This is a genomic window from Romboutsia sp., assembly GCF_056995035.1.
Map to the genome: position 1 here is coordinate 1 of NZ_JBXKIW010000016.1, position 57,671 is coordinate 57,671.

Here is a 57,671-nt window from a genome sequence, read left to right on the forward strand (position 1 = left end):
CATGTACTTCAATATGATGATGTTATGAATAAGCAAAGAGAAATAATATATGCTGAAAGAAGACGTGTATTAGAAGGCGAAAACTTAAAAGAAAATGTAGAAGCTATGATAGAAAACACAATAGAAGATGCTTTAAATATTTATATGGGAGAAGATAAATCATCTTGGAACTTAGATAATCTTAAAGATCATCTTTATCAAACATTCATACCAAAAGGAAGTATAGAAATAGATAGCTTAGATAAATATACTAGAGAAGATATAAAACAACAAATACATGATTTATCTATTAAGATATATGAAGCTAAAGAAGATATAGTAGGCTTTGAGAGAATGAGAGAACTAGAGAGAGTTATACTTCTTCAAGTTGTAGATTCTCACTGGGTAGATCATATAGATGCTATGGATCAATTACGTCAAGGGATAGGTCTTCGCGCAATAGGTCAACAAGACCCTGTAGTTGCATATAAAATGGAAGGATTTGATATGTTTGATGCAATGACTAAACATATCCAAGAAGACACTATAAAATACTTATTCAACATAACTATAGAAGAGCCTGTAGAAAGAAAGCAAGTTATAGATGTTGAGCATTTATCATCTAATGCAATTGATGAACCAGCAAATAAAACTGTTAAAAAAGATGAGGCAACAGGTAGAAATGATGACTGCCCTTGTGGAAGTGGAAAGAAATACAAGAAGTGTTGTGGGAGATAGTTTTGGAGGACTTAAATGTTAAATTTACAAGATTATAGAAACTGTGTGGAGAGTATGTCTTCAAATATAGAAGAATTGAGGGTTTCTCTTTGACATTGCTTTATTATTAATTAAAATAAACGAGAATGAAGAAAAAATGAATGAGCAGGATTTTTGGAATGACAATGAAATTGCACAAAAAATTCTTCAAGAAAATAAATCACTAAAAGAAACAGTAGACGAATATAATGCTTTAAAAGAAGCTTTAGAAGAAATTGAAATTTTAATAGAGATAGGATTAGAAGAAAGTGATGAATCTATTGAAAAAGAAATAGAACAGTCTATATCAAATCTTGAAAAAGAGATAGATAATCTAAGAATAAAGACTCTTCTAAGTGGTGAATATGATAAAAATAATTCGATATTATCTATAAATGCAGGAACTGGTGGATTGGATGCTCAAGACTGGGCTCAAATGCTACTAAGAATGTATATAAGATGGAGTGAAGGCAAAGGCTACAAGGTTAAAATCCTAGACATGATATCAGATCCTGAAGCTGGAATAAAAAGTGCTACTTTGCTTATAGAAGGGCTTAATGCATATGGATACTTGAAAAGTGAAAAAGGAGTACATCGCATGGTTAGAATGTCTCCTTTTGATCCAGCTGGAAAAAGGCATACATCATTTGCATCGATAGATGCTATACCGGAATTAGATGACAGCATACAAATAGACATAAATCCTGTTGATTTAAAAATTGATACGTACAGAGCTTCTGGTGCAGGAGGTCAGCATGTAAATACTACAGATTCAGCGGTAAGGATAACTCATATTCCTACAGGGGTTGTAGTACAATGCCAAAATGAAAGATCTCAACATAAAAATAAAGATACAGCAATGAGAATGCTTATGTCGAAACTTATAGAATTAAAAGAACTTGAACAAAAAGAAAAGATTGAAGATATTCAAGGCAAATATTCTCAGATAACTTGGGGAAGTCAAATAAGGTCATATGTATTCCAACCATATAAACTGGTTAAAGACCATAGAACTAATGCAGAAATGGGAAATGTAGATAGTGCTATGGATGGAAATATAGATTTATTTATAAATGAGTACTTAAAAATGAATAAATCGAAAAAATAATTTAAATAAGGGCTTGAGAATTTAATTCTCGAGCCTTATTTTAAAGTGATTTTCAAACATAATTTATATAAATTAATTCACGATGTAGTGACAAATTTAACGAAAGAAGAGTGGTATATATGAATATAAATGAAATACTAAAAAAAGAATTTAGCCTTAGAGATGAACAAATAAATAACACTATAGCACTTATAGATGATGGAAATACAATACCTTTCATAGCTAGATATAGAAAAGAAATGACAGGTGAAATGAGTGATGTTGTTTTAAGAAATTTTTATGATAAATTAATTTACTTAAGAAATTTACAAAGTAGAAAAGAAGATGTAGTAAGAATAATACAAGAACAAGGAAAACTTACAGAAGAAATAAAATTAAGCGTTGAAAAAGCTAGTACACTTCAAGAAGTAGAAGACATATATGCACCATATAAACAAAAGAAAAGAACAAGAGCAACTATAGCAAAAGAAAAAGGACTAGAAGAATTAGCATTATCAATATTAAATAGTAATGTGGAAAATTTAGATATAGAAGCTAGTAAATATATAAATGAAGAAAAAGAAGTAAAATCAATAGAAGAGGCTATAAAAGGAGCAAAAGATATAATAGCTGAAATGATTTCTGATGATGCAAAAATAAGAAAATATATAAGAGAGTTTGCTTTAAGAGAAGGTATAGTAGCTACTAAAAACTCTAAAGAAGAAAAATCAGTTTATGATATGTACTATGATTATAGTGAAGCTGTAAAAACGATAGCACCTCATAGAGTTCTAGCAATAAACAGAGGAGAAAAAGAAGATTTCTTAAAAGTAAAGGTTGAAATTAATAATGAAAAAGTAATAAATTATATAACAAATGAATATGTAAACAATAATAATTTTAAAAATAAAGTAGAGATAGTAAATACAATAGAAGATGCATATAAAAGATTAATATTTCCTTCAATAGAAAGAGAAATAAGAAATCATCTGACAGAAATAGCACAAGAAAGAGCTATAAGTGTATTTGGTAAAAATATAAAAAGTTTATTATTGCAATCGCCAGTAAAAGACAAAGTAGTTATGGGATTTGATCCTGCCTTTAGGACAGGATGTAAGATAGCAGTGGTTGATAAGACTGGTAAACTATTAGAAGCTACTACAGTGTATCCTACAGAGCCGCAAAACAATGTAGAAGGTGCAAAGAAAACTCTAAAAACATTAATAGAAACATATAATATAGATATAATAGCAATCGGAAATGGAACAGCATCAAGAGAGTCAGAAAAGTTTGTATCAGACATGATAAAAGAAATAGATGGAAATGTTCAATATATAATTGTAAGTGAAGCAGGAGCATCTGTTTATTCTGCATCGGAACTTGCGAGTGAAGAACATCCAGATATAAATGTATCATTAAGAGGAGCAATATCTATAGGTAGAAGACTTCAAGATCCATTAGCAGAACTTGTTAAAATAGACCCTAAGAGCATTGGGGTAGGTCAATATCAGCATGACTTAAATCAAAAAAGATTAGAAGGCGTGTTAAGTGGAGTGGTAGAAGATTCAGTAAATAGTGTCGGAGTAGATTTAAATACAGCATCATATTCTTTACTAGAGCATATTGCAGGTATAAGTAAGACAATAGCTAAAAATATAGTTGTTTATAGAGAAGAAAATGGAGACTTTACTTCAAGAGTTCAGTTAAAAAAAGTAAAAAGACTAGGACCTCAAGCGTTTACTCAATGTGCAGGATTTATGAGAATATCAGATGCAAAGAATCCGCTAGATAACACAGGAGTGCATCCAGAGAGTTATGATATGTGCAAAAAAATGTTAGGACTACTTGGTTATTCACTTAAAGATATAGAAAATAAAAACATAGAAGATATAGATTCTAAAGTTAATGAAATTGGTCTAAAAGAATTAAGTGAGAAATTAGAAATTGGACAAGTAACGCTAAAAGATATAATATCAGAAATAAAGAAACCAGGTAGAGATCCAAGAGAAGAAGGTATAAAACCTATACTTAGAACGGATGTATTAAAAATAGAAGATATTCAAGATGGAATGATACTAAAAGGAACTGTAAGAAACGTAGTAGACTTTGGTGCGTTTGTTGATATTGGTATAAAAAATGATGGATTAGTTCACAAATCGCAAATGAGTAAGTCGTTTGTTAAGGATCCTATGACTATAGTTACCGTAGGGGATATAGTGGATGTAAAAGTCATAGAAGTTGACATGAATAAGCAAAGAGTAGCTTTATCAATGAAATTATAAGCTACATTAGGAGGAAAGATATATGATCTTTATAAAAAATGGAACAATAAACACAATAACTAATGGAATAATACAAAATGATATACTTGTAGAAAATGGAAAAATAATAGAAATAGGGAAAAATATTGTAGCACCACTAGATGCTGAAATTATAGATGCGCAGGGGAAATTTGTATTCCCAGGATTTATAGATGCACATACACATTTAGGGTTATGGGAAGATGGTATGGGATTTGAAGGAGCAGATGGAAATGAAGAAACAGATCCAATAACTCCACAATTAAATCCTATAGATGGAATTAATCCAATGGATAATACTTTTAAGGAAGCAGTGCAAGGTGGGATAACATCAGTATGTACTACTCCAGGAAGTGCGAATGTAATGGGCGGACAATGTATAGCTATAAAAACATATGGTAGAAGGATAGATAAAATGATTATAAAAAATCCTGTTGCTTCTAAAATTGCTTTTGGAGAAAATCCAAAAAGCTGTTATGGAAAAGATGAGAAGACACCACAAACTAGAATGGCAATAGCATCTCTTTTAAGAGAAAATCTTAAAAAAGCAGAAGAATACTTAGAAGAAATAGAATTATATATGGAACATGAAGATAACGACAAACCAGAATATGATATCAGAATGGAAAGTTTATTACCAGTATTAAAAGGAGAAATACCTTTTAAAGTTCATGCACATAGGGCAGATGATATATTCACAGCAATAAGAATTGCAAAAGAATTTGACATAAAACTTACCTTAGATCATTGTACAGAAGGCCATCTTATAGTAGAAGAATTAGTTGAAGAAGGATATCCTGTAGTAGTAGGGCCGTCATTATCAGAAAGATCTAAAATAGAACTAAGAAATTTAACTTTTGATACAGCCGGCATACTTTCTAACGCAGGAGTTAATGTATCATTAATGACAGACCATCCTGTAATACCAGTGCAATATTTACCGATGTGTGCAGGAATAGCAGTAAAACATGGTATGCAAAAAAATAAAGCATTTGAATCTATAACTATAAATCCTGCTAAAATTTTAGGAATAGAAGATAGAGTTGGTTCTATAGAAGTTGGAAAAGATGCAGATATAGTTATTTGGGATGGATGTCCATTAGAAATTCAAAGTAATGTATTATTTACAATAATAAATGGTAAAATAGTTTATAAAAAATAATTAAGGGCGCATACAAAGTAATTATAAAATTTAAATAAGTAGTTGATTTTATATGAAAAATTGAATATTATATAAATATAACAAGGAAAATTAAATAGCACGATAGGTCTTCGGGGCAGGGTGTGATTCCCTACCGGCGGTATAGCCCGCGAGCTACATTTGTAGCATGATTTGGTGAAATTCCAAAGCCGACAGTATAGTCTGGATGAGAGAAGAAGCAAATTTTTTGCATTGTCTATTAATATATATAAAAAGTGTATATTATATAACTTGTACTCAAAAAATAAGCTCGAAGATGATCTCTTCGAGCTTTTATTTTTCCTAATAATAAAATTAGGAGGTTGTATTTTATGCAAGGAACAATTAAAACAAACAAGGTGTTTACAACATCTACTTTAGTAAAGGTAGGGATATTAGGAGCAATAGGATATATACTAATGTTTATATCTGCTCCACTACCAATGTTATTTCCAGAGTTCTTAAAAATAGATATATCGGATTTAACAGCATTATTAGGAGGAATAGCATTAGGACCAATAGCAGGAATTACAATAGAGTTTCTTAAAAACTTACTTCAATTTTTAACTGGAATGTCAACAACAGGAGGAGTCGGAGAACTTGCTAACTTTTTAATAGGTGGCTCATTTGTATGGGTAGTTTCTTATATATACTCTAAGAAAAGAGAAATGTCAGGGATTGTAATAGGGCTTATATCTGGAATTATAGTTATGACTATAGTAGGTTGCATAACTAACTATTTTATAATACTTCCATTCTATAGTACTATAATGCCGATTGAAGTAGTTATTGGAATGGGCGCAGCTATAAATCCTGTAATAGTTGATAAAATTACATTTGTTATATGGATAATAGCACCATTTAATTTATTAAAGGCAGCGATAATGTCTGTACTAACATTACCAATATATAAAAGAACAGAGAAAATTTTAAATAAAGTAAAATAATATAAAAATACCGAATACAAATTGTAGTTGAATTTGTATTCGGTATTTTTAAGTTTACAATGATTTTTTTAAGTGTATTTAAAGTTAGAAGTATTTCCAATAAACTATTATACTGATGATTGCAGAGACAATAGTATATAATAAAGAAATTGTAAAAGGAATATTAAAATAAAATTTCATAAAATACCCATCTGAGCGTGAATCTTTATTAAATAGATGCCTAAGTCCAAAATCTGATATACGAGTTGTAAGACCACCTTCACTAGAAAAAAAGCCGATAATAAGTGTTGATATTAGACCGGTCATAAATGATAATTCTAAAAATGATAGTTTTAAGAATTTAGATAAGGAAAAATTTAGAATTAATAGTATTAAAAGAGATAAGAAAATAGAAATGAATTTTTTCAATGTAAGACCTCCTATATAATATTTATAATTAATATATATGCTAAATTATAAGACTTAGATAACGTAGAATTAATAAATATATATTGGTGCATATGTTAAAAAGCACTTACTTTTTAAAAGTAAGTGCTTAGGGGGAGTAAAGAATATTTAATGTTTTGGGGGAGTAAATATCCTTGATATTTTAATTATGGTCTATATATGAAAATAATATACATATATAATCTAAAAAATTATTTATAATAAATTATAAAACCTTTAAGATATTAGTTTGTTATAATATAATAGATTCTAGTTGATAATTATAATGTGAATAAAGTATTTGATTAAAGATAATGGAGAAAAACTATGATTAATATATATTTAGAAGATGAAAGCAAAACAAAAGAACTTGGATATAAACTAGGAAAACTTTTAACGCCAGGTAGTGTTATATGTTTAGTAGGGGATTTAGGTGCGGGCAAAACTACAATGACTCAAAGCTTAGCACAAGCTTTAGAAGTTGATGACTATATAACTAGTCCCACTTTTACTATAGTAAATGAATATGAAGGTAAAATACCACTATATCATTTTGATGTATATAGAATAGGTAGCAGTGATGAAATGCATGATATTGGATATGATGAATATATAAACGGTGAAGGTGTATGTATAATTGAATGGGCAAATTTAATAGAAGACATACTTCCAGAGGAATATTTACATATAGAGTTAAGATATAAAGATATGTCTAGAGAAATTATATTAAATGCAGTTGGGGAAAAATACCAAAGAATAGTTGAGGAGCTGACAAAATAATGAAAGTTTTAGGAATAGATACATCTTCAATGGCTACGAGTGTAGCTGTAGTAGAAGATAATAAATTAATATGTGAGTATACAGTAAATACTAAGAAAACACACTCTCAAAAGCTTATGCCAATGATAGAGAATATGTTAAATATAAGTGATATAAATATTAATGAAATAGATATGATTGCAGTGTGCGAAGGTCCGGGTTCATTTACAGGTTTAAGAATAGGTATGGCTACTGCTAAAGGTATAGCTCACGTGAATAGCTTGCCAATAGTAGGAGTAAATTCAGTAGAAATATTAGCAGGTAATATGAATTTATGTGATAAAAATATTTGTTCAATATTAGATGCACAAAAAACTCAAGTATATATGGGACAGTACAAGTTTGAAAATAATGAGTTAATAGAAATAAAGAATGTGGATGTTGTTGAAATAGATAAATTGATAGAAGAGTTATCAAATAGTAATAAAGAGTGGATTTTAGTTGGAGAAGCGGTTTATAAATATGAAGACAAGCTTAAAACAGAAGATAATATAAATATACCAGCTCCTTCTCATAATGTAACTAAAGCAAGTAGTTTATGTACTATAGCTATGAATAAATATAATAAAAATATAGGTGTTTGCGATTGCTACAACATAAATCCTATATACATAAGAAAATCTCAAGCAGAAGTTGAATATGATGAAAAGATGAAGAGGTTGAATGATGGAAAATAATTTACTTATAGAGCAAATGACATCGAAAGATATTGATGGAGTATTTGAAGTAGAAAAAAATTGCTTTGAACATTATTGGTCTAAAGATTCATTTAAAAAAGAACTTAATAATGATGTTGCAAGATATCTAGTAGCGAAGATAGATGGAAAAGTAGTAGGTTATGTTGGTATATGGTTTGTAATTGATGAGGGACATATAACTAATGTAGCAGTCCATAGTGATTATAGAGGGAAAAAAATTGGTGACGAATTAGTAAAAGCACTAGTAGAACTATGCAAACAAAATAAAATAGCATCAATGACTTTAGAAGTTAGAGTATCCAATAAAGTAGCTCAAAATCTTTATAAAAAATATGGATTTAAATTGGCTGGAATCAGAAAAGAATACTATAGCGATAATAAAGAAGATGCTATGATAATGTGGAATGATGTAAAGGCGGTGTAAGTATGAAAGATATAATAACATTAGCAGTAGAAAGTAGTTGTGATGAAACAGCTGTAGCAATTTTAAGAAATGGTAGAGAAGTACTATCCAATGTAATTAATACTCAAATAGATTTACATAAAAAATTTGGTGGAGTAGTTCCAGAGGTAGCATCAAGAAAACACATTGAAAATATAGATGGAGTATTACAAGAAGCATTAGATGAAGCTAATATTACATTAAATGATATAGACCATATAGCAGTAACTTATGGTCCAGGATTAGCAGGAGCATTGTTAGTTGGATTATCTCATGCTAAGGCACTTGCTTTTACTTTAAACAAGCCTCTAGTAGGTGTTAATCATATAGAAGGACATGTTAGTGCAAATTATATAGAGCATAAAGATTTAAAGCCACCATTCATAACTTTAATAGTATCAGGTGGACATACTCATTTAGTAGAAGTAAAGAATTATGGAGAGTATGAAATATTAGGAAGAACTAGAGATGATGCATCTGGAGAAGCTTTTGATAAAATAGCTAGGGCTATGGGATTAGGATACCCAGGTGGTCCAATAATAGATAGATTAGCTAAGATAGGTAATAAGAAAGCAATAGAATTCCCAAGAGCTTATATAGATGGATATGATTTTAGTTTTAGTGGAATAAAATCATCTGTTTTAAATTATTTAAATGCTAAAAAGATGAAAAATGAGGAAATAGTAGTTGAAGATGTTGCGGCATCATTCCAAGAAGCAGTTGTAGAAGTTTTATCTAAAAAAGCTATAAAAGCAGCAACTGAAAAAGGATATGATACAATAGCTCTTGCTGGTGGAGTTGCATCCAACTCATCACTTAGAGAAAAAATTACAGAGCTAGGAAAAGAGAATAATATAAATATAAAATATCCATCATTAATTTTATGTACGGATAATGCAGCTATGATAGGATGTGCAGGATATTACAACTTTATTAATGGTAGAGTTGATGATATGAGTTTAAATGCAGTTCCTAATTTAAAGATAGGACAAAGATAGTATTATTCTAGAATAATAAAAAGGTTAATCCATAATTTAATATGGATTAACCTTTTTAGTTCATTTCATTAACAATATTAGCAGCCCATTTTTTAGAAAGGGCTCTAGGCACACCAAATATAAACTTAAATATTTCTTCAGTGTTAGTAAGCAATACTAAAACATAAATAGGAGCACCGTTAAATGCAGCGAAGAAGGTTAATGGTATTGACGCTAACCACATACATCCTAATTCTAAGAAAAGAGCGTATTTTGTATCTCCACCACTTCTTAATATTCCTATCACTACTAATGTGTTAAATGATTTAAGTGCCATCATTATGCCCATTATAATAAATATCTTAGTCATATCAGGTGCTAAGCTTTCAGATACACTAAAAATTTTCAATAATAATGGTATGCTTAATATTAATAAACCACCAAATATTAATCCCGCTAAGAAAGTAAGAGCAGAGAATTTTTTAGCATATACAATGGCTCTATCTAAATGATCTGCACCAAGTTCATTTCCTAGCATTATAGAAGCACCAATAGCTATACACACAGCTGTTATTATAAAGAAGTTACCAGCACTTGAAGCAATTTGGCTAGCTGCAATAGCAGAAGTACCTGCTCTTGAGTATGCAACAGAATATAAAATTGTACCAATTGCCCACGTACTATCATTTAAAAATATAGGGAAACTTTTTGATAAAAATGAGTTTATAAAAGTTTTATCAATAAGCTTTAATTCTGATATACCAAATTTTAATATATAATCTTTTTTTGCAAAATAAACATATCCAAGAATTAAAATCAATTCTACCATTCTAGCTATAACTGTTGCTAAAGCAGCACCTTTCACACCTAGCATAGGAAGTCCTAAATTTCCAAATATAAGGCCATAGTTAAGAATTATATTAACAACTAGCGCTACTGAACTACAAAGCATTCCTAACTTAGGATTTCTAACACTTCTTGAACCCATGCTAAATACTGTACTGATTGCAATAAGAGGATAACAAAATATGACTATACTAAAATAATCAGTACATAATTTAATTACCTCCGAATCATAAGAAAAGATATTAATAATATAAGTTGGAATAACTAAAACTGGTATAAAGAAAGCCAAACTAAGCACAATTGCTAAAATTGTACTAAATCCAGTAACTTTACGGATATTAGTTATATCACCTTTTCCATAAAATTGTGAAATAAAAACTCCTGCTCCACCTGTAATACCAGATAATGACATATTAAATAAGAAGAAAAATTGATTTGCAACTCCTATTGAAGCAACCGATGTTTCTCCTAAACTACTTATCATAACTGTATCTATCACGTTTATAGAAGTAGATATAAGTTGTTGTATAATAATTGGAATGCATAAAGACATAAGGATTTTATAAAATCGCCTATTGTCTTCATTTAATGAAAATAATCCTTGCAAAATATCACCTCTCTATTAAAATGTTATGATATAAATCATATCATAATGCACTACTTATGTAACTAAGTAAATAATAAGATTTAATACAAATAATACTAGTGTGGCATATAAAAAGAAGCCAAATTTGGCTTCTACATAAATTCTTCCCACTGCTCATAAAGAGAAGAAAGTTTATTTTCTAGATTTATTTTCTCCTGGCTTACTTCCTTAGATTTTTCTGGATTAGAATAAATTTCTTCTTGGCATAAAAGAATATCTGTTTCTTCTATTTTAGTTTCAGTTTCTTCAATTTCTTTTTCTAAATTTTGTATTTTAACTCTATTTTTTTTATCGAACTCTCTCTGTTCTCTTTCTTTACGTTTTTCTTCTTTAATTTGTGTTTTAGTTTTCTCTTCTTTTTCTTCAACTATGCTCATTTCATGAATTTGTTTTTTCTTTTCTATGTAGTAATCATAGTTTCCTAGGTATTCAGTAATACCATCTTTATCTAACACCAAAACTTTATCTACTACAGTATTAAGGAAATATCTATCATGTGATATAGTAAATACAGTTCCGCTATATCCATATAAAGCTTCTTCAAGCACTTCTTTAGAATCTATATCTAAATGGTTAGTAGGTTCATCAAGAAGCAATAAATTTGCATTTGATAAAATTAATTTGAGTATAGCTACTCTAGCTCTTTCGCCACCACTTAAAGTAGATATTTTTTTAAATACTTCTTCGCCTTCAAATAAGAATGCCCCTAACATACTTCTTAAAGTAGTTTGAGTTAAATGAGTATTGTTTTGCCAAATTTCATCTATTATAGCATTATTTAAATTAAGAGTTTTTTGTTCTTGGTGGAAATATGAAACATTTACATTAGTTCCAAATTTAACATTACCAGCTAGTGGTGCCAATTCGTCCATAATTATTTTGAATAATGTTGATTTTCCTATACCATTTGCGCCAATAAGAGCAACTTTTTCTCCTCTATAAATATCTAAATCAAGATTTTTAAATAATATTCTCTCTCCGTATCCCATAGAAACATCTCTTACTTGCAGTACATCATTTCCACTAATTACGGAAGGGTTAAATTCGATTCTAGCTTTTTTTCTATAAGCCTCAGGTTTATCTAAAACATCTATTTTTGCAAGTGATTTTTCTTTACTTCTAGCTCTTTTTAAGTGCTTTTCTCTACCAAAACCTTTCAATCTATCTATTGATTCCTCTTGTTTTTTTAAATCTTTCTGTTGATCTTCAAATTTCTTTTGTTCTAACTCTTTTTCAATCGCAGATAATTCTATAAAGTCAGAGTAATTTCCATTGTATGCTTTTAGCCTTTTGTTATGGATTTCAAAAACTCTATTTACTACTTGATCTAAGAAGTATCTATCATGGGAAATTAAAATAACAGTGCCTTTATACTGTTTTAAGAAAAATTCTAACCACTCTATTGCTTCAGAATCTAAATGGTTGGTAGGCTCATCTAGTAAAAGAAGAGTAGGTTTCTTTAAAAGAAGTTTACCTAAAAGAACTCTAGTTTTTTCACCACCAGAAAGTATGCTAATAGGTTTGTCCATATCAGTATCAGAAAACCCTAAACCTTTTAAGACACCTTTTGCTTCAGACTTATATCCGTATCCATTCATTTCAGCGAAATTTTCTAATTTATGAGAATACTCATTCATAAGTTTATCTAGCTGTGAAGAATTTGAATTAGAACTTTCTTCAGCTATTTTTAATTCTAGATTTCTTAAATAAGATTCCATATCTATTAAATCTTTGAAAACTTCTAAAACTTCCTCAAATATAGTATTACTTGAATGAAAGTTAGTATTTTGCTCTAAATACCCTATTTCACAATCTTTTGAAGTATATATATCTCCACTATCATAACCATGTATACCTGAAATTATTTTAAATAAAGTAGTTTTACCAGTACCGTTAATACCGATTATACCAATCTTATCACCTTCATTTACAGTAAAGCTTATATTTTCTAATATAGAATCTATTCCAAAACTCTTGTTTAAGTTATTGCACGATAAAACAATCATAAATTTATACCTCCTTGAACTACCTAAAATTATAATGTTTTGATATAATATAATCAAGGATATTGCATTATGTTTTATAAAATGCAGTAAAATAGTAAGGGATAACTACAAAATATAGCGCAGGAGGTGAGAATGTGGGATCTAAGAATATATCAATGGCAGTAATAAGAAGATTACCAAAGTATCATAGATACCTTGGAGATCTATTAGATAAAGATATACAAAGAATATCGTCTAAAGAATTGAGTGATATAATAGGCTTTACTGCATCTCAAATTAGACAAGATTTAAATAATTTCGGTGGATTTGGTCAACAAGGTTACGGATACAATGTAGAAGCACTTCACAATGAAATTGGAAAAATATTGGGATTAGATAGAAAATATAATGCAGTACTTATAGGGGCAGGGAATTTAGGTCAAGCAATAGCTAATTATTCAGGATTTAGAAGAGCAGGATTTGAAGTAAGAGCTTTATTTGATGCTAATCCAAGAATGATAGGGTTAAAAATAAGAGATTTTGAAGTGTTAGATTCAGAAAATATAGAAGAGTTCGTTAAAGAGAATGACATCGATATTGCAATGTTATGTATTCCAAAAAATGGTGCTCAAAATATTGTAAATAGATTGGTAGGTGTAGGTATTAAAGGTATTTGGAACTTTGCACCTATAGATTTAGAAGTACCTAGAGACGTTATAGTTGAGAATGTAAATTTAACAGAGAGTTTATTTACGTTATCATATTTAATGAAAGAAGAGCAATAAAAAAAAAGCTATCAAAGTAGAATTTCTACCAATGATAGCTTTTTTTATATAAATATTATTCAGGTTGAGGAGCATCAACAGGACAAACTCCTGCACAAGCACCACATTCAACACAAACATCTTCTGCTATAACGTATTTGTCATCTCCTGCAGATATACATTCAACTGGACATTCAGCTTCACAAGCACCACAGCTTATACAAGCATCGTTTATTATGTAAGACATATAAAAATCCTCCCTCAAACATTTATTTTATTTAGTAACATTATAACAAAAATTCTAGTATTTAACAAATTAATTAATTCTACAATAATGTTAATATTATGACATAACAAATATATTTCTATAATGATTTATTTTATTTCATTTTATTTAATTATACTCACAATTATGTTAAAATCAAAAAAATTTATAATATATTAGAAATAAATTATAATTACAATATAAATTATAGGAGGAATAATATACTTATGGCGAAAAAAATTAGAAAAAAACCTTTGTTAATTGTAGTAATAATATTAATTGGATTAATTTTTTTGACAAGTGATATTATAAAAACTTTTAATAATATTGAGCAAAAACAGAATAAGAAAGTAAAAGAATTATCTAATGAAGATACTGAGAAACCTATAGAAAGTAAAAGTATAACCATAAGTTTTGCAGGTGATGTGACGATGGGAAATTATAAAGGGTCCCCACATGATAGCACATTTGATCAGGAATTTAAAAATCAAGATGAAAATTATGATTACTTCTTTGAAAATGTAAGAGGGATTTTTTCTGAAGATGATTTAACAGTAGTAAATTTAGAAGGTCCTTTAACTACAGCATTAGATGCTAAAGTAAAACAATATGCATTTAAAGGTGACCCTTCATATGTAAATATATTAAAGAGTGGAGACATAGAGGCTGTTACTCTTGCTAATAATCATTCTGAAGATTACTTTACACAAGGCATAGAAGAAACTAAATTCATCCTAAAGGAAAATAAGATAAATTATTTTGGTTTAGGTGAGAAAAGTGTTGTAGATTCAAATGGGATTAAAGTTGGTTTACTAGGATATAATGGATGGCCAGAAAACTACAATCAAGAAAATTTAGATAGTATGAAAGATGATATTGAATCACTTAAAAAAGAAGCAGATATGGTAGCTATATATTTCCATTGGGGAGAAGAAAAATCTTATAATCCTAATCAAGTACAAAAAGATTTTGCACATAGCGCTATAGATAGTGGCGCTGATGTAGTTATGGGTTCTCATCCACATGTATTACAAGGTATAGAAAAATATAAGGAAAAATATATTGCATATAGCTTAGGAAATTTCTGCTTTGGCGGGAACAAAAATCCGAGTGATAAAGATTCAATGATATATCAACAAAAATTCAATTTTGAAAATAATAAATTGGTTAATATTGATGAACCACAAATCATACCATGTTCTATATCATCTACTAAATATAAGAATAACTATAAACCCACTATTTTAGATGGTAGTGAAAGAAATAGAGTTTTAAACAAGATTAAAGAAATAAGTACAGCCCTAAATTAAGTTAAGTATATAGATATAATAAATTAAAGTTTATAATCGTAGTTTTAAGTATTAAATTACGATTATAGATTTATCTCATAGAGTAGGTAAAGGACTTAGAAGTATATTATTTAACAATATACTTCTAAGTCCTTTATCAATTATCATATTTTAAATATTTTATTAAAAAATGTTTAAGATGCAATAATTGATGGTAAATAACAAACATGGTTAAAAAATAGTCAAAAACATATTATAAATATTCAATCATTTCAATAGAACTATATTTTTACTAAAATTTAAAGATTAAATATAAAAACTCAGGGGGAATTCAAAAATGTCTTGTAATACTTGTAAAATGTGTGAAAGTGCAGATAAGAGATTAGAAAGTTTTATTGCATCAAAGGACATAGAAACATCATTCCATAGAACAGAGGATCAAAAAATTAAATGTGGATTTGGGCTTCAAGGAGTATGTTGCAGATTATGTGCAAATGGTCCATGTAAAGTAACACCTAAATCACCAAGAGGGATATGTGGAGCAGATGCAGACACAATAGTAGCAAGAAACTTTCTAAGAGCAGTAGCATCAGGTGCAGCTTGCTATTTACATGTAATTGAAAATACAGCAAGAAATTTAAAACATTTAGGAGAGACTAAAGGGTTTATCAAAGGTGAAAATGCTTTAAATAATTTAATTGAAATGTTTGATATCGAGGAAAAAGATAATCATAAAAAATGTATAAAAATAGCTGATAAAGTTATAAATGATTTATATAAATCAAGAGATGATAAAATGGAACTTGTTGAAAAGATAGCATATGGTCCAAGAGTAAAAATATGGAAAAAATTAGGAATAATGCCAGGTGGAGCTAAATCAGAAGTATTCGATGCGATAGTAAAATCTTCAACAAATTTAAATAGTGATCCAGTAGATATGCTAGTTACTTGCTTAAATTTAGGGATATCAACAGGATTATACGGTCTTACATTAACAAATCTTTTAAATGATGTTATGCTAGGAGAACCAGTTATAAGAATGGCTCCAGTAGGATTTAATGTAATAGACAAGGATTACATTAATATAATGATAACGGGACATCAACATTCAACATTCTCACATTTCCAAGATAGATTAAAGGATTCAGATGTAGTAGCTTTAGCACAAGCAGCAGGTGCAAAAGGATTTAAATTAGTAGGGTGTACTTGTGTTGGTCAAGATTTACAATTAAGAGGAGAGCACTATAAAGAAGTATTTGCAGGTCATGCAGGAAATAATTTTACAAGTGAAGCTGTATTATCAACAGGGGCTATAGATATAGTATTATCTGAGTTTAATTGTACAATACCAGGAATTGAGCCAATAGCTGATAAATATAAAGTTAAAATGATTTGTTTAGATGATGTAGCTAAAAAGGTTAATGCAGAATATGTGAAATTTGATAGAGAAAATGTAGAATCAATAAGTACAGAGTTAATAAATAAATCATTAGAATCATACAAAGAAAGAAGAAGTGTAGTAGAAATAGATATACCAAGTGACCATGGATATGAGCAATCTTTAACAGGTGTAAGTGAAAAGAACTTAAAAGAATTTTTAGGAAACTCATGGAAGCCACTTATAAACTTAATAGCAGAAGGAAAGATTAAAGGTATAGCAGCTGTAGTTGGATGTTCAAACATGACAGCTGGAGGACATGATGTAATGACGGTTGAATTAACGAAAGAACTAATTAAGAGAGATATAATAGTTCTTTCAGCAGGATGTTCAACAGGGGGACTGGAAAATGTAGGTCTTATGTCACCAGGAGCGGAAGAATTAGCAGGAGATAACTTAAAAGAAATTTGTAAGTCGTTAGGAATACCGCCTGTATTAAACTTTGGCCCATGTTTATCTATAGGAAGGCTAGAAATAGTGGCTACAGAAATAGCGGCTGAATTAGGAGTCGATTTACCTCAATTACCGTTAGTTTTATCAGCGCCACAATGGTTAGAGGAACAAGCATTAGCTGATGGAACATTTGGATTAGCATTAGGATTACCGCTACATTTAGCATTACCTCCATTTATAACAGGTGGAAAATTGGTAACAGAAGTATTAACAGAAAAATTAAAAGACTTAACAGGTGGTCATGTTATAGTGAACCCAGACCCTAAATCTTCAGCAGACCAGTTAGAAAAAATAATAATAGATAGAAGGCAAAAATTAGGTCTAAGAGAAGTGGAATGCTGTTCATAGAATATTTAATATAGGTTATGAAGACTTTTTAGATTTTAAGAAGAGTGAAGAATTATGTTATAATGTATAGTAACAATGAGGCTATAGAATAATCTATAGCCTCATTGTTATTATACATATGAATTTAAACAATGATTATAAATAATCTAAGAAAGGTATGAATTTAAACAATGAAAATATATGCATTAGTAGGTACTAGTGGAACAGGTAAAAGTTATAAAGCTTTAGAGTTAACTTATGAAAATGAGATAGAGTACATAATTGATGATGGCCTTCTTATACATAAGAATAAAATAATAGCAGGGATATCTGCAAAACAGGCAAAAACAGTTATGGAAGCTGTAAAAAGAGCTATATTTCATGATGTAAATCATAAAGAATCTGTAAAATTAAAAATACAAGAAGAAAATATTGATAAAATTTTAATACTTGGAACTTCAAATAAAATGATAAATAAAATAATAGAGAAATTAGAGATAGAGTACCTTTATAAAACGATAAATATAGAAGATATAAGTAGTGAGAGAGAAATAGCTATAGCAAAAGAGTCTAGAAAAAGAGGTAATCATATAATACCTGTGCCAACTATTGAAATAAAACCAATTGCTAGTGGATTTAGTATAAGTTCACTAAAAAGATTTTTTAGAAGGAATAATGATACAGAAACGCTAATTGAGAAAACTATAATAAGGCCAACCTTTAGCTATATAGGTAAATTTTTTATAAAATCTAATGTAATAGAGCAGATTGTAAATTATGAAGTTAGCAAGTTCAAAAAAATAGACAAAATTAATAATATACAAGTAATCAATACAAATAATAGCATAAATATATTTTTAAATATTAATATTAATGATATTAAACAAATAAAAGAAAGTCGTGAAGTACAGAAAAAAATAAAAGAAAATGTAGAAAAAATAACGCTAATCAATGTAGAAAAAGTGGACATATACATCAATCGATTAAAAAGTAGTTTTATGTCACAAAGTTAAAAAATAAACAATTCCAAAATCAACCAAACTAAAAAAAACTATGTTATAATCAAGTTGTAAGTTCGGGAAAAGGGTTTTCTGAACTAGAGATTAATAATAACATAGTATTTTTAGGGGGGCTTTAAAATGGCAGAAAAAACTTTAAATGTATTCGAAATAGCAAGAAAACAGGTTAAAAATGCATGTGATAAATTAGGTGCAGATGCTGCAGTATATGAAATATTAAAAAATCCAATGAGGGTTATGGAAGTATCATTCCCAGTTAAGATGGATGATGGAACAACTAAATCTTTTACAGGATATAGATCTCAACATAACAATGCATGTGGACCTTTTAAAGGTGGCTTAAGATTCCATCCAGCTGTATGTATGGATGAGGTTAAAGCTTTATCAACATGGATGACATTTAAATGCTCAGTAGTAGGAATTCCATATGGTGGTGGAAAAGGTGGAATGGCTATCGATCCAAGAGATTACTCTGAAACTGAATTAGAAAGAATATCTAGAGGATTTGCAAGAGCTATAGCACCAATTATAGGGGAAAAAGAAGATATACCAGCTCCAGATGTTAATACAAATGGACAAATAATGTCTTGGATGGTAGACGAATATGCTCAAGTTACAGGAGAATTCCAACCAGGGGTATTTACAGGTAAGCCAGTAGATTTCTATGGTTCTTTAGCTAGAACAGAAGCTACAGGATATGGAGTTGCTACAATGGCTATGGAAGCTGCCAAAAAATTAAATATAGATTTAAATAATGTAACAGTAGCTGTACAAGGTTTTGGGAATGTTGGAAGCTATGCAGGTATGTACATAGAAGAAGCTGGTGCTAAAGTTATTGCGGTAGCGGATCATACAGGAACTATATATAATGCAAATGGAATAGATATGAAAGCTCTAATGGAGTACAATAGAGTAAATAGAGGAATAAAAGGATTCGAGGGAGCTGAGGCTACTGAGAATGATATATTAACTATGAACGTTGATATATTAATGCCATGTGCGTTAGAAAATCAATTAACTTCTAAAAATGCAGGAGATATAAAAGCTAAAATAATAAGTGAAGGTGCTAATGGACCTACAACTCCAGAAGCAGATGAAATATTATCTAAAAATGGAATAACTTTAATTCCAGATATATTAGCTAACAGTGGCGGAGTTACTGTATCTTATTTTGAATGGGTACAAAATTTAAGCAGATACAATTGGTCATTTGAAGAAGTTCAAACAAAACAAAAGAAATTAATGGTAGATGCATTTGAAGATATATGGAATTTAGCAAAAGAATATGAAGTAGATATGAGAACTGCTGCATATATGATGTCTATAAAGAGAATAGCAGATGCTATGAAGATGAGAGGATGGTATAGTGATACTCCTCAAACAGAAATAATAGAAGAAAAAGTTTTATTAGCAACTGAATAATTATAAATGAAAAATAAGAAGTGGCCATATAGCTACTTCTTATTTTTCATTTATATATTCAGTTTAGTATCTTTAGTGGCATTAAATATATGGGTAAATTTTAAATTAATAACTTTATTTATGATATGATTTTAAATACTAAAAAAACACATAAATCGATTATTTATGCGTAAAAAGGGCTTAAAACCTATAAAAAACTTTACATTCATCTAGGTTTAATATATAATTAAATGAAAAGAATGTATATTTAGGTGATACATTGGATAAAATAATTAATTTAAATACATAATTTTTATACAAGATGTAAATTTGATAAATACCTTATATTAATAATAAGGATACTACATAAAAGGTTATAATGGGTTACAAAAAAGTTACAAAAAATTTACGGAATATCTTGTGTATTAGTATTTTATCCTAGATAAGCTTCACCTATAAAAATAACACGTAAGATAGCTTATGGTGAATTTTTGGAGGGAAAAATATCATGAAGAGAAAAATATTAGTACCAATGTTTGCGTCGGTAATGGCGTTATCAATGAATGGAATTGCAAATGCAGATGAAGTAGAAAATAAAAACGTTGAAAATAAAGAAGAAAAGACAAGTGCAACAGTAGATTTAGGTGAATACAAAGAATTAACATATAAGGTAGCTACTGTTAAAGATGGAGTAGCCGTAAAAATAAGAGAACAAGGATCTGTTCACCATGTAGCTTATACTGGAGATGAGTTTAAAGTTATAGGGACTCAAGGAGAATGGGTAAAGATAGTTGTTGAAGACGGCGAAGGTTGGTTACCATCAAGATTTGTAGACATAAAAGAAGCTTATGGATATACAAATTCAGAAAAAGTTAATATTAGAAAAGAAGCTAATACAGAATCTGAAATAGTAACGGAATTAGAAATTGGAAGTACTATAAAAGTTTTAGAAGATAATGGAAATTGGATAAAAGTTAAAAAGGGTGAAGAAGAAGGATATATAAGATCTTTATATGTTGCTGATGAAGCACCAGTTATAGAAATCGAAGAAGAAGTTATTGTTGAAAGTACAGAGAGTAGTCAAGTTGTAAATAATAATGAAACTGTAAACGATAATTCGAGTTCTAATAATAGTGAAAGTACAGAGAGTAGCCAAATTGTAAACAATAACGAAACTGTAAATAATAGCTCAACTTCAAACAATAGTTCAAATTCTAATAATAGTGGAAGCTCAAGTAATAGCCAAACTTCAAATAATAATGTAAACTCAAGTAATGATAGTGAACAAGTTGAAAAACCAGCTGAAAAACCAGTTGAAAATCTACCGTCAAGTAATACATCAGTAACTCAAGCTGTAATCAATCTAGCTTATTCAAAAATAGGTTCTCCATATGTTTGGGGTGCGGAAGGTCCAAATAGTTTTGATTGTTCAGGACTTACTTCTTATGTATATAGAAATGCAGCAGGGATAAGTATACCAAGAACATCAGGTGCTCAAGCAGGATATGGACAAACTGTAAGTAAATCGAATTTACAAGCGGGGGATTTAGTATTCTTTAGTACTAATGGAACTGGAAATGTAAGTCACGTAGGTATATATGTAGGTGGAGGTAACATGATACATGCTCCAAAACCAGGTGATTCTGTAAAGATTACAAACATAAACTCTTCTTACTATACATCAGCATTTGTTACAGCAAAGAGAGTTTTATAATAATGAAATTAAGTCGCTTAGAAATAAGCGACTTTTTGTATGTTAAGATTTTATTACTTGTACATTTCATGTATAAATTATAAAATTAAATGATAAAATAAAAATTAAAGATACTGATTATAGAATATATTGACATTGGCATAAAAAGGTGTTAGAATTCAATCAGAATTAAAAATACTTTTAAATTTAGTCCAGAGAGGCTGAAAAAGGAGGAAAAATATATGTTATTACAAGGAAGAAATTTAATCCAACCAGAGGACTTTTCAGTTACAGAAATAGATGAAATATTATCATTATCTCAAAATATAATTGACGCTCCGTCAAAATATTCCCGTATATGTGAAGGCAAATTATTGGCTACATTATTCTATGAGCCATCAACAAGAACAAGATTAAGCTTTGAATCTGCAATGTGCAGATTAGGTGGAAGTATTGTAGGTTTTTCTGAACCTAACTCATCATCTGTATCAAAAGGAGAATCATTAGGCGATACTATAAGAACTGTATCATGTTATGCAGATGTAATTGCAATGAGGCATCCAGTAGCAGGATCAGCAGCTGAGGCATCATCATATTCAGAAGTACCTTTCATAAACGCGGGAGATGGAGGAAACCAACACCCAACTCAAACACTAACAGATCTACTCACTATAAAATCCCTTAAAGGAAGTCTAGAAAATCACACAATAGGACTATGTGGAGATTTAAAGAATGGAAGAACGGTACATTCTTTAGTTAAAGCAATGGCTAGGTATAGAAATACTAAATTTGTATTTATATCTCCAGAAGAATTAAAAATGCCAAATTATATAAAAGAGGCTATACAAGAACAAGGTCATGCATATTATGAAACTAACAATTTAGATGAAGTTATAGGAAGTTTAGATGTTTTATATATGACAAGAGTACAACAAGAAAGATTTGAAAATAAAGCAGAGTATGAAAGATTAAAAGACTACTATATATTAAACAAATCAAAAATGCAAAGAGCATCAAAAGATATGCTAGTAATGCATCCATTACCAAGAGTAAATGAAATAGATGCAGATGTAGATGATGATGATAGAGCTGTGTATTTTAAGCAAGCTAAATATGGAATGTTTGTAAGGATGGCATTGATAATGAAACTTTTAGGAATAAAAGATGTAGCAAACAGCTTTAAAGAAGATATATTAGAGTGTATATAAAAATTTAGGCTAAACAGCATATGACAAAGGGGAGATTTAGATGTGTAAGATCTGTGAAAATAGATATATAGGCGAAGATATGTACCTTATGAAAGTAGAAGGTAAATTTGAAGGAAAAATGGGTCAATTTTACATGTTAAGAGCATGGGATATGTTTCCTCTTCTTTCAAGACCGATAAGCATACATGATATAGATGAAAATGGTATAACATTCCTATACAAGGTTTTTGGTGAAGGAACTAAAATACTAAGTAAATTAAAAATAAACGATACGATAAAATTAGAAGGTCCTTACGGGAACGGATATGAAAAGGTAAAAGGTAAGGTAGCTTTAGTAGGTGGAGGAATCGGTGTAGCTCCATTATACTTAGTAGCTAAGAATATAGAAAACTGTGATGCTTATCTTGGATTTAGAAGTGAATCTATATTAGAAGATGAGTATAAAGCAATCTGTAATGAAGTTCATATAGCAACGGGAAATACCTTTGTAACGGATATTTTAGATGTTGAAAAATATGATTATATATTAACTTGTGGTCCAACTCCAATGATGGAGAAACTAGTTAAGATGGTAGAAGGTACTAACACAAAAATAATGGTATCTTTAGAAAATCATATGGCTTGTGGAGTAGGTGCATGTTTAGTGTGTACGTGTAAAACACAATTCGGAAATAAAAAGACTTGTAAAGATGGTCCTGTATTTTGGGGAGAGGACGTGATATTTAATGGCTAGCTTAGGTGTAAAATTCGGGAGCATAGATTTTAAAAATCCACTTGTAATGGCATCGGGCACATTCGGATTTGGAAAAGAATATAATGAAATTTATGATATACAGAAATTAGGTGGAGTAAGTAGTAAAGGACTTACATTAAACAAGAGGGCTGGAAATACAGGGATGAGAGTTTGCGAAACTCCATCGGGTATGATGAATAGTGTTGGACTTGAAAATCCTGGAGTTCAAGGATTTATAGATAATGAACTACAGTTTTTCAAAAATTTAGATTTAGTAAGAATAGCCAACGTAGGTGGCGGAACTTTAGAAGATTATTTACAAGGTGTACAATTATTAAATGGCCAACCAATAGATATGATAGAGTTAAATATATCTTGCCCAAACGTTAAGGCAGGGGGAATGGCATTCGGTATAAAGAATGAAGTAGCGAGAGAAGTAGTAAGAGAAGTAAGAAATATTACAAACCTGCCTCTTATAATAAAATTATCACCAAATGCAGAAGACATAATAGGAATGGCAAAAGTATGTGAAGAAGAAGGTGCGAATGGAGTATCTTTAGTAAACACATTTAAAGCTATGGCTATAGATATACACAAAAGAAAGCCTGTATTTGAAAACATATATGCCGGATTGTCTGGGCCAGCAATAAAACCAATAGCACTTAGAATGGTTCATGAGGTTTGTAAAAATGTTAACATACCAGTAATGGGAATGGGCGGAATAACCACAGCTCAAGATGCTATAGAATTTATCATGGCAGGTTCGACATGTATACAAGTAGGAACGGCAAACTTTATAAATCCTAAAATTGGTCTTGAAATAATAGATGGAATAGAAGAGTTTATGATAAAAGAAGGAATAAAAAGCTTAGATGAAATAAGAGGCATATTATAAATTTAGGATGAAAATGAAATATAAAACACCATTATATATAGATTATTTATATATAAAATAAAAAGGGAAAACTTGGAGGACATAATTATGAGTAAGGTAGATGTAATAGATATATTAAAGAAAAGTGATGCATTATTAGAAGGACACTTCTTATTATCTTCAGGAAAGCACAGTAACAGATACATACAATGTGCTAAGGTATTAAGATTCCCACAATATGCAGAAGCGGTATTAAGTACAGTAGTTGAACAAATAAAAGACTTAAATATAGATTTAGTAGTTGGTCCTGCAATGGGTGGAGTTATAGTTTCTTATGAATTAGGAAGACAATTAAATAAAGAAACTGTATTCACTGAAAGAAAAGATGGAGTAATGGAATTAAGAAGAGGATTTGAAGTTAAGCCAGGAGCTAGAATAATAATAGCTGAAGATGTTGTTACAACTGGTAAATCAACTATAGAAACGAAAAAAGCATTAGAAGCATTAGGGGGAGAAGTTATAGGTGTTGCTTGTATAGCAAATAGAACTAATGACGATATAGGAATGCCGATATACAGTGCTATAAAGTTAGATATACAAGTACATGATGTGGATGAATGCCCTTTATGTAAAGAAGGGAAATTAAAATTAGTTAAGCCTGGAAGTAGGGAATTTAAAGAACTAGGAATGTAATAATATGTTAAATTGACCTTAGAGAAATCTAAGGTCAATTTTTTTAGGAAATTTGAGGTTATTAATTTATATATTTAATAATTTTACCCAATCTTTAGTTTTTGATATACTTTCATCAGTATCCTCTTTTAAAGGGTCTAAAAAGCTTATTTCTCCTATAAAATTATTGTTTGGAAATGCCTCGTTAAATTTTTCAAAACACTTACCAACTCCACCACCACCATGGCACGCAAATAATGCTATATTTTTATTGGATATTTTATATTTATCTATAAATGTATTGAAAGCAGAGGCATAAGTTCCTGCCCATATAGGTGTTCCAATAAAAATATTATCATAGATACTAATATCTTTATCTTTATTTATAAGAATTGGTTTTTGTTTGAAAATTACGCTTTTACCACCCCATAAATATTTTTTAAATCCAGTTGATGGAAATTCCTTTTTAGGTATTAACTCTAATATGTCTGCATTTATTTCTTTAGATATAGTTTGAGCTATTAGGTTTGTGTTTCCTTCTAATGAATAGTATATTACTAAGTTTTTCATAACATTACCCCCTTTTTATAAAAATATTTATCACTACCATACTATTATAACTTACTTATATTATACACATTTGATAAATATGTAGAAAAAAATTCCTATATATTTAGAATTTCAAATTGAAGCAATATTGTTTTAATTCGTCTAAAAAGACTTGAGAAGCTTTAGATATAGTAATATTTTTATGTAAAATATATGAAAAATGTCTAGTATAAGAATTACCTAATTTTATAGTTGATAGTTCTTTATTTTCAACAGCAGGGGTTGTTACAAAGTCAGAAATGATAGTTATACCTAAATTATTTTTTACAGCTTCCTTTACAGCATAGTTACTACCTAAGACCATTATTCGCTTTGGAATTATTTTATTGGTTGCTAAAAAAATATCTAAAAACTCTCTGGTACCAGAGCCTTGTTCACGAACAATCCATTTTTGATTATGAAGTTTATCAAAATGAAAATTAGAAATGTCTAAGTCTGCACTATAAGGAAAAGCTAAAACCATTTTATCTTCTAAAAAATATTCTTGAGTAAAATTAGATAAAGATGAAGTACCTTCAATAAGTCCAATATCTAAAGTGAGTTCTTTTAAATGCGAACAAATTGAAGATGTGTTATCAATAAAAATTTCTACATCTACATCTGGATATTTTTTAGAAAATATAGCTAAAAACTTAGGTAAAACATATTCTCCGATTGTTAAACTGGCTCCTATCTTTAAGCTACCCTTAATAGAATTAGAAGTATTATTAACTTCCATATATGTAGTATCTAATAGATTTATAATTTCTTTAGCCCTTTTGTATAAAGCATAACCGCTTTCTGTTATAAAAATATTTTTTTGTTTAACAGATCTATTTATCAATATCACACCAAAAAATTTTTCTAGATTTTTTATATGAGTACTGACACTAGGTTGAGATAAATTTAAGAATTCTCCTGCCTTAGTGAAGTTTTTATATTCAACAACTGTTATAAATGTTTTAAATTCCTCTAACATTCAAAAACCTCCAATAAAAGTTTATCTTATGGATATATTATAACTTACATTATTAAAAATATTAATGATTATTATTTATTATATTTATTTTACTTATGATTATTTCAAATGTACACTAAATATATAATCAATAAAAGAAAGGAGTTATTTTTATGGATGGAATAAGACATGATTCAAAAAAATTTAATATATTTTATCAAATAAAAGAAATTTTACCTGGTTTAATAGTAGCGACTCTTATAGGATTAGCAAGTATATTGCTTTCTAAGGTAATTCCTAAACTTGGGGCTGCAACAATATCTATATTTTTAGGAATGTTTATAGGGAATTTGTTTTTAAATCAAAAATTTTTTCAAAAAGGATATAAATTTTCAGAAACAAATTTATTATCATATTCCATAGTATTGTTAGGTGCAACTTTAAGTATATCAACATTAATGGAGTTAGGACTTAATGGAATTTTATTTATAGTATTACAAATGGCTGTCACGATAACGGGAACTTTATATATAGGTAAAAAATTAGGATTTGGAGATAACTTTAGATTTCTTATGGCAGCTGGTAATGCAGTATGTGGTTCATCAGCAATTGCAGCAACAGCACCAGTTATTAATGCTGATGATAAAGATAAAGGGATAGCTATAACAATAGTTAATGTTACAGGTATATTCTTAATGTTTTTATTACCATTTTTAGCCGGTAAATTATATAATCATGAAACTGTACAAACTTCAGCTATGATAGGTGGTACATTACAATCAATAGGACAAGTTGTAGCAAGTAGTGCAATGGTAAGCGAACCAATAAAAGATTTATCAACAATATCCAAAATAGTAAGAGTCGTGTTATTAGTAGTCGTAGTATTCTTATTTGGACATTTAAAGAATAAATCAAACCAGGACATAATGGAAGAAGAGATACAAGATTCTAAAAAAGAAAAAATAAAAGTACCTTGGTACGTTCTAGGATTCTTTATAACTTGTGTTTTATTTTCTACTAATATAATATCGTCAGAAGTATCACAAAATTGTAAAGTATTAAGTAGCAAGTTTGAGATAATAGCTTTAGCAGCTATAGGATTAAGAGTTAACATCAAAGATTTAATAAAACAAGGTAAAGGGGTATCATTATATGGATTATTTGTAGGAAGTTTACAAGTGGTATCAGCAATAGTTTTAATAGGTATATTATTATAAGAATGTCTAATTAGGCATTCTTTTTATTTAATAGGGAATCTATATATTAAAAAAGGAATGTAGATTTCTACATTCCTAAAATTTGCTTTATTTCATCACATAACATATCAAGATGTTGTGGATTATTTATTAAATCAATTTCGTTTATATTTACATATAAAATAGGTGATTGATCATATTCTCCTATCCATCTTTCGTATCTGTTGTGAAGATTTGTCCAATAACCTAAGTCAACAGCCTTTTCCATTTCACGACCTCTAAGTCCTATTCTATTAACTACAGTATCTATAGAACCATCTAAGTATATCATTAAGTCTGGTCTCCTTAGATGAGGAACCATATCATTAAATAAATCTCTATAAGTTATATAATCTCTTTTGCTCATTTTTCCGTTATCAAATAGGTTTCTAGCGAATATTTCAACGTCTTCATATATACTTCTATCTTGTATGTTATTTAACCCGTTGCTATCTATTTCTTTTTGTTGCTTAAATCTTTGAGCTAAGAAATATAATTGTAAGTGGAATCCCCACTTTTCTTGATCTTTATAAAAATCTTCTAAGTATGGGTTTCCGTCAACCTTCTCATAGTGAGTTTCAAATCTGAGTCTTTCTCCAACTAATTTTGTTAAAGTAGATTTCCCAGCTCCGACATTTCCTGCTACTGTTATAAATAAATCTCTATTTAAAGGTTTATTACATTGATTTACTAAATTAAACATTCTGTCTAGCCTCCTAAGGTCTTTATTGCATCTTCTACCTTGTTTATTATAAATTGTCTATCATTCTCATTATTTAAGAAATCCAGTTTTGAATTATCAACTTCTATAATTATAGGTTCTTTACCCATAAAGTTGTGTTTTATAGATAGTGGATTAAAATAATACTTATATTCAGTACTTAATTCATGTATATAGTTTCTATCCATTTGTCTTTCGAAACTTCTATCTCTAATAGCTATTCTTTTCATTAAAACATCCGTATCTGAATTTAAATATACTATTATATCTGGTTGAGGTAGGTCATTGACGAATATATTATACATTTGCTTATATCTATGGAATTGCATTTTATCAAGCGTTATTCCTGCGAATATAAGATTTTTTATAATGTGGTAGTCGCTAACTATGCCTTGTGACTTACTTAATGTATTTTTTTCAATATCTTCTAATTGTTTGACTCTATTAAATAGAAAAAATGCTTCGGTTTGTAAAGCATATTCTTTAATATCAGTATAAAATTTTGATAAAAATGGATTTTCTTCAACTATTTCTCTTAAAAGAGTATAACCAAAATGTTGGTTAAGTATATTTGCTAAGGTAGTCTTTCCTACACCTATAGCACCTTCTATAGCAATAAACGCGCCTTTGTTATTCATTTAAAATCACCTTCTAAAAATAATGTCTTATGTATCTTATCAAAAAAAACTTCTTAATTCTACTCTAGACTTTTTAAATTAAATTTGCACATATATAAAAGTTAATTTAATTTATGCAAAATTTGGGTAAATTAAGAATATGATAATAAATATAAATACCCAAAAGGAGATAAAATAATGAAAGTTTATGAAAAAAATAATTGTGTTATATTAGAGGGAGTAGCCGATTTTGATCCAAAGCATATATTTGAATGTGGGCAATGTTTCAGATGGCATAAACAAGAAGATGGATCGTATACAGGAGTTGCTGAAGGAAAAGTAATAAATGTAGCGAGAATAGATAATAAAATTTATTTGAATAACACTAATTTAGAGGAGTTTAATACTATTTGGTATAATTACTTTGACTTAGGAACAAATTATACAGAGATAAAAAATACTTTGAAAAATATGGATGAATACTTATATAAGGCTACGGATTTTGGTTGGGGTATAAGAATTTTAAAACAAGATGGATGGGAGATGCTAATATCATTTATAATTTCTTCAAATAATAGAATTCCAATGATACAAAAAGCTATTGAAAATTTATCTAGAAATTATGGTAAACACATAGGAAACTATGATGGAAAAGACTACTATGCATTTCCAACTCCAGAAGAACTTAATAAAGCATCTAAAGAAGAAATAAGAGCATGTCAAACTGGGTTTAGAGATAAATATATAAAAAGTACAACTGAAAGTGTAGTGAAAAGTAATGAAAATATACCTGAGTATACAAGTTTAAGCACGGATGAATGTATAAAAGAATTAACAAAGTTCAATGGAGTAGGTCCAAAGGTTGCTGATTGTATAGCGTTATTTGGAATGACAAAGATTGACACTTTCCCTGTTGATGTTTGGGTTAAGAGAGTTATGCAGGAGTTTTATGTAGAAGAAGATATGAGCTTACCTAAAATAAGAAAATATGCTATAGATAAATTCAAAGACTTATCAGGGTATGCACAACAGTATTTATTTTATTATGCAAGAGAGCTTGGTATAGGAAGGTAAATAAAAGAGGGAGTGAACTATGAGTGTTGGAGGATTTTTATTTTTAAGCTATTTAATAATATCTTATATAGCTGGAGCCATAATTTCTATGTCTATTATACTTGAGAATAGAGACCCTGCTAGAACTGTTACATGGTTATTGATATTTATATTGCTTCCAGGAATCGGGCTAGTAATTTATGCAGTTTGTGGTAAAAATATAAGAAAAAGAAAGTTATTTAAGACGCAAAAATTAGCTAATAATATAAAGGAAGAAAAATTATTTGAAAATCTACAAGAAATAGAAGAATTAGTGCAGTTGGAAAAGAATTCAATAAAAAAGAATAAACTATTAAATGAAAATGAATACGCAAAGAAAAGAGTAATAAGCATTTTATTAAATACAGGAATGTTCCCATTTACATCTAATAATAAGATAGACGTATATATAGATGGTAATCAAAAATTTGATAATCTTATTAAAGATATAAAGAATGCAAAGGATCATATACATTTAGAATATTTTATAATAAAAGATAGTGATATAGGTAGAAAGATAAAAGATTTATTAATAGAAAAATCAAAAGAAGGTATTAAAGTCCGTATTTTATATGATGATGTTGGATGTTGGAGATTTTGGTTTCATCGAGAATTTTTCAATGAAATGAAGCGAAATGGTATAGATGTTATGCCATTTTTACCAGCAAAGTTTCCTATTATAGGAGGGAAATTAAACTATAGAAATCATAGGAAAATAGTAATTATAGATGGAAAAGTCGGGTACACAGGTGGAATAAATATAGGCGATGAGTATCTAGGTAAAAATAAGAAGTTTGGATATTGGCGAGACACTCATATTAGGATAGAAGGAACCTCGGTATATATGTTACAGATGATATTTTTGATAGATTGGTACTATACAACAAGAGAAATTATTATATTAAAACAATATTTTCCTAAGATGAATTATTGTGGAGATAGTATGGTTCAAGTAGTGGCAAGTGGTCCAGATAGCGACTGGGAGGCGATACACTATGCATATTTCTCAGCTATATGCCAAGCTAAAAAGAATATATATATAGAAACACCATACTTTATACCGGATGAAAGCATCCTTAGAGCTTTAAAAAGTGCAGCATTAAGTGGAGTGGATGTAAGGATAATTTTCCCTAAAATTGCAGATCACAAAATAGTAAATAGTGCTTCATACTCATACTTTGATGATATTTTAAGATCTGGAGGAAGAGTGTATCTTTACACGAAAGGATTTATACATTCTAAGATAGTTATAATAGATGATAAAATATCTTCAACGGGTTCTGCGAATATGGACTTAAGAAGTTTTATGCTTAATTTTGAAATAAATGCATTTATATATGATGAAGATGTTGTAAGAGTAATGACAGAAGATTTTTTTGATGATTTGAAAAATAGCGAAGAAATAAAATATGCAGATTTTAATAAGAGAAATATCATCAAAAAGGCCAAAGAATCAATAGCTAGGTTATTTTCTCCCATACTATAAATATTTAACAAAAAGTATTGAAAATTATGGGTAATTAGTATACTATAATAATTGTTAGCACTCTTAATGATAGAGTGATAAAATTATTATAGTATATATTTATTTTACATAAAAATTAGCAAGTTTTAATTTATAGGAGAGCATAAGAAAGGTTTAAAAATAGTAATAAATTTAAATTTTTTTATTAAACTTATAAAGCGCCAAGAGTGGAATTTTATATATTCCTTTAATATAAACAATTCATTTAGGAGGTAAAGATCATGAAAATAAGACCATTAGCTGATAGAGTAGTGATTAAAAAGTTAGAAGCTGAAGAAAAAACTGCAAGTGGAATAGTTTTACCAGGGGCAGCTAAAGAACAACCTCAAATGGCTGAAGTTGTTGAAGTTGGACCAGGTGGAGTTGTTGATGGAAAAGAAATAGTTATGGAATTAAAAGTTGGAGATAGAGTTATATTCCAAAAATATGCAGGAAATGAAGTTAAATTAGAAGGAAAAGAATATACAATATTAAAACAAAGCGATATATTAGCTGTAGTTGAATAATATTTAGGAGGGGTTAAAATGGCTAAAGAAATTAAATTTGCTGAAGATACAAGAAGAGCTTTAGAAACTGGAGTAAACAAATTAGCAGATACAGTAAAAGTTACACTAGGACCTAAAGGAAGAAATGTTATATTAGATAAAAAATTTGGTTCACCTCTTATAACCAATGATGGTGTTACAATAGCCAAGGAAATAGAGCTAGAAGATAGATTTGAAAATATGGGAGCTCAATTAGTTAAAGAAGTTGCTACTAAAACTAATGATGTTGCAGGAGATGGTACAACAACTGCTACAGTTTTAGCTCAAGCTATAATAAGAGAAGGATTAAAGAATGTAACAGCTGGAGCTAATCCAGTTTTAATCAGAAAAGGGATACAAAAATCTGTTGAAGTAGCTGTTGAAGAATTAAAAAATCAATCAAGAACTATAGAAACGAAAGAATCAATATCTCAAGTTGCATCTATATCTGCTGGAGATGAAGAAGTAGGTAAATTAATAGCAGAAGCTATGGAAATAGTAGGAAAAGATGGTGTTATAACTGTTGAAGAGTCTAAAACTATGAACACAGAATTAGACGCTGTAGAAGGTATGCAATTTGACAGAGGATTCGTATCTGCATATATGGTAACAGATGTAGATAAGATGGAAGCTGTTTTAAATGATCCATACATATTAATAACAGATAAGAAAATATCTAATATACAAGAAATATTACCTGTACTTGAGCAAATAGTTCAACAAGGTAAAAAATTATTAATAGTAGCTGAAGATGTAGATGGGGAAGCATTATCTACATTAGTAGTTAACAAATTAAGAGGAACATTTGAAGTTGTTGCTGTTAAAGCTCCAGGATTTGGAGATAGAAGAAAAGCAATGCTTGAAGACATAGCTACACTTACTGGAGGTCAAGTAATATCTGAAGAATTAGGATATGACTTAAAAGAAGCTAATGTAACTATGTTAGGTAGAGCAGCTTCAGTTAAAGTAACTAAAGATAGTACTACTATAGTAGACGGTTATGGAGATAAGAATGCTATAGAAAATAGAGTGAATCAAATAAAACATCAAGTAGAAGAAACTACTTCTGAATTTGATAAAGAAAAGTTAATGGAAAGATTAGCTAAATTAGCTGGTGGAGTAGCCGTTATAAAAGTTGGAGCTGCTACAGAAGTTGAAATGAAAGAAAAGAAATTAAGAATAGAAGATGCACTTAACGCTACAAGAGCAGCTGTAGAAGAAGGTATAGTTGCTGGTGGTGGTACTGCTTTAGTAAGTGTAATACCAGCTTTAGATAAGTTAGTAGAAGAGCTTGAAGGCGAAATGCAAATAGGTGCTAAAATAATAAGAAAAGCATTAGAAGAACCATTAAGACAAATAGCTATAAATGCAGGTCTTGAAGGAGCTGTAATAATACAAAGAGTAATGAGTGAAGATCCTGAAATAGGATTTGATGCTTTAAATGAAAAATATGTAAATATGATAGAGGCGGGAATAGTTGACCCAACTAAGGTTACTAGAAGTGCATTACAAAATGCAGCTTCAATAGCTGGAGTATTCTTAACTACAGAAGCTGCTGTTGCAGAGCTTCCTGTTAAAGAAGATGCAATGCCAGGCATGGGTGGCGGAATGCCAGGAATGATGTAATTTAATATTGATTATTGTTAAGAGGAGTAACGATCGTTACTCCTTTTTTAATTACAATTATATTATATTGGTTTTAAACTTGTGTATAATAGTGATTATAAAGTTATATAATTTCATGAAGCGAAGAAATATAAGTGAAATTATTAAAAATAAATTTTAATCTAATTTTAATGTTCACCTAAGTTTATATTAAGATTTAAGATCTATAATAAAGATATAAAATAATATTAGGAGGAAATAAAAAATGGATAAAGATAAAATAACTATAGAGCAGATTGATGCTGTAAAGAATAGAGCAAATGTAGGGTATAAGGAAGCAAAGGAAATATTAGAAAAATTTGATGGAGATGTAGTAGAAGCTATATTATATTTAGAAGAGCAAAGTAAGATAAAATCTGATGTGAAAATAGCCAATACAACATATTTTAAGAAAGCAAAAAAATTAGTGTATAAATTAAATAGAATTCGTGTAGAAATATATAAAAAAGAAAGAACTGTTTTAAGAATACCAATGTCACTAGGTATAGTATTTTCTATAATAGGTTTACCAATAGTTATAACAGGGTTAGTAGCTGCTATACTTACTGGACATAGAATAAAAATTGAAAATAGCAATGGAGAAGGATATGAAATAAATCAAACTTTAGATAAAGTGGCAGATAAAGCTAATGATTTAGCTAAAAAAGCTACAGAAGAAATAAATAAATAAATTATAAAACCTGCTTAAATAGCAGGTTTTTTGTTGATTATATATGATAAGGTATAATATAGATATAGAAAATTTTAGGAGGGAACATGGATAAATCAAATATACTAATAATTGAAGATGAAGTTAAGATAGCTAGATTTATACAATTAGAGCTACAATATGAAGGATACGATGTTGAGATATGTCATGACGGTAGAGAGGGTTTAAGCTTAGTAGTTCAGAATGATTATGATCTTATAATTTTAGATGTAATGCTACCTTCTTTAAACGGAATGGAAGTACTTAGAAGAATAAGATCAGTAAGTGATGTTGCTATAATTATGCTCTCTGCTAAAGGGGAAGTAACAGATAAAGTAATGGGGCTTGATATTGGAGCCGATGATTATATGACGAAGCCATTTAAAATAGAAGAGCTTCTAGCTCGTATTAGAGTTTGCTTAAAGAGGAAAATAAATAATATCCCTGTAGTAGATAATGATATTTTAAAAGTAGGAAAGCTTATCGTAGATGATAAAAAACATGTTGTAACCTATGATAATGAAAATATCGAATTAACTAAAAAAGAATTTGATTTATTAAAATATATATTAGATAACAAAGGAATTGTAGTTACAAGAGATAATATACTTCAAAAAATATGGGGCTATGATTATATAGGAGATACAAACACTGTAGATGTTTATATAAGGTACTTAAGAAGTAAAATAGACAATAGATTTAATATAAAGCTTATACACACTGTAAGAGGAGTTGGATATCAAATAAAAGATGAGAAGAATTAATTTTAAAAAGAAAATAAAATTTATTATCGATGAGAAGATAAGATTCTCTATAAAAACTAAAATAACTTTAAGTTACTCAATTATGTTTATAATAATGTCAGTCTTAAGTACATTTGGAATTATATATTTGTTTGATAAAAGTACAAGGAATTTAGATTTTAACGTGTATTTAACGTTAATAACTATACTTATAGTTTTCAACGTTTTAGAGTTTTTGGTTATTATTATATTTAGTTACAGAATTTCTAAAAAATCATTAAGACCTATAGATAATATGATAGACAAAGTTAAGGAAATATCTATAAATGATTTGGATACAAGATTAGATGTATCAGGTGTAAAAAATGAATTTAAAGACTTGGCTAAAACTTTCAATACTATGTTAGACGAAATACAATACTCTGTAGAGAAGCAAAATCAATTCGTATCTGATGCATCTCATGAGCTGAGGACTCCTATATCTGTAATACAAGGGTACGCAAACCTATTAAGCCGATGGGGAAAAGATGATAAAGAAGTATTAGAAGAGTCTATAAATGCTATAAAAGATGAATCTGAAAGTATGAAAAAGCTAATAGAAAGCTTGTTATTTTTAGCTAAAGGAGATAGAAATAAACAAATAATTGAAAAAGAAGACTTTAAATTAGAGGAACTAATAGATGAAGTTGTAAAAGAAAGTATTATGATAGATGATAATCACAACATAGTAAATACAAATAATGAAGATGAGATTGTATACGGAGACAGAAATCTTATAAAAGAAGCATTGAGAATTTTTGTAGACAATAGTATGAAGTATACTCAAGAAGAAGGAACTATAAAAATAAATACCTTTAAAAGTAATAAAGGTGTGTATATTCTTATAGAAGATAACGGTATAGGTATAAATAAAGAGGATTTACCTAATATATTCAATAGATTTTATAGAAGTGATAAATCTAGAAATAAGCATAGTGGAGGCACGGGTCTTGGATTGTCCATTGCTAAATATATAATAGATGCTCATAATGGGAATATAAAAGTATACAGTAATCTAGATGAAGGAACTATAGTATCTATAGAATTGCCTGTAGAGAGTAGTGGAAATGAAGAATAAAGATTATAGGGAATCAATGAAATTGGTAAATTAAAATTTATGTAAGAATATAGAAAATATGAATATAGATAGTTATAATCTTATTTATAATAGCTAAAAACAATAGCAATTTTAAATAGATAAATGGAGGTAAAATATGGATTTAAGAGATTTACTTCAAGAAGTTAAAAATAGTAATATAGATATAGAAGAAGCCTTAGTAAAACTGAAAAATCTTCCTTATGAAGATTTAGGATATGCAAATATAGATCATCACAGAGAATTAAGAAATGGATATCCAGAAGTGATTTACTGTGAAGGAAAAACTGATGAGCATATATTAGGGATTATACAAAAAATGAATGAAAAAAGTTCGAATATATTGGGTACTAGATGTAGAAAAGAAACCTTTAATAAAATTAAAGAAGTATACAAAAATGCAGAGTATGAAGAATTATCAAAAATACTAAAAATACAAAATCGCGATATCGTGAATATAGGTAAGGGGAAAATTTTAATATTAACAGGAGGAACTTCAGATATTCCTGTGGCAGATGAAGCTTATTATACTGCTAAATTTTTAGGAAATGATGTAGAAAAAATTTATGATGTAGGTGTAGCTGGTATACATAGATTATTAAGTCGTAGACATATACTAGAAGAAGCTAGAGTAATAATTGCAGTGGCTGGTATGGAAGGTGCACTACCAAGTGTAGTAGGAGGTCTTGTAGATGTACCTATAATCGCAGTTCCAACATCTGTAGGATATGGTGCTAATTTTGGTGGATTATCAGCACTTCTTACAATGCTAAATAGTTGTGCATCAGGTATATCGGTAGTTAATATAGATAATGGATTTGGTGCAGGTTATTTAGCGGCTACTATAAATAAATTAAAATAGATTAATATTATTTATTATAAAATAATATTTGTATAGTCAATAATTAACAGTTGTTTAAATATATATAAATAGAAAAGAGATTTCTGAATTTATTATAAAATTATTAATATAAGTAGAAGTGATAATACTAAAATGCAAAACCTTAAGGAGAAAATAATGGAACAGAGAATACTTTATTTTGATATAGTCAATGGAATTTCTGGAGATATGACACTTGCAAGTTTATTAGATTTAGGAGCTCCCAAAGAACTATTTTTAGAAGAAATAAAAAAATTAAACATAGATAGTGAATTTGAAATAAAAGTAACTTCAAAAAATGAAAGTGGAATAGTTGGCACTAATGTAGAGGTAGTAACTAAAGAAACTCACGCACATAGACATTTAATAGATATATTTGATATTATTGATAATAGTAATCTAAATGATAATGTAAAAGAAATGTCTAAGAAGATATTTATGATTATAGGAGAAGCAGAAGCGAAAGTACATGGAACTACTATAGATAAAATACATTTCCATGAAGTAGGAGCAATAGACTCAATAGTTGATATAGTAGGGGCTTCTATATTAATAGATTTACTTTGTGTAGACAAAATATATGCAAATTCAGTTCCTGTAGGGTCTGGGTTTGTCAAGTGTGATCATGGTATAATGCCTGTTCCTACACCTGCAACTATAGAAATACTTAAAGGGGCACCTATTAAGTTAAATACAGTTAAAGGTGAATGTACAACTCCTACAGGTGCAGCGATAATAAAAGTATTATGTGATGAATTCGTAGATGAATTAGAATTTGAGGTAAATCAAATAGGATATGGAATAGGATACAAGCAATTTGAGATACCAAATATGTTAAGAACTGTTTTAGGGGTAAAAAAAAAGAAGAAATAGTATATGAAATAAGTGCTAACATTGATGATATGTCTTCAGAGGTATATTCGTACCTATACGATAAAGTACTAGAAGAGGGAGCATTAGATGTATATACAGAAAGCATATATATGAAAAAGAATAGACCAGCAAATAAACTATCAATATTATGTCAAAAAAGGGATTTGCAAAAATTTGTAGAATTAATACTTGTAGAAACTACTACCTTTGGTGTAAGATACCATCAATATAATAGAGAAAAACTAACTAGAAAATTTACTAAACTTAATACGCCTTATGGGTTAGTTACTGTCAAGTTAGGTTATTATAATGGTAAATTAATAAAGGTTACACCAGAGTATGAAGACTGCAAAATAATTGCAAAAAAACATGAAATATCATTTAATCAACTACTATATGAGATAAATTATATGATAAATGAAAAATTTGACATAAACTTATTGACATAATTCATAAATTTTGATAAATTAAGATTTAACTTAAAGAAATAGTTTATCAATTAAATACAATATATCACTCATATATACTCAGAAATAAGGTCTGAAAGTTTCTACCGAGATACCGTAAATATCTTGACTATGAGTGAAATTATTATAGCAGAATATCGTATAAAGTAAACTTGTAGGCTGATTATATCCCTATAGGTTGGCTATAAAAAAGATATTTTGGAAACCTGTATAGTAATTTCACTTTTATGAGAATAATAAAGGAAGTTACTATACAGGTTTTTTTGTACTTCATTGAAACACGAACGAAAAAATAAAAAACGAACTTAAAGTTCGAATAATAAACATAAATAAAGAAGGGAGAATTACTATGGCAACTATATTAAAAGAAGGTTTAACATTTGATGATGTTTTATTAGTTCCTCAAAAATCTGAGGTATTACCAAAGGATGTTAATACAGGAACATACTTAACTAAAACGATAAAATTAAATATTCCTCTAATGAGTGCAGGAATGGATACTGTTACAGAATCTAAAATGGCTATATCTATGGCTAGACAAGGTGGTATAGGAATAATACACAAAAACATGTCTATAGAGGAACAAGCTCTAGAGGTTGATAAAGTAAAGAGAAGTGAAAGTGGAGTTATAGTAGATCCCTTCTATTTATCTAAAAATCACAACATACAAGATGCTGATGATATAATGGCAAGATACAAAATATCAGGAGTTCCAATAGTTGATGAAGATAATAAATTAATCGGAATAATAACTAATAGAGATATAAAATTTGAAAAAGATATGACAAAAAGTATTGAGGATGTTATGACTAAGGAAAACTTAGTAACAGCTAAAGAAGGAGTAACTTTAGTAGAAGCTCAACAAATACTTAAACAACATAAAATAGAAAAATTACCTATAGTAGATGATGAAGGTCATTTAAAAGGTTTAATAACTATAAAAGATATAGAAAAGAAAATACAATATCCTAATTCAGCAAAAGATGCTCGTGGAAGATTATTATGTGGAGCAGCATTAGGAATAAGTGCAGATCTTATTGATAGAGCAAATGCTTTAGTTAAGGCTAATGTAGATGTAGTAGTTTTAGATAGTGCACATGGTCATTCTAAAGGAGTTATGGATGCAGTTATAAAAATTAAACAAGCTCATCCACAGCTTCAAGTTATAGCAGGAAATGTAGCAACACCAGAAGCGACAGAGGATTTAATAAAAGCTGGTGCAGATTGTATTAAAGTAGGTATAGGTCCAGGTTCTATATGTACAACAAGGGTAGTTGCAGGAATCGGAGTTCCTCAAGTAACAGCAGTAATGGATTGTGCTGAAGTTGGTCACAAATATGGTGTACCAATAATAGCCGATGGTGGTATAAAGTACTCTGGAGATGTTGTAAAAGCATTAGCAGCTGGGGCTTCTGTATGTATGATGGGATCATTATTTGCAGGAACAGAAGAAAGTCCAGGAGAAACAGTTCTTTACGGAGGTAGATCATACAAAACATATAGAGGAATGGGATCTATAGCAGCTATGGAAAAAGGTTCAAAAGATAGATACTTCCAAAATGATGCTAAGAAGCTTGTTCCTGAAGGTGTTGAAGGAATGGTTGCATATAAAGGTAAAGCTGAAGATATAACTTATCAAATGGTAGGTGGATTAAGAGCAGGTATGGGATACTGTGGAGCACCTACAATACAAGAGTTAATGGATACTGCAACATTTATCAAAATAACAGCAGCTTCTTTAAAAGAAAGTCATCCGCATGACATAACAATAACTAAAGAAGCGCCAAACTATAGCACACAAGGAGGCATATAACATATGAAACATGAATTAGTACTTGTAATCGATTTTGGTGGGCAATACAATCAGTTAATAGCAAGAAGAGTAAGAGAAAATAATGTATACTGTGAAATAATATCTTACAAAACTGATATAGAAAAAATAAAAGCTAAAAACCCAAAAGGAATAATATTTACAGGTGGGCCTAACAGTGCATACTTAGAAAATTCTCCTAAAATATCTAAAGAGATATTTGAAATGGGTATTCCAATACTTGGTATATGTTATGGAGTTCAAGTTATGTCTCATATATTAGGTGGGAATGTAAGAAAAGGAACTAATAGCGAAAAAGAATACGGTAAAACAGCTATAACTTATGAAGAGTCAGCTGTATTTGCAGGGATTACAACAAATAGTGTTTGGATGAGTCATACAGATTTAATAGATAGATTACCAGAAGGATTTAAATCAGTTGCATATACAAAGGATTGTCCGGTTGCAGCTATGGAACATGCAGAAAAGAAATTATATGGAGTACAATTCCATCCAGAAGTTGAACACTGTTTAGAAGGAGATAAGATACTTAAGAACTTTTTATACAATGTTTGCGAAGTAAGTGGAGATTGGACTACAGATTCATTTATAAGTGATAAAATAAAAGAACTAAAAGAAAAAATTGGTGATAAAAAAGTATTATGTGCTTTAAGTGGTGGAGTAGATTCATCAGTAGCAGCGGTACTTGTGCATAGAGCTATAGGAGATAACTTAACTTGTGTATTCGTAGATCATGGTTTACTTAGAAAAAATGAAGGTGACGATGTAGAAAGAATATTTAGAGATAAGTTTGACATGAATTTAATAAGAGTTAATTGTGAAGATAGATTCTTATCAAAGTTAAAAGGAATAACTGAACCGGAAGCTAAGAGAAAAATAATAGGTGAAGAATTCATAAGAGTATTTGAAGAAGAATCAAATAAATTAGGAAAAATGGACTTCTTAGCTCAAGGAACTATATATCCAGATGTTGTAGAAAGTGGACTTGGAGAAGCAGCAACTATAAAATCTCACCACAACGTTGGAGGGATACCTGAAGATATAGAATTTGAAATAGTTGAACCTCTAAGAGAGTTATTCAAAGATGAAGTTAGAAAAATAGGTTTAGAACTTGGAATAGAAGAAGACTTAATATTTAGACATCCATTCCCAGGACCAGGTCTTGGAATAAGAGTTATAGGTGAAGTAACTAAAGAAAGATGTGACATATTAAGAGAAGCTGATGCAATATATATGGATATACTAAAAGAACAAGGATTATATAAAGAAATATGGCAAGCATTTGCTACATTGCCAGATGTAAAAACAGTTGGGGTTATGGGAGATGAAAGAACTTATGCTTATTTAGTAGGAATAAGAGCAGTTACATCTTCTGATGGAATGACTTCAGATTGGTACAAAATGCCATATGATGTATTAGAAAAAATATCTAATAGAATAGTAAATGAAGTTGATGGCGCAAACAGAGTAGTTTATGACATAACTTCTAAACCACCAGGAACAATAGAGTGGGAATAATATAAATATAATTTAATTTTATAGAATACTTTACACATTATAAAAATAAAAGGCTTCTAAGCCTTTTATTTTTATGAGAAATAGTAATTTAAAATTTTTTAGCAAAGGAGATATACAAAATGCAAGATGTTACATCTTACAAAGAAGAGAAATCGAATATATTAGAAAAATTATTTAAATTAAAAGAAAATAATACAACAGTAAAAACAGAAGTTCTTGCTGGCATAACAACATTTATGACAATAGCATATATATTGGTTGTAAATCCAAGTATATTAGGACAAGCTGGAATGGATAAAGGTGCTGTTTTCACAGCGACTGCAATAGCTTCAGGAATTGGTTGCTTTATAATGGGATTGCTTGCAAATTACCCTATAGTATTAGCACCTAGTATGGGAATAAATGCATTTTTTACATATACAGTAGTTTTAGGAATGGGATATAGCTGGCAATTTGCATTATGCGCAATGTTTATAGAAGGAATTATATTTATTTTATTAACAGTAACTAATATAAGAGAAAAAATAATAGAGTGTATACCTGATGTTTTAAAACATGCTATAACGGCTGGAATAGGATTATTTATAACATTTATAGGTCTTGTAAATGCAGGAATAATAAAACAAGGTGGAGCTATAATATCTTTAGGGAATATTAAATCTCCAGTTGTAGTTCTTTCTATAGTCGGATTAATAATAGCATCTATATTATTAACAAAAAATGTAAAAGGTGCATTTTTAATATCTATGATAATAACAACAATATTGGGAATTATATTTACTATAGTACCAATGCCAAATGGAATAATAGATATACCACCATCTATACAACCTGTATTTATGAAGGTATTTGAGGTTAATAAAAGTCAGATATTAAGTGTAGACATGTTAGTTATAGTACTTACACTTTTATTTGTTAACATGTTTGATTCTATAGGATTTTTATTGGGAATAGCTGAGAAAGCGGATTTAATTGCTGAAGATGGAAGTATGCCAAATGTAAAAAAAGCCTTATTAGCAGAGTCTATCTCTACAACAGTAGCATCTTTATTAGGAACATCTACATTAGCGACAACAGTTGAAAGTGGATCTGGAATTGCTGAGGGAGGAAGAACAGGATTAACTGCATGTATTACGGCAATTTTATTTTTCATATCATTGTTCTTTGCTCCATTATTTGTAGCAATACCAGCACAAGCAACAGCACCAGTACTTATATTAGTAGGATTTATGATGGCAAGTTCAATACTTAAAATAAATTTTGATGAATTTACAGATTCTATACCAGCATTTATAACATTTGTAATGATGCCACTAGCATATAGTGTTGCTGATGGAATAATGTTTGGGATAATATCTTACACAATATTAAAGGTTGCAACAGGTAAAACTAAAGAAGCAAAAGTATCTTTAATCATATTATCTATTTTATTTATACTTAAGTTTGTATTGTTATAAAAAATAACATTTTGAGCAACGGATGTATCTGAAGCAGGAGCGAAGATATATCGTTGGCGACATGAGCGAAGCGAATTTTTTATTTAAAATGAAATACATATTATAGACATATAAAATATTTAACATTTAGGAGGAAAATATGAAATTCAAAAAAATAACAGCTATAAGTACCGCAATAATAATAGCTTCTTTAAGCTTAGTAGGATGTAATTCGAAATCATCAGAAGGAGACAAAGAAGAAGGCAAGGCAATAAAAGTAGGAATGGTAGCAGATGTTGGTGGAATAAATGATGAATCTTTTAACCAGTCAGCATGGGAAGGTTTACAACAAGCTGAAAAAGATTTTGGAATAGAAGTAAAAGTAATCGAATCAAAACAAGCATCAGAATATATAGCAAATATGGAAAGTCTTATAGATGAAGATATGGATTTAGTTATAGGTGTGGGAAACACTATGAAGGAAGATATAAAAACAGAAGCTGAAAATTATCCGGATCAAAAGTTTGCTATAATTGATGAAACTTATGATCAAATACCTGAAAATGTGACACCTATATTATTTAAAGAGAATGAAGCAACATATCTAGCAGGGCTTATAGCAGGAAAAATGACTAAAACTAATAACATAGGATTTATAGGCGGTATGCAAAATCCTGTTATATCAAGATTTGAATATGGATTTAAAGCAGGAGTAGAGGAATCTAACAAAGAAGCGGATGTTAAAGTACAATATGCAGGTACATTTGGAGATGCAGCTAAAGGGAAATCTATAGCTAATCAAATGTATGGAAATAGTGTTGATATAATACTTACAGCAGCTGGAGGAACTGGATTAGGGTCTATAGAAGCAGCTAAAGAAAAAGATAAATTTGCAATAGGTGTTGATAGAGATCAAAGTAATTTAGCACCAGATAATGTATTAACTTCAGCTTTAAAGAAAGTTAATGTTGGTGTATACGATACAGTTAAAGAATTGGTAGATGGAAAATTAAAAGGCGGACAAGAAAAAGTATATGGACTTAAAGAAGATGGTGTTGGGATACCTGAATCAACAAAGAAATTAGTTCCGCAGGATGTATTAGACTATGTGAATGGTATGATAGAGAAGATAAAAAGTGGAGAAATAAAAGTTCCAGCTACTGAGGAAGAATATAAAGCAATTCAGAAATAATTAGATATTAAAGACTAGAATATAACTTATTCTAGTCTTTTTTGTATATAATTAAAAAACTAAGGATATTTACTTAGTATTTCTCTATAGTCACGAATATAGTTATATAAAAATAAATTATATAATGATGTATTTTATGAAAATACGAACTTTAAAAAAAATAATTGAAAAAATGTTCTAAAACATATTGAAAAAATATGTACAATGTAATATAATAATTATTGTAAAGTTAAGTTGAATACGAATTATTTATTTAATTAAATCATAATTAGTTTGAAAATATGGATATATCTAGGAGGGTAAGATGCAAACAACTCAATCGCTTAATAAAGGAATATTAGAAAAAATATTTAAACTATCTGAACATAATACAAATGTAAAAACAGAGATTATGGCAGGAATAACGACGTTTATGACTATGGCATATATATTAGTTGTAAATGCAAATATACTTTCAGATGCAGGGATGGATAAAAGTGCAGTATTTGTAGCTACAGCTCTATCTGCATTCGTAGGAAGTTGTGTTATGGGATTTTTAGCAAATTATCCAATAGCTTTAGCGCCAGGTATGGGACTTAATGCATTCTTTGCTTATACAGTAGTTTTAGGAATGGGATACAGTTGGCAATTTGCGCTTTGTGCAGTATTAATAGAAGGAATTATATTCATATTACTTTCAATAACAAGTTTTAGAGAAAAAATAATAGATTGCATACCAACAGAATTAAAGCATGCAGTTACGGCGGGTATGGGATTATTTATAGCATTTATAGGATTATCAAATTCACGTATAGTTGCTAACGGAGCAACAATATTGGAACTAGGAAATTTAACAAATTCATTAGTTTTATTAACGATATTTGGATTATTATTAGCGGCAATTTTACTTGCTAGGAATGTAAAAGGCGCATTTCTTTTAGCAATGATAACAATATCAGCAATAGGAATGGTAGCTGGAATTGTAGAATTACCAAAAGGAGTAGTATCATCAGTACCTTCATTAAAACCAATATTTTTACAAGCTTTATCGGTTGAACCAAAAGAAATATTTAGTTTTGACATGGTAGTAGTTGTATTTACATTCTTATTTGTTAATTTATTTGATACAGTAGGATGTTTAGTAGGTGTAGCATCTAAAGGTAATATGTTAGATGAACAAGGTAAATTGCCAAAAGCTAAAGAAGCTTTAACTGCAGATGCAGTCGCAACTACAGTAGGAGCACTTTTAGGAACATCTACAGTTGCATCATATGTTGAAAGTGCAGCAGGTATAGCAGAGGGTGGAAGAACAGGATTAACAGCAGTTACAACTGGTATATTATTCCTATTATCATTATTCTTCGCGCCTATATTTACAGCAATACCAACACAAGCAACAGCTCCAGTACTTATATTAGTAGGAGTTATGATGGCAAGTTCATTAACTAAAATAGATTTTTCGGATTTTACAAATGCGATACCAGCATTTTTAACATTTACTATGATGCCATTAACTTATAGTATAGCTAATGGAATTATATTTGGGATAGTATCATTTACAGTATTAAAGATAGCAGCTAAAAAGAAAGAAGAAGTTAATTTATCTTTAATAATACTTTCAATACTGTTTGTATGTAAGTTTATATTCTTAGGTGAATAGAATTGTATAAATAAAATAAATCATTTTTTAGGATAAAAGATACCCTATAGGATTGACATTAAAAAAGTCTATTCTATAGGGTATTTTTAATAACTCTATGGTTAAAATAGAATTATTGAGTTTTAAATTCATATTTTGTTCGGGATATTTGAAAATATATTTAAATATGGGATTAAAATATATTTTGTTGTAAAAAATTACGAACAAAATAAAATAAGTACTTGAAAAAATACGTATTATAATATAAAATCTAATTATAACATTCGGAATAGAAAGAATATAAAAAAATAAAATGATTAAAATATATGAAAAGAAGGAGATATGAATATGAAAGTTGTAGTAATTATGGGTTCGAAATCAGATTATCCAAAATTAGAAGCTGGAATAGAACTTTTAGAAAATTTCGGAATTAAAGTTGTGGCAAGAGCATTATCAGCACATAGAGTACCTAATCAATTGATGGCCTTTATCAAAGAAATAGAAGAAGATACAGATGTAATAATAGCAGCAGCGGGTAAGGCAGCTCATTTACCAGGAGTAATAGCATCTCATACATTAATACCGGTAGTAGGATTACCAATAAAATCATCAACATTAGACGGATTAGACTCACTTCTTTCAATAGTCCAAATGCCACCAGGAATACCAGTAGCAACTGTGACAATAGATTCAGGAATAAATGCAGCATTAATGGCAAGTCAAATAATGAGTATAAAATATCCAGAAATAAAACAAAGTTTAAAAAATTATAGAAAAGAAATGGAACAAAAAGTATTAGAAGATGATAAAAACTTAAGGGGGTAATAACTATGTTATTATATGAAGGAAAAGCTAAACAAGTATATTCTACAGAAAATGAAAATGAGTATATAGTATATTTTAAGGATGATGCAACAGCATTTAATGGAGAAAAGAAAGCAGAAATATCTTCAAAAGGTATATTAAATAATAAAATATCTACAATAATGTTTGAAATGTTACACGAAAAACAAATAGCAACACACTTCATAAAAAATTTATCAGAAAGAGAAATGTTAGTTAAAAAAGTTGAAATATTACCACTAGAAGTAATAGTAAGAAATATAACGGCAGGGTCATTTTGTAAAAGGGTAGGAATGGAAGAAGGTATAGTTTTAGATGAACCTATATTTGAAATATGCTACAAAAATGATGATTACGGAGATCCAATGTTAAATGATGATCAAGCAGTAGCAATGAAGTTAGCTACTAGAGATGAATTACAATTTTTAAGAAATGAAACTTTAAAAATAAATGAATTAATGAAATCTTTCTTCTTGAAAATGAACTTAAAATTAGTAGATTTTAAGTTGGAGTTTGGGAAGGACTGTGAAGGAAATATAATACTAGCAGATGAAATATCACCAGATACTTGTAGACTTTGGGATGTAGATACAAATGAGAAGTTAGACAAAGATAGATTTAGAAGAAATTTAGGTGATTTAGTGCAAGGTTATCAAGAAGTTCTTACAAGAATGAATAATAACTAGGGGGAAACAGTATGTGCGGAATTGTAGGTATATATTCAAATAAAGATGTATCTAAAGAATTATATTATTCTTTATACTCTATTCAACATAGAGGCCAAGAAAGTTGTGGAATTGCAGTAGTTGATGGAGAAAACATCAACTATAAAAAAGATATGGGATTGGTTGGCGATGTTTTCAAAGAGGAAGAACTAGACAAGCTAAAAGGAACTATGGGAATTGGTCATGTTAGATATTCTACTGCAGGTGGAAGTCAGATGGCAAACTGTCAGCCGTTAGTTGGGAGCTGTAGAAAGAGAAAATTAGCTTTATCTCACAATGGTAATTTAATAAATACAAATTACTTAAGAGATATGTTAGAAGAAGATGGATATATGTTTCAAGCTAGTTCTGATACAGAAGTAATTTTATATATACTTGCTAGATACTATAAAGGTGATATAGTAGAAAGTTTAAAAATCACAATGGATTATATAAAAGGTGCATATTCTCTTGTAATAATGGGAGAAAATGAACTAGTAGCAGTTAGAGACCCACATGGATTTAGACCTCTTATATTAGGCAAGAAAGACGACGAATTCATATTTGCATCTGAAAGTTGTGCAATAGATATACTTGGCGGAGAAGTAATAAGAGATGTAGAACCAGGTGAAATAATAGTGGTTAAAGATGGACAAATGAAATCTTATTTTTACTCTGAAAACTATAAGCCAGTAAAGAGAAGTTGTATATTTGAACATATTTACTTTGCTAGAAACGATGCGACTATAGATAATGTAAATGTTTATGACTTTAGAATTAAATGTGGAGAAGCTTTAGCTAAGAATGATAATGTAAAAGCTGATATAGTTGTTCCAGTTCCTGATTCAGGATGGGCAGGTGCGATAGGGTATTCTAATGCTAGTGGATTAAAAATTAGCGAGGGACTTGTTAAAAATAGATATGTAGGAAGAACTTTTATAAAACCCACTCAAGAAGAAAGAGAGATAGGGGTAAAAATAAAACTGAATCCATTATCTAGTATAGTAAAAGGAAAATCAGTAGTTTTGGTAGATGATTCAATAGTCAGGGGAACTACTTCAAAGTTAATAATAAAATCTTTAAGAGATGCAGGAGCAAGTGAGATTCATCTTAGAATAACATCTCCTCCAGTACAGTACTCTTGTTATTATGGAATAGACACTCCGAATCGTTCTAAATTGATTGCTTCACAAAATAGTGTAGAAGAAATCAGGGAATATGTAGGATGTGATACTCTAGCATTTTTAGATATAGATGGAATGGTAGAAGCAACAGGTCAGAAATCAACATTCTGTAAAGCTTGTTTTGATGGAGATTATCCAGTTAAAAAAATTGATAAGGAGGAACTAATTTAATGTTAACGTATAAACAATCAGGGGTAGATATAGATGAAGGAAATAGAGCAGTAGATCTTATAAAAAGAAAAATAAAATCTACTTACGACAATAATGTAATAGGTGATTTAGGAAATTTCAGTGGTTTATATAGTTTAAAAGATTTTACAACTATGAAAGAGCCAGTATTACTTTCATCTACAGATGGAGTTGGTACAAAACTAAAATTAGCTCAAATGATGGATAAACATGATACAGTTGGTATCGATTTAGTTGCAATGTGTGTAAATGATTTAATATGCCAAGGCGCTAAACCTTTATTCTTCTTAGATTATATTGCTACTGGAAAATTAGTTGCAGAACAAGTGGAACAAATAGTTGGTGGTATAGCTGATGGATGTAAAATGGCAGGATGTGCCCTTATAGGGGGAGAAACAGCTGAAATGCCAGGAATGTATTCTGATGATGAATATGATTTAGCAGGGTTTTCAGTGGGGATAGCTGATAAAGAAAAAATAGTATCTGGACAAAATGTTAAAAATGGAGATGTTTTAATAGGTATATCATCAAGTGGGGTTCACAGTAACGGATACTCGTTTATAAGAAAGATATTCTTAGATACATATAATTATAAACTAGAGCAATATGTAGAAGAGTTAGGGATGACATTAGGAGAAGCTCTTTTAACTCCTACAAAAATATATGTTAAATTAGTTTTAGAGATAATAAAACAATATGATATAAAAGCTATAGCTCATATAACTGGTGGTGGAGTAATAGAAAATATACCAAGAGTTATACCTAAAGGGTTAGGGATAAATATAAATAAGAATTCTTGGGAAAAACCACCTATATTCAAAATGATAGAAAACTTCAATGCTATAGATGAAAGAGAACTTCATAAGAGTTTTAACATGGGAGTTGGATTAGTTTTAATAGTAGACAAAGAACAAGCTAATAAAGTTGTTGATTATATAAACAGTAGAGAAGATGAAATAAATATAGATGCTAAGTATGATGAATTGTTAAAAGAAAGAGCTTATATAATAGGTGAAGTAGTAGATACTCATGAAGGAGTAAGTTTATGCTAAACATTGGTGTTTTAGTATCTGGAAGTGGAACGAATTTACAATCTATTATAGATGAAACTAAATTTGGTAGTATTAAAGGTGATGTTAAAGTAGTTATTTCTAATAAAGAAAATGCCTATGCACTACAAAGAGCAAGACATAATAATATAGAAGCTGTTTATGAAACTAATGAAGATGAAATAATAAGAGTTCTTAAAGAAAATAATATAAATTTAGTAGTCTTAGCTGGATATTTAAAAATAATAAGTCCAAAGTTTGTAAATGAATTTAGAAATAAAATAATAAATATTCATCCATCATTAATACCTTCGTTTTGCGGGGAAGGGTATTATGGAGAAAAAGTACATCAAGGTGTTATAGACTATGGTGTAAAAGTAACTGGAGCTACAGTGCATTTTGTAGATGAAGGCGCTGACACTGGACCAATAATAATGCAAGAAACAGTAATGGTTAGTCAAGATGATGATGCAAAATCAGTAGCGAAAAAAGTTTTAGAAGTTGAACATAGAATTTTAAATAATAGTATAAAACTATTTTGTGAAAATAAATTAAGTATTCAGGGTAGGAGAGTGGTTATAAATGAGTAAAAGAGCATTAATAAGTGTAACAGATAAAAGCGGAGTAGTTGATTTTGCTAGAGAATTAAATAATCTAGGTTATGAAGTTATATCTACAGGAAATACATTCAAAACACTAAAAGAAAATGGCATAAATGCTATAACTATTGATGAAGTTACAAAATTTCCAGAGATGCTAGACGGAAGAGTTAAGACATTAAACCCATATATACACGGAGGAATACTTTACAAAAGAGATAATGCATCTCACGTTGATACAGTAAATGAATATAAAATAGGTTCTATAGATTTAGTGGTAGTTAACTTATATGATTTTGAAGGAACTTTAAAATCTGGAAAAGGTCACGATATCGTGATAGAAAATATAGATATTGGTGGACCATCTATGATACGTTCTGCAGCTAAAAATTATAAAGATGTAACAGTTATAGTAGATGTAGCTGATTACGATATGATAATAGAAAAGTTAAAAAATGATACTTTAACTTTAGAAGATAGAAAAAAATTAGCTTATAAAGCATTCTCAACTACAGCAAGATATGATGCACTTATATCTACTTACTTCGCAGGAGAAGTAGGAGATAAATATCCTGAAATACTTAACTTAACTTTCCAAAAAGAGCAAACTTTAAGATATGGAGAAAATCCACACCAACAAGGTGTTTTATACAGTCAACCAAATGCTAAAAATCCAATATTAAATTATGAACAATTAAATGGAAAAGAGCTTTCTTTCAATAACTTAAACGACTTACACGGATGTTTAGAAGTTATGAGAGAATTTAAAGATAACCAAGATGTTGTTTCAGTAGCAATAAAACATACTAATCCATGTGGAGTGGGACTAGGAAAAAATGCTTTTGAAGCTTACATAAAATGTTATGAAGCTGATAAAGTTTCAATATTTGGAGGAATAGTAGGAATAACTTCTACAGTAGATAAAGAAACTGCTATAAAGATGAACGAGATATTCTTAGAAATAGTAGTAGCTTATGATTATAGTGAAGAAGCTTTAGAAATATTAAAACAAAAGAAAAATTTAAGAGTATTAAAGCTTGCTAAGATAGAGGATAGTTTACAACCATATGATATGAAATATTTAGATGGAAAATTATTAGTTCAAGATAAAAATAACTCACTAGTAGAAAAATATGAAATTGTTACAAAAACTCAACCAACTGAAAATCAACTTGAAGATATGGAATTTGGGATGAAGGTAGTTAAAAATATGAAATCAAATGCTATAGCCATAGTTAAAGATGGTCAAACCTTAGCATTAGGATGTGGTCAAACTTCAAGAATATGGGCATTAAAAAATGCTTTAGAAAATAATAAAGATAAGAACTTTAAAGGTGCAGTATTAGCATCAGATGCTTTCTTCCCATTTAGTGACTGTGTAGAATTAGCACATGAATATGGAATAGATGCAGTAGTTCAACCAGGTGGTTCAATAAATGATAAAGATTCAATACAAGCATGTGATGAATATGAAATGGCTATGGTAACTACAGGAGTGAGACATTTTAAGCACTAGGAGGAAAAATATGAAGATATTAATTATAGGTGGAGGTGGCAGAGAACATGCCATCGCTTGGAAGTTAAATAGTGAAAATAATGTGAATAAAATATACTGTGCGCCAGGAAATGCGGGAATTTCTGAGTTTGCAGAGTGTTTAAATATAGATGATAGTGATATAGAAAAATTATTACAATTTGCAAAGAAAGAACAAATAGATTTAACTATAGTGGGACCAGAGGTTGCACTTGTTAAGGGAATTGTAGATGAATTTGAAAAAGAAGGTCTTAGAGTATTTGGACCAAATAAAGAATGTTCTCAGTTAGAGGGAAGTAAGGCGTTTTCTAAAGAATTTATGATAAGACATAACATTCCAACTGCAAAGTACAAGGAATATACAAACTTAGATGAGGCGATAAGTGAAATAGACAGTTTTGGATATCCAGTAGTAATAAAAGCAGATGGATTAGCAGCTGGAAAAGGTGTTGTAATACCAGAAAATAGAGAAGAAGCTATAATTACTTTAAAAGAAATGATGAGTGATAAAAAATTTGGTAGTGCTGGAGATAAAGTAGTTGTAGAAGAATTTTTAAAAGGAATTGAAACTTCTATCTTAGCATTTGTAGATAATAATACGATTGTTCCTATGGTAAGTGCAAAAGATCACAAGAGGATATATAACCATGAGCAGGGACCAAACACAGGTGGTATGGGAACTTTCTCTCCAAGTGAGATATATACAGAAGAACTATCTAAGGAAGTTGCAGAAAAAGTACTAAATAAGACTTTAGAAGGATTCAAAAAAGATGGATTAGATTACAAGGGTATACTATTCATAGGCCTTATGATAACGGAAGATGGAGCTAAGGTATTAGAGTATAATGTAAGATTTGGGGATCCTGAGACACAATCAGTTTTATTTAGATTAGAAACTGATTTACATGAAATAATGGAAGCTATTTTAGACAATAGATTAAAAGATATAGATATAAATTATAAAAAAGAAGAAGCTGTTTGTGTAATACTTACATCTGGAGGATACCCAGAAAGTTATGAAAAAGGTAAGGTAATCAGTGGTCTTGAGAATTTAGATAAAGATATAGTAGTATTTCATAGTGGAACTAAGATATTAGATAATAACTTAGTAACTAATGGTGGTAGAGTATTAGGAATAACAGCAAAAGCTAGTAGTGTTGAAGATGCAGCTAAAAAAGTATATGAAAACATTAAGAGGATAAATTTTGAAGGAATGCATTATAGAAATGACATTGGAATGGAAATCTAATTTTTCTAAAAAGGGAGAAAAGATATGTTAAATACTACAAATTTAGAGTCAAGTGTTAGAAGAATATTAGTAGAAAAAAGACCAGGGTTTGACATTGAAGCTAAAGCTTTAGAAAAGGATTTAATAGAAAGCTTACACATAGAAGGAATAGAGAACATAAGAGTTTTAAATAGATATGATATAGAAGGAATAGAAAATGAAGTATATAAAAATGCAGCAAGAACAATATTCTCAGAACCTAATATAGACATTGTTTATCATGAAACAATAGATGTTTCAAATAATGATGAAACAAAAGAAAGAGTATTTGCAATAGAGTACTTACCTGGTCAATATGACCAAAGAGGTGATTGGGCAGCTCAATGTATCCAAATTGTAAATCAAGGAATAAGACCAACTATAAACACAGCTAAAGTTTATATATTAAGTGGAAATATAAGTAATGAAGAATTTGAGAAAATAAAAAATTACTGCATAAATCCAGTTGATAGCAGAGAAGCATGTTTAGAAAAGCCACAGACATTACAGATGGAAACAGAAATTCCAACAGAAGTACAAATACTAGATGGATTTATAGATTTAAAAGAATTTTTAAATAAACAAGGTTTAGCCATGACATTAGGCGATTTAGAGCATATCCAAAGTTATTTTAAAAATATAGAAAAAAGAAATCCAACTATAACAGAGATAAAAGTATTAGATACTTACTGGTCAGATCATTGTAGACATACTACCTTTATGACACAAATAGAAGATATAAAAATAGAAGATGGTAAGTATACGGATATAGTTAAAGATGCATACAATATGTATCTTAACTCAAGAAACAAGGTTTATGTAGATAAGCAGAAGGATATATGCTTAATGGATATAGCAACTATTGCTATGAAAGAATTAAGAAAAGATGGAAAGTTAGAAGATTTAGATGTAAGTGAAGAAATAAATGCTTGTAGTATAAACGTAGATGTTGAAATAGATGGTAAAGTCGAGCCATATTTAGTAATGTTTAAAAATGAAACACATAACCATCCAACTGAGATAGAACCTTTTGGTGGAGCAGCTACTTGCTTAGGAGGAGCTATAAGAGACCCATTATCAGGAAGAAGTTATGTATATCAAGCAATGCGTGTTACAGGAAGTGCAGACCCTAGAACGACTCTAGAAGATACATTACCTGGTAAGCTTATGCAAAGAACAATAACAACAGAAGCAGCTCATGGATATAGTTCATATGGAAACCAAATAGGATTAACAACAGGTCAAGTTGCAGAAGTTTATGATGAAGACTTTGTTGCTAAAAGGATGGAAATAGGAGCAGTTATAGCAGCAGTACCTAAGGAAAATGTGATTAGAGAAGTACCTAGAGAAGGAGATATAGTAGTTCTTCTTGGAGGAAAAACAGGACGAGATGGGTGTGGAGGAGCTACTGGTTCATCAAAAGAACATAGCGAAGAATCTATACTTATGTGTAGTGCAGAAGTACAAAAAGGAGATGCTCCTAACGAAAGAAAAATACAAAGATTCTTTAGAAATAAAGAAGTTGCTCAAATGATAAAAAGATGTAATGACTTTGGAGCAGGTGGAGTTTGCGTTGCTATAGGAGAAGTTGCAGATAGTTTAGATATAAACTTAGATTTAGTACCTAAAAAATATGATGGACTTGATGGAACTGAAATAGCTATATCAGAATCACAAGAACGTATGGCAGTAGTTATAAAAGCAGAAAACAAAGAAAAGTTTATAGACTTAGCAATAAAAGAAAACTTAGAAGCAACTCATGTAGCTACAGTTACAGATAGTGGATATATGAGAATGTTTTGGAATGATAAAGCTATAGTTAATATAAAAAGAGAATTCTTAGAAACTAACGGAGTTAAACAAACTACTAAAATTCATGTAGGTAAGATTGATGAAGAAAAAACATTCTTTACTAACAAGCTACAAGAAAAAGTATGTGAAATAGCATTAGATGAAGAGACAAGTATAAAAGATAAATTTATAAAAATGCTATCAGATTTAAATGTATGTTCTCAAAAAGGGCTAGTAGAAAAATTTGATAATACAATAGGTGGAAGCACAGTGCTTATGCCATTTGGAGGAAAATATCAAGCAACTCCTATACAAGGTATGGTTGCAAAAATACCTGTACTTGGTGGAGAAACTAACACTTCAACAATAATGACTTATGGATATAATCCTAAGATAGGAAAATGGAGTCCATTCCATGGAGCTTTATATGCAGTAGTTGAATCTGTGTGTAAAGTTGTGGCTATTGGGGGTAACTATAGTACAATAAGACTTACTTTACAAGAGTATTTCGAAAAACTTGGGGATAACCCAACTAAGTGGGGTAAACCATTTGCAGCTCTTTTAGGTGCATACTATGCTCAAAATAAATTGGAAATACCAGCAATAGGTGGTAAAGATAGTATGTCAGGAACATTTAAAGATATAGATGTACCACCAACATTAGTATCATTTGCAGTGGATACTGTAGATGCAAAATATGTAGTATCACCAGAATTTAAGAAAACTAATTCACAAGTTGTGATGTTATGCACAGATAGATTAGAAAATGGTATAGTTGACTTTGACTTATTAAAGAAAAACCTAGATAAAGTAACTGGGCTTATACACAATAAGCAAGTATTATCAACATATGCACTAGGATTTGGTGGAGTATGTGAAGCTATAAGCAAGATGACATTTGGTAATAAAATAGGGTTTGAATTTAATGAAGGAATAGAAGATTTATTTGAAGCTAACTATGGAAACATAGTATTAGAATTAGCGGATAATGAATTAGATATATTAGATGGATATAACTATGTAGTACTTGGAAGTACAATAGAAAAATCAAGTATATTAATAGCAAATGAAGAAATAGCATTAGATGAATTATATAAAGCTCATTGCGATACTTTAGAGCCAATATTCCCAACTAAAGCTAATAAGCTTAAAGATAAAATAGAAACTATAAACTTTATATCTCAAGGTGAAACTAAAAAATCATCTATAAGTATAGCTAAACCAAGAGTGTTTATACCAGCATTCCCAGGAACAAACTGTGAATATGACTCAGCTAGAGCATTTGAAAAAGCTGGAGCAGAAGCTAATATAAGAGTATTTAAAAATTTAACATATAAAGACATAGAAGATTCTATAGACACAATAGTAAAAGAGATAAGAAAGTCTCAAATAATAATGTTACCAGGTGGATTTAGTGCAGGAGATGAGCCAGATGGTTCTGGTAAGTTTATAGTAACAGTATTTAGAAATCCAAAGGTTGCAGAAGCAGTACAAGAATTTTTAACTAAGCAAGATGGATTAATGTTAGGTATCTGTAATGGATTCCAAGCACTTATAAAACTTGGATTAGTACCATATGGTGAAATAAGAGAAACTAAAGAAGATGCACCGACTCTTACTTATAATAATATAGGTAGACATCAAGCTAAGATTGTTAGAACTAGAATATCATCAAATAAGTCACCATGGTTAGTGGGAACAGAGGTAGGAGATGTTCATAGTATAGCAATATCTCATGGAGAGGGTAGATTTGTTGCTAATGAAGAAGTTATGAAACAATTAATAGCTAATGGACAAATAGCTACTCAATATGTAGATTTTGATAACAATCCTACTTATGATATAGAGTTTAACCCAAATGGTTCATATTATGGAGTAGAAGGTATAACTAGCTTAGATGGTAGAATACTTGGTAAGATGGGTCACTCAGAAAGAGTTGGAGAACATATTATAAAGAATATCTTAGGTGAAAAAGATCAGA

The 57,671-nt window shown here is 29.5% G+C and carries 48 protein-coding genes, 1 pseudogene and 2 riboswitches (1 of these 51 running past the window's edge); of the genes and pseudogenes, 42 read left to right on the top strand and 7 right to left on the bottom strand.

What is annotated here, in order from left to right:
• The 9 genes from AC11VW_RS01595 to tsaD all read left to right on the top strand — a co-directional run.
• Nucleotides 1–717, top strand: a 717-nt coding sequence (locus tag AC11VW_RS01595) for an SEC-C metal-binding domain-containing protein (protein WP_484299644.1), incomplete at its 5' end; no start/stop codon positions are given.
• 15 nt (nt 718–732) lie between these two features.
• A protein-coding gene (prfB, locus tag AC11VW_RS01600) for a peptide chain release factor 2 (RefSeq protein WP_484299645.1) occupies nt 733–1,843 on the top strand; the annotation gives its coding sequence in 2 pieces (ribosomal slippage) (nt 733–807 and nt 809–1,843; 1,110 coding nt in all).
• A gap of 119 nt (nt 1,844–1,962) precedes the next feature.
• The gene (locus tag AC11VW_RS01605; protein ID WP_484299646.1) at nt 1,963–4,104 is read left to right on the top strand and encodes a Tex family protein; all 2,142 of its coding nucleotides are present in this window, start codon (nt 1,963–1,965) and stop codon (nt 4,102–4,104) included.
• 22 nt (nt 4,105–4,126) lie between these two features.
• Nucleotides 4,127–5,284 carry an amidohydrolase gene (locus AC11VW_RS01610; RefSeq protein ID WP_484299647.1) on the top strand — a complete coding sequence of 386 codons (1,158 nt, stop codon included), beginning with the start codon at nt 4,127–4,129 and terminating at the stop codon, nt 5,282–5,284.
• A gap of 102 nt (nt 5,285–5,386) precedes the next feature.
• Nucleotides 5,387–5,505: riboswitch (FMN riboswitch) on the top strand.
• Nucleotides 5,506–5,634: 129 nt separating this feature from the next.
• Entirely contained in the window at nt 5,635–6,249 is a 615-nt protein-coding gene (locus AC11VW_RS01615) for an ECF transporter S component (protein ID WP_484299648.1), read from the top strand.
• Nucleotides 6,250–7,002: 753 nt separating this feature from the next.
• Complete coding sequence (tsaE, locus tag AC11VW_RS01620) at nt 7,003–7,455, top strand: tRNA (adenosine(37)-N6)-threonylcarbamoyltransferase complex ATPase subunit type 1 TsaE (RefSeq protein ID WP_484299649.1); 453 nt, start codon at nt 7,003–7,005, stop codon at nt 7,453–7,455.
• Nucleotides 7,455–8,171: a tRNA (adenosine(37)-N6)-threonylcarbamoyltransferase complex dimerization subunit type 1 TsaB gene (gene tsaB, locus AC11VW_RS01625; protein WP_484299650.1), complete on the top strand. Its 717-nt coding sequence runs from the start codon at nt 7,455–7,457 to the stop codon at nt 8,169–8,171. The genes tsaE and tsaB overlap by 1 nt, the downstream gene beginning before the upstream one ends.
• Nucleotides 8,161–8,616, top strand: a complete 456-nt coding sequence (rimI, locus tag AC11VW_RS01630; RefSeq protein WP_484299651.1) for a ribosomal protein S18-alanine N-acetyltransferase — start codon at nt 8,161–8,163, stop codon at nt 8,614–8,616. Before tsaB ends, rimI begins: the two co-directional genes overlap by 11 nt.
• Nucleotides 8,617–8,618: 2 nt before the next feature.
• Entirely contained in the window at nt 8,619–9,632 is a 1,014-nt protein-coding gene (gene tsaD, locus AC11VW_RS01635; RefSeq protein ID WP_484299652.1) for a tRNA (adenosine(37)-N6)-threonylcarbamoyltransferase complex transferase subunit TsaD, read from the top strand.
• A gap of 55 nt (nt 9,633–9,687) precedes the next feature.
• Here the strand turns inward: tsaD and AC11VW_RS01640 are convergent, their stop codons facing one another.
• Nucleotides 9,688–11,064 carry an MATE family efflux transporter gene (locus AC11VW_RS01640; RefSeq protein ID WP_484299653.1) on the bottom strand — a complete coding sequence of 459 codons (1,377 nt, stop codon included), beginning with the start codon at nt 11,062–11,064 and terminating at the stop codon, nt 9,688–9,690.
• A 131-nt stretch (nt 11,065–11,195) separates the two neighbouring features.
• Nucleotides 11,196–13,109 (bottom strand): ABC-F family ATP-binding cassette domain-containing protein, encoded by a 1,914-nt coding sequence (locus tag AC11VW_RS01645; protein ID WP_484299654.1) that lies wholly within the window; start codon nt 13,107–13,109, stop codon nt 11,196–11,198.
• Nucleotides 13,110–13,243: 134 nt separating this feature from the next.
• Between AC11VW_RS01645 and AC11VW_RS01650 the strand changes: the two genes are divergently transcribed.
• On the top strand, nt 13,244–13,873 hold the full coding sequence (locus AC11VW_RS01650; protein WP_484299655.1) for a redox-sensing transcriptional repressor Rex: 630 nt from the start codon (nt 13,244–13,246) through the stop codon (nt 13,871–13,873).
• Between the two features lie 55 nt (nt 13,874–13,928).
• On the opposite strand, the gene AC11VW_RS01655 is transcribed toward AC11VW_RS01650, so the two are convergent.
• On the bottom strand, nt 13,929–14,099 hold the full coding sequence (locus tag AC11VW_RS01655) for a DUF362 domain-containing protein (protein WP_484299656.1): 171 nt from the start codon (nt 14,097–14,099) through the stop codon (nt 13,929–13,931).
• A gap of 245 nt (nt 14,100–14,344) precedes the next feature.
• Here AC11VW_RS01655 and AC11VW_RS01660 point away from each other — a divergent pair, with 245 nt between their 5' ends.
• The 9 genes from AC11VW_RS01660 to pyrE all read left to right on the top strand — a co-directional run bounded on the left by AC11VW_RS01660 (nt 14,345) and on the right by pyrE (nt 25,245).
• A complete protein-coding gene (locus AC11VW_RS01660; RefSeq protein ID WP_484299657.1) occupies nt 14,345–15,427 on the top strand; it encodes a CapA family protein in 1,083 nt (360 codons plus the stop codon).
• A gap of 316 nt (nt 15,428–15,743) precedes the next feature.
• Nucleotides 15,744–17,645, top strand: coding sequence for an anaerobic carbon-monoxide dehydrogenase catalytic subunit (gene cooS, locus AC11VW_RS01665; RefSeq protein WP_484299658.1), 1,902 nt, complete (start codon nt 15,744–15,746; stop codon nt 17,643–17,645).
• 170 nt (nt 17,646–17,815) lie between these two features.
• Entirely contained in the window at nt 17,816–18,637 is an 822-nt protein-coding gene (locus AC11VW_RS01670; protein WP_484299659.1) for an ATP-binding protein, read from the top strand.
• A gap of 126 nt (nt 18,638–18,763) precedes the next feature.
• Nucleotides 18,764–20,065 carry a Glu/Leu/Phe/Val family dehydrogenase gene (locus tag AC11VW_RS01675; RefSeq protein WP_484299660.1) on the top strand — a complete coding sequence of 434 codons (1,302 nt, stop codon included), beginning with the start codon at nt 18,764–18,766 and terminating at the stop codon, nt 20,063–20,065.
• A gap of 487 nt (nt 20,066–20,552) precedes the next feature.
• A complete protein-coding gene (locus tag AC11VW_RS01680) occupies nt 20,553–21,758 on the top strand; it encodes a C40 family peptidase (RefSeq protein ID WP_484299661.1) in 1,206 nt (401 codons plus the stop codon).
• Between the two features lie 221 nt (nt 21,759–21,979).
• Complete coding sequence (gene pyrB, locus AC11VW_RS01685) at nt 21,980–22,945, top strand: aspartate carbamoyltransferase (RefSeq protein ID WP_484299662.1); 966 nt, start codon at nt 21,980–21,982, stop codon at nt 22,943–22,945.
• A 40-nt stretch (nt 22,946–22,985) separates the two neighbouring features.
• Nucleotides 22,986–23,678, top strand: coding sequence for a dihydroorotate dehydrogenase electron transfer subunit (locus AC11VW_RS01690; protein WP_484299663.1), 693 nt, complete (start codon nt 22,986–22,988; stop codon nt 23,676–23,678).
• On the top strand, nt 23,671–24,573 hold the full coding sequence (locus AC11VW_RS01695) for a dihydroorotate dehydrogenase (protein WP_484299664.1): 903 nt from the start codon (nt 23,671–23,673) through the stop codon (nt 24,571–24,573). Before AC11VW_RS01690 ends, AC11VW_RS01695 begins: the two co-directional genes overlap by 8 nt.
• 87 nt (nt 24,574–24,660) lie before the next feature.
• Nucleotides 24,661–25,245: an orotate phosphoribosyltransferase gene (pyrE, locus tag AC11VW_RS01700; protein ID WP_484299665.1), complete on the top strand. Its 585-nt coding sequence runs from the start codon at nt 24,661–24,663 to the stop codon at nt 25,243–25,245.
• 66 nt (nt 25,246–25,311) lie between these two features.
• Here the strand turns inward: pyrE and AC11VW_RS01705 are convergent, their stop codons facing one another.
• Together AC11VW_RS01705 and AC11VW_RS01710 are read right to left on the bottom strand one after the other, a co-directional pair.
• The gene (locus AC11VW_RS01705; RefSeq protein WP_484299666.1) at nt 25,312–25,794 is read right to left on the bottom strand and encodes a flavodoxin family protein; all 483 of its coding nucleotides are present in this window, start codon (nt 25,792–25,794) and stop codon (nt 25,312–25,314) included.
• Between the two features lie 103 nt (nt 25,795–25,897).
• Nucleotides 25,898–26,791 carry a LysR substrate-binding domain-containing protein gene (locus AC11VW_RS01710; RefSeq protein ID WP_484299667.1) on the bottom strand — a complete coding sequence of 298 codons (894 nt, stop codon included), beginning with the start codon at nt 26,789–26,791 and terminating at the stop codon, nt 25,898–25,900.
• 152 nt (nt 26,792–26,943) lie between these two features.
• Between AC11VW_RS01710 and AC11VW_RS01715 the strand changes: the two genes are divergently transcribed.
• Nucleotides 26,944–27,987: a YeiH family protein gene (locus AC11VW_RS01715; RefSeq protein WP_484299668.1), complete on the top strand. Its 1,044-nt coding sequence runs from the start codon at nt 26,944–26,946 to the stop codon at nt 27,985–27,987.
• Nucleotides 27,988–28,054: 67 nt separating this feature from the next.
• Here the strand turns inward: AC11VW_RS01715 and AC11VW_RS01720 are convergent, their stop codons facing one another.
• The gene (locus tag AC11VW_RS01720) at nt 28,055–28,708 is read right to left on the bottom strand and encodes a deoxynucleoside kinase (protein ID WP_484299669.1); all 654 of its coding nucleotides are present in this window, start codon (nt 28,706–28,708) and stop codon (nt 28,055–28,057) included.
• Between the two features lie 5 nt (nt 28,709–28,713).
• On the bottom strand, nt 28,714–29,364 hold the full coding sequence (locus AC11VW_RS01725; RefSeq protein ID WP_484299670.1) for a deoxynucleoside kinase: 651 nt from the start codon (nt 29,362–29,364) through the stop codon (nt 28,714–28,716).
• A gap of 177 nt (nt 29,365–29,541) precedes the next feature.
• Here AC11VW_RS01725 and AC11VW_RS01730 point away from each other — a divergent pair, with 177 nt between their 5' ends.
• From AC11VW_RS01730 to AC11VW_RS01835, 22 genes and pseudogenes are all read left to right on the top strand, one after another.
• Nucleotides 29,542–30,417 carry a DNA-3-methyladenine glycosylase family protein gene (locus AC11VW_RS01730; protein WP_484299671.1) on the top strand — a complete coding sequence of 292 codons (876 nt, stop codon included), beginning with the start codon at nt 29,542–29,544 and terminating at the stop codon, nt 30,415–30,417.
• A 19-nt stretch (nt 30,418–30,436) separates the two neighbouring features.
• Nucleotides 30,437–31,921 carry a cardiolipin synthase gene (cls, locus tag AC11VW_RS01735; protein WP_484299672.1) on the top strand — a complete coding sequence of 495 codons (1,485 nt, stop codon included), beginning with the start codon at nt 30,437–30,439 and terminating at the stop codon, nt 31,919–31,921.
• Nucleotides 31,922–32,181: 260 nt separating this feature from the next.
• A complete protein-coding gene (locus AC11VW_RS01740; RefSeq protein ID WP_484299673.1) occupies nt 32,182–32,466 on the top strand; it encodes a co-chaperone GroES in 285 nt (94 codons plus the stop codon).
• An 18-nt stretch (nt 32,467–32,484) separates the two neighbouring features.
• Nucleotides 32,485–34,110, top strand: a complete 1,626-nt coding sequence (gene groL, locus AC11VW_RS01745) for a chaperonin GroEL (RefSeq protein ID WP_484299674.1) — start codon at nt 32,485–32,487, stop codon at nt 34,108–34,110.
• Nucleotides 34,111–34,354: 244 nt separating this feature from the next.
• Nucleotides 34,355–34,819 carry a DUF4342 domain-containing protein gene (locus AC11VW_RS01750; protein WP_484299675.1) on the top strand — a complete coding sequence of 155 codons (465 nt, stop codon included), beginning with the start codon at nt 34,355–34,357 and terminating at the stop codon, nt 34,817–34,819.
• An 86-nt stretch (nt 34,820–34,905) separates the two neighbouring features.
• Nucleotides 34,906–35,601 carry a response regulator transcription factor gene (locus tag AC11VW_RS01755; protein WP_484299676.1) on the top strand — a complete coding sequence of 232 codons (696 nt, stop codon included), beginning with the start codon at nt 34,906–34,908 and terminating at the stop codon, nt 35,599–35,601.
• A complete protein-coding gene (locus AC11VW_RS01760; protein WP_484299677.1) occupies nt 35,588–36,697 on the top strand; it encodes a sensor histidine kinase in 1,110 nt (369 codons plus the stop codon). Before AC11VW_RS01755 ends, AC11VW_RS01760 begins: the two co-directional genes overlap by 14 nt.
• A 136-nt stretch (nt 36,698–36,833) precedes the next feature.
• Nucleotides 36,834–37,577, top strand: a complete 744-nt coding sequence (larB, locus tag AC11VW_RS01765) for a nickel pincer cofactor biosynthesis protein LarB (protein ID WP_484299678.1) — start codon at nt 36,834–36,836, stop codon at nt 37,575–37,577.
• A 156-nt stretch (nt 37,578–37,733) separates the two neighbouring features.
• Nucleotides 37,734–38,917, top strand: a pseudogene (gene larC / locus AC11VW_RS01770) (nickel pincer cofactor biosynthesis protein LarC).
• 48 nt (nt 38,918–38,965) lie between these two features.
• Nucleotides 38,966–39,067: riboswitch (purine riboswitch) on the top strand.
• A 217-nt stretch (nt 39,068–39,284) separates the two neighbouring features.
• Nucleotides 39,285–40,748, top strand: a complete 1,464-nt coding sequence (guaB, locus tag AC11VW_RS01775; protein WP_484299679.1) for an IMP dehydrogenase — start codon at nt 39,285–39,287, stop codon at nt 40,746–40,748.
• Nucleotides 40,749–40,751: 3 nt separating this feature from the next.
• Complete coding sequence (gene guaA / locus AC11VW_RS01780; protein ID WP_484299680.1) at nt 40,752–42,284, top strand: glutamine-hydrolyzing GMP synthase; 1,533 nt, start codon at nt 40,752–40,754, stop codon at nt 42,282–42,284.
• 119 nt (nt 42,285–42,403) lie between these two features.
• Complete coding sequence (locus AC11VW_RS01785; protein WP_484299681.1) at nt 42,404–43,741, top strand: NCS2 family permease; 1,338 nt, start codon at nt 42,404–42,406, stop codon at nt 43,739–43,741.
• A gap of 139 nt (nt 43,742–43,880) precedes the next feature.
• Nucleotides 43,881–44,912: a BMP family lipoprotein gene (locus tag AC11VW_RS01790; protein ID WP_484299682.1), complete on the top strand. Its 1,032-nt coding sequence runs from the start codon at nt 43,881–43,883 to the stop codon at nt 44,910–44,912.
• 304 nt (nt 44,913–45,216) lie between these two features.
• Nucleotides 45,217–46,551: an NCS2 family permease gene (locus AC11VW_RS01795; protein ID WP_484299683.1), complete on the top strand. Its 1,335-nt coding sequence runs from the start codon at nt 45,217–45,219 to the stop codon at nt 46,549–46,551.
• Between the two features lie 327 nt (nt 46,552–46,878).
• The gene (gene purE / locus AC11VW_RS01800) at nt 46,879–47,355 is read left to right on the top strand and encodes a 5-(carboxyamino)imidazole ribonucleotide mutase (protein ID WP_484299684.1); all 477 of its coding nucleotides are present in this window, start codon (nt 46,879–46,881) and stop codon (nt 47,353–47,355) included.
• Nucleotides 47,356–47,360: 5 nt separating this feature from the next.
• Nucleotides 47,361–48,059 carry a phosphoribosylaminoimidazolesuccinocarboxamide synthase gene (purC, locus tag AC11VW_RS01805; RefSeq protein ID WP_484299685.1) on the top strand — a complete coding sequence of 233 codons (699 nt, stop codon included), beginning with the start codon at nt 47,361–47,363 and terminating at the stop codon, nt 48,057–48,059.
• An 11-nt stretch (nt 48,060–48,070) separates the two neighbouring features.
• Nucleotides 48,071–49,432, top strand: coding sequence for an amidophosphoribosyltransferase (purF, locus tag AC11VW_RS01810; RefSeq protein ID WP_484299686.1), 1,362 nt, complete (start codon nt 48,071–48,073; stop codon nt 49,430–49,432).
• On the top strand, nt 49,432–50,502 hold the full coding sequence (gene purM, locus AC11VW_RS01815) for a phosphoribosylformylglycinamidine cyclo-ligase (protein ID WP_484299687.1): 1,071 nt from the start codon (nt 49,432–49,434) through the stop codon (nt 50,500–50,502). The genes purF and purM overlap by 1 nt, the downstream gene beginning before the upstream one ends.
• Nucleotides 50,496–51,089 carry a phosphoribosylglycinamide formyltransferase gene (purN, locus tag AC11VW_RS01820; protein ID WP_484299688.1) on the top strand — a complete coding sequence of 198 codons (594 nt, stop codon included), beginning with the start codon at nt 50,496–50,498 and terminating at the stop codon, nt 51,087–51,089. Before purM ends, purN begins: the two co-directional genes overlap by 7 nt.
• Nucleotides 51,082–52,614 (top strand): bifunctional phosphoribosylaminoimidazolecarboxamide formyltransferase/IMP cyclohydrolase, encoded by a 1,533-nt coding sequence (purH, locus tag AC11VW_RS01825; RefSeq protein ID WP_484299689.1) that lies wholly within the window; start codon nt 51,082–51,084, stop codon nt 52,612–52,614. Before purN ends, purH begins: the two co-directional genes overlap by 8 nt.
• Before the next feature lie 10 nt (nt 52,615–52,624).
• A complete protein-coding gene (purD, locus tag AC11VW_RS01830; RefSeq protein ID WP_484299690.1) occupies nt 52,625–53,881 on the top strand; it encodes a phosphoribosylamine--glycine ligase in 1,257 nt (418 codons plus the stop codon).
• A 24-nt stretch (nt 53,882–53,905) separates the two neighbouring features.
• Nucleotides 53,906–57,671 carry the 5' portion of a phosphoribosylformylglycinamidine synthase gene (locus AC11VW_RS01835; protein WP_484299691.1) on the top strand. The gene runs 35 nt beyond the window's last position, so 3,766 of the gene's 3,801 nt are visible here — the first part of the coding sequence; it begins with the start codon at nt 53,906–53,908; the stop codon falls past the right edge of the window.

Bases quoted from the DNA above. Each gene is read 5' to 3' on its own strand.
- AC11VW_RS01755 (WP_484299676.1), top strand. From the start codon at position 34,906: ATGGATAAATCAAATATACTAATAATTGAAGATGAAGTTAAGATAGCT.
- AC11VW_RS01790 (WP_484299682.1), top strand. From the start codon at position 43,881: ATGAAATTCAAAAAAATAACAGCTATAAGTACCGCAATAATAATAGCT.
- AC11VW_RS01740 (WP_484299673.1), top strand. From the start codon at position 32,182: ATGAAAATAAGACCATTAGCTGATAGAGTAGTGATTAAAAAGTTAGAA.
- AC11VW_RS01720 (WP_484299669.1), bottom strand. From the start codon at position 28,708: ATGTTTAATTTAGTAAATCAATGTAATAAACCTTTAAATAGAGATTTA.
- groL (WP_484299674.1), top strand. From the start codon at position 32,485: ATGGCTAAAGAAATTAAATTTGCTGAAGATACAAGAAGAGCTTTAGAA.
- AC11VW_RS01680 (WP_484299661.1), top strand. From the start codon at position 20,553: ATGAAGAGAAAAATATTAGTACCAATGTTTGCGTCGGTAATGGCGTTA.
- purC (WP_484299685.1), top strand. From the start codon at position 47,361: ATGTTATTATATGAAGGAAAAGCTAAACAAGTATATTCTACAGAAAAT.
- purN (WP_484299688.1), top strand. From the start codon at position 50,496: ATGCTAAACATTGGTGTTTTAGTATCTGGAAGTGGAACGAATTTACAA.
- purM (WP_484299687.1), top strand. From the start codon at position 49,432: ATGTTAACGTATAAACAATCAGGGGTAGATATAGATGAAGGAAATAGA.
- pyrE (WP_484299665.1), top strand. From the start codon at position 24,661: ATGAGTAAGGTAGATGTAATAGATATATTAAAGAAAAGTGATGCATTA.
- AC11VW_RS01730 (WP_484299671.1), top strand. From the start codon at position 29,542: ATGAAAGTTTATGAAAAAAATAATTGTGTTATATTAGAGGGAGTAGCC.
- AC11VW_RS01615 (WP_484299648.1), top strand. From the start codon at position 5,635: ATGCAAGGAACAATTAAAACAAACAAGGTGTTTACAACATCTACTTTA.
- AC11VW_RS01725 (WP_484299670.1), bottom strand. From the start codon at position 29,364: ATGAATAACAAAGGCGCGTTTATTGCTATAGAAGGTGCTATAGGTGTA.
- tsaD (WP_484299652.1), top strand. From the start codon at position 8,619: ATGAAAGATATAATAACATTAGCAGTAGAAAGTAGTTGTGATGAAACA.
- AC11VW_RS01655 (WP_484299656.1), bottom strand. From the start codon at position 14,099: ATGTCTTACATAATAAACGATGCTTGTATAAGCTGTGGTGCTTGTGAA.
- guaA (WP_484299680.1), top strand. From the start codon at position 40,752: ATGAAACATGAATTAGTACTTGTAATCGATTTTGGTGGGCAATACAAT.
- purF (WP_484299686.1), top strand. From the start codon at position 48,071: ATGTGCGGAATTGTAGGTATATATTCAAATAAAGATGTATCTAAAGAA.
- AC11VW_RS01750 (WP_484299675.1), top strand. From the start codon at position 34,355: ATGGATAAAGATAAAATAACTATAGAGCAGATTGATGCTGTAAAGAAT.
- guaB (WP_484299679.1), top strand. From the start codon at position 39,285: ATGGCAACTATATTAAAAGAAGGTTTAACATTTGATGATGTTTTATTA.
- purE (WP_484299684.1), top strand. From the start codon at position 46,879: ATGAAAGTTGTAGTAATTATGGGTTCGAAATCAGATTATCCAAAATTA.
- AC11VW_RS01605 (WP_484299646.1), top strand. From the start codon at position 1,963: ATGAATATAAATGAAATACTAAAAAAAGAATTTAGCCTTAGAGATGAA.
- rimI (WP_484299651.1), top strand. From the start codon at position 8,161: ATGGAAAATAATTTACTTATAGAGCAAATGACATCGAAAGATATTGAT.
- AC11VW_RS01760 (WP_484299677.1), top strand. From the start codon at position 35,588: ATGAGAAGAATTAATTTTAAAAAGAAAATAAAATTTATTATCGATGAG.
- AC11VW_RS01695 (WP_484299664.1), top strand. From the start codon at position 23,671: ATGGCTAGCTTAGGTGTAAAATTCGGGAGCATAGATTTTAAAAATCCA.
- larB (WP_484299678.1), top strand. From the start codon at position 36,834: ATGGATTTAAGAGATTTACTTCAAGAAGTTAAAAATAGTAATATAGAT.
- pyrB (WP_484299662.1), top strand. From the start codon at position 21,980: ATGTTATTACAAGGAAGAAATTTAATCCAACCAGAGGACTTTTCAGTT.
- tsaB (WP_484299650.1), top strand. From the start codon at position 7,455: ATGAAAGTTTTAGGAATAGATACATCTTCAATGGCTACGAGTGTAGCT.
- cooS (WP_484299658.1), top strand. From the start codon at position 15,744: ATGTCTTGTAATACTTGTAAAATGTGTGAAAGTGCAGATAAGAGATTA.
- AC11VW_RS01675 (WP_484299660.1), top strand. From the start codon at position 18,764: ATGGCAGAAAAAACTTTAAATGTATTCGAAATAGCAAGAAAACAGGTT.
- AC11VW_RS01610 (WP_484299647.1), top strand. From the start codon at position 4,127: ATGATCTTTATAAAAAATGGAACAATAAACACAATAACTAATGGAATA.
- AC11VW_RS01710 (WP_484299667.1), bottom strand. From the start codon at position 26,791: ATGTTAGAGGAATTTAAAACATTTATAACAGTTGTTGAATATAAAAAC.
- AC11VW_RS01645 (WP_484299654.1), bottom strand. From the start codon at position 13,109: ATGATTGTTTTATCGTGCAATAACTTAAACAAGAGTTTTGGAATAGAT.
- cls (WP_484299672.1), top strand. From the start codon at position 30,437: ATGAGTGTTGGAGGATTTTTATTTTTAAGCTATTTAATAATATCTTAT.
- AC11VW_RS01715 (WP_484299668.1), top strand. From the start codon at position 26,944: ATGGATGGAATAAGACATGATTCAAAAAAATTTAATATATTTTATCAA.
- AC11VW_RS01705 (WP_484299666.1), bottom strand. From the start codon at position 25,794: ATGAAAAACTTAGTAATATACTATTCATTAGAAGGAAACACAAACCTA.
- AC11VW_RS01690 (WP_484299663.1), top strand. From the start codon at position 22,986: ATGTGTAAGATCTGTGAAAATAGATATATAGGCGAAGATATGTACCTT.
- purD (WP_484299690.1), top strand. From the start codon at position 52,625: ATGAAGATATTAATTATAGGTGGAGGTGGCAGAGAACATGCCATCGCT.
- tsaE (WP_484299649.1), top strand. From the start codon at position 7,003: ATGATTAATATATATTTAGAAGATGAAAGCAAAACAAAAGAACTTGGA.
- AC11VW_RS01670 (WP_484299659.1), top strand. From the start codon at position 17,816: ATGAAAATATATGCATTAGTAGGTACTAGTGGAACAGGTAAAAGTTAT.
- purH (WP_484299689.1), top strand. From the start codon at position 51,082: ATGAGTAAAAGAGCATTAATAAGTGTAACAGATAAAAGCGGAGTAGTT.
- AC11VW_RS01660 (WP_484299657.1), top strand. From the start codon at position 14,345: ATGGCGAAAAAAATTAGAAAAAAACCTTTGTTAATTGTAGTAATAATA.
- AC11VW_RS01785 (WP_484299681.1), top strand. From the start codon at position 42,404: ATGCAAGATGTTACATCTTACAAAGAAGAGAAATCGAATATATTAGAA.
- AC11VW_RS01795 (WP_484299683.1), top strand. From the start codon at position 45,217: ATGCAAACAACTCAATCGCTTAATAAAGGAATATTAGAAAAAATATTT.